The sequence below is a fragment of the Leifsonia sp. GW821-FHT13C05 genome, from assembly GCF_058806515.1.
In genome coordinates, this window is record NZ_JBXAPT010000004.1 from 233,380 (window position 1) to 290,045 (window position 56,666).

General features: G+C 69.9%; 50 protein-coding genes and 1 riboswitch (1 of these 51 running past the window's edge). Of the genes, 27 read left to right on the forward strand and 23 right to left on the reverse strand.

Features of this window, described 5'->3' with window-relative positions:
* Together AC1ROC_RS13375 and AC1ROC_RS13380 are read left to right on the forward strand one after the other, a co-directional pair.
* Positions 1-974, forward strand: a 974-nt coding sequence (locus tag AC1ROC_RS13375) for an amino acid ABC transporter permease (RefSeq protein ID WP_493000718.1), incomplete at its 5' end; no start/stop codon positions are given.
* Complete coding sequence (locus AC1ROC_RS13380; protein WP_281727765.1) at positions 971-1,762, forward strand: amino acid ABC transporter ATP-binding protein; 792 nt, start codon at positions 971-973, stop codon at positions 1,760-1,762. The genes AC1ROC_RS13375 and AC1ROC_RS13380, both read left to right, overlap by 4 nt.
* 166 nt (positions 1,763-1,928) lie before the next feature.
* On the opposite strand, the gene AC1ROC_RS13385 is transcribed toward AC1ROC_RS13380, so the two are convergent.
* Positions 1,929-2,294 carry an SdpI family protein gene (locus AC1ROC_RS13385; RefSeq protein ID WP_493000720.1) on the reverse strand — a complete coding sequence of 122 codons (366 nt, stop codon included), beginning with the start codon at positions 2,292-2,294 and terminating at the stop codon, positions 1,929-1,931.
* A gap of 144 nt (positions 2,295-2,438) precedes the next feature.
* Between AC1ROC_RS13385 and AC1ROC_RS13390 the strand changes: the two genes are divergently transcribed.
* The 4 genes from AC1ROC_RS13390 to AC1ROC_RS13405 all read left to right on the forward strand — a co-directional run bounded on the left by AC1ROC_RS13390 (position 2,439) and on the right by AC1ROC_RS13405 (position 5,953).
* On the forward strand, positions 2,439-3,023 hold the full coding sequence (locus AC1ROC_RS13390; RefSeq protein ID WP_085369781.1) for a sporulation delaying protein family toxin: 585 nt from the start codon (positions 2,439-2,441) through the stop codon (positions 3,021-3,023).
* 88 nt (positions 3,024-3,111) lie between these two features.
* Complete coding sequence (locus AC1ROC_RS13395; RefSeq protein ID WP_179150796.1) at positions 3,112-3,615, forward strand: SdpA family antimicrobial peptide system protein; 504 nt, start codon at positions 3,112-3,114, stop codon at positions 3,613-3,615.
* Entirely contained in the window at positions 3,501-4,547 is a 1,047-nt protein-coding gene (locus AC1ROC_RS13400; RefSeq protein ID WP_085369779.1) for a sporulation-delaying protein SdpB family protein, read from the forward strand. The genes AC1ROC_RS13395 and AC1ROC_RS13400 overlap by 115 nt, the downstream gene beginning before the upstream one ends.
* Positions 4,544-5,953 carry a serine hydrolase gene (locus AC1ROC_RS13405; RefSeq protein ID WP_493000723.1) on the forward strand — a complete coding sequence of 470 codons (1,410 nt, stop codon included), beginning with the start codon at positions 4,544-4,546 and terminating at the stop codon, positions 5,951-5,953. Before AC1ROC_RS13400 ends, AC1ROC_RS13405 begins: the two co-directional genes overlap by 4 nt.
* Positions 5,954-5,989: 36 nt before the next feature.
* Here the strand turns inward: AC1ROC_RS13405 and hrpA are convergent, their stop codons facing one another.
* Positions 5,990-9,838, reverse strand: a complete 3,849-nt coding sequence (hrpA, locus tag AC1ROC_RS13410; protein ID WP_085369777.1) for an ATP-dependent RNA helicase HrpA — start codon at positions 9,836-9,838, stop codon at positions 5,990-5,992.
* A 121-nt stretch (positions 9,839-9,959) separates the two neighbouring features.
* On the opposite strand from hrpA, the gene AC1ROC_RS13415 reads away from it, so the two are divergent.
* The gene (locus tag AC1ROC_RS13415; RefSeq protein WP_085369776.1) at positions 9,960-11,522 is read left to right on the forward strand and encodes a long-chain-fatty-acid--CoA ligase; all 1,563 of its coding nucleotides are present in this window, start codon (positions 9,960-9,962) and stop codon (positions 11,520-11,522) included.
* Here AC1ROC_RS13415 and AC1ROC_RS13420 read toward each other — a convergent pair.
* Genes AC1ROC_RS13420 through AC1ROC_RS13430 form a run of 3 tightly spaced genes read right to left on the reverse strand, consistent with a single transcriptional unit; the run spans position 11,519 to position 13,346 of the window.
* Positions 11,519-12,001, reverse strand: a complete 483-nt coding sequence (locus tag AC1ROC_RS13420) for a hypothetical protein (protein WP_085369775.1) — start codon at positions 11,999-12,001, stop codon at positions 11,519-11,521. The two genes, AC1ROC_RS13415 and AC1ROC_RS13420, sit on opposite strands and share 4 nt — an antisense overlap.
* Before the next feature lie 55 nt (positions 12,002-12,056).
* Positions 12,057-12,467 (reverse strand): hypothetical protein, encoded by a 411-nt coding sequence (locus AC1ROC_RS13425; protein ID WP_085369774.1) that lies wholly within the window; start codon positions 12,465-12,467, stop codon positions 12,057-12,059.
* Between the two features lie 45 nt (positions 12,468-12,512).
* On the reverse strand, positions 12,513-13,346 hold the full coding sequence (locus AC1ROC_RS13430) for an aldo/keto reductase (protein ID WP_085369773.1): 834 nt from the start codon (positions 13,344-13,346) through the stop codon (positions 12,513-12,515).
* Positions 13,347-13,523: 177 nt separating this feature from the next.
* Here AC1ROC_RS13430 and msuE point away from each other — a divergent pair, with 177 nt between their 5' ends.
* The 3 genes from msuE to AC1ROC_RS13445 all read left to right on the forward strand — a co-directional run bounded on the left by msuE (position 13,524) and on the right by AC1ROC_RS13445 (position 17,556).
* Positions 13,524-14,135, forward strand: coding sequence for an FMN reductase (gene msuE, locus AC1ROC_RS13435; RefSeq protein ID WP_493000727.1), 612 nt, complete (start codon positions 13,524-13,526; stop codon positions 14,133-14,135).
* A 46-nt stretch (positions 14,136-14,181) separates the two neighbouring features.
* Positions 14,182-15,606 carry an NtaA/DmoA family FMN-dependent monooxygenase gene (locus AC1ROC_RS13440; RefSeq protein WP_085369771.1) on the forward strand — a complete coding sequence of 475 codons (1,425 nt, stop codon included), beginning with the start codon at positions 14,182-14,184 and terminating at the stop codon, positions 15,604-15,606.
* A gap of 66 nt (positions 15,607-15,672) precedes the next feature.
* Positions 15,673-17,556, forward strand: coding sequence for a thioredoxin domain-containing protein (locus tag AC1ROC_RS13445; protein WP_085369770.1), 1,884 nt, complete (start codon positions 15,673-15,675; stop codon positions 17,554-17,556).
* A 23-nt stretch (positions 17,557-17,579) separates the two neighbouring features.
* Here the strand turns inward: AC1ROC_RS13445 and AC1ROC_RS13450 are convergent, their stop codons facing one another.
* The 3 genes from AC1ROC_RS13450 to AC1ROC_RS13460 all read right to left on the reverse strand — a co-directional run bounded on the left by AC1ROC_RS13450 (position 17,580) and on the right by AC1ROC_RS13460 (position 19,259).
* Complete coding sequence (locus tag AC1ROC_RS13450; RefSeq protein ID WP_373270195.1) at positions 17,580-17,963, reverse strand: hypothetical protein; 384 nt, start codon at positions 17,961-17,963, stop codon at positions 17,580-17,582.
* A gap of 80 nt (positions 17,964-18,043) precedes the next feature.
* On the reverse strand, positions 18,044-18,934 hold the full coding sequence (locus AC1ROC_RS13455; protein WP_085369768.1) for an aminodeoxychorismate lyase: 891 nt from the start codon (positions 18,932-18,934) through the stop codon (positions 18,044-18,046).
* A 49-nt stretch (positions 18,935-18,983) separates the two neighbouring features.
* Complete coding sequence (locus tag AC1ROC_RS13460) at positions 18,984-19,259, reverse strand: acylphosphatase (RefSeq protein ID WP_085369767.1); 276 nt, start codon at positions 19,257-19,259, stop codon at positions 18,984-18,986.
* Positions 19,260-19,307: 48 nt separating this feature from the next.
* Between AC1ROC_RS13460 and AC1ROC_RS13465 the strand changes: the two genes are divergently transcribed.
* Positions 19,308-20,897 (forward strand): DUF7059 domain-containing protein, encoded by a 1,590-nt coding sequence (locus AC1ROC_RS13465; protein WP_143465845.1) that lies wholly within the window; start codon positions 19,308-19,310, stop codon positions 20,895-20,897.
* Here the strand turns inward: AC1ROC_RS13465 and AC1ROC_RS13470 are convergent, their stop codons facing one another.
* On the reverse strand, positions 20,898-21,410 hold the full coding sequence (locus tag AC1ROC_RS13470; RefSeq protein ID WP_085369765.1) for a metallophosphoesterase family protein: 513 nt from the start codon (positions 21,408-21,410) through the stop codon (positions 20,898-20,900).
* Between the two features lie 115 nt (positions 21,411-21,525).
* Here AC1ROC_RS13470 and AC1ROC_RS13475 point away from each other — a divergent pair, with 115 nt between their 5' ends.
* Together AC1ROC_RS13475 and AC1ROC_RS13480 are read left to right on the forward strand one after the other, a co-directional pair.
* A complete protein-coding gene (locus AC1ROC_RS13475; RefSeq protein WP_085369764.1) occupies positions 21,526-22,557 on the forward strand; it encodes an aldo/keto reductase in 1,032 nt (343 codons plus the stop codon).
* Between the two features lie 49 nt (positions 22,558-22,606).
* Positions 22,607-24,031 (forward strand): MFS transporter, encoded by a 1,425-nt coding sequence (locus AC1ROC_RS13480; RefSeq protein ID WP_493000731.1) that lies wholly within the window; start codon positions 22,607-22,609, stop codon positions 24,029-24,031.
* Here AC1ROC_RS13480 and AC1ROC_RS13485 read toward each other — a convergent pair.
* The gene (locus AC1ROC_RS13485; RefSeq protein WP_085369763.1) at positions 24,006-24,599 is read right to left on the reverse strand and encodes an NADPH-dependent FMN reductase; all 594 of its coding nucleotides are present in this window, start codon (positions 24,597-24,599) and stop codon (positions 24,006-24,008) included. The two genes, AC1ROC_RS13480 and AC1ROC_RS13485, sit on opposite strands and share 26 nt — an antisense overlap.
* A 144-nt stretch (positions 24,600-24,743) precedes the next feature.
* Between AC1ROC_RS13485 and AC1ROC_RS13490 the strand changes: the two genes are divergently transcribed.
* Positions 24,744-25,097 carry a hypothetical protein gene (locus AC1ROC_RS13490; protein WP_179150794.1) on the forward strand — a complete coding sequence of 118 codons (354 nt, stop codon included), beginning with the start codon at positions 24,744-24,746 and terminating at the stop codon, positions 25,095-25,097.
* A 98-nt stretch (positions 25,098-25,195) separates the two neighbouring features.
* Positions 25,196-28,147, forward strand: a complete 2,952-nt coding sequence (locus AC1ROC_RS13495) for a helix-turn-helix transcriptional regulator (RefSeq protein WP_085369761.1) — start codon at positions 25,196-25,198, stop codon at positions 28,145-28,147.
* A 28-nt stretch (positions 28,148-28,175) separates the two neighbouring features.
* Here the strand turns inward: AC1ROC_RS13495 and AC1ROC_RS13500 are convergent, their stop codons facing one another.
* On the reverse strand, positions 28,176-28,646 hold the full coding sequence (locus AC1ROC_RS13500) for a TraR/DksA family transcriptional regulator (RefSeq protein ID WP_085369760.1): 471 nt from the start codon (positions 28,644-28,646) through the stop codon (positions 28,176-28,178).
* Positions 28,647-28,739: 93 nt separating this feature from the next.
* Here AC1ROC_RS13500 and AC1ROC_RS13505 point away from each other — a divergent pair, with 93 nt between their 5' ends.
* Entirely contained in the window at positions 28,740-29,033 is a 294-nt protein-coding gene (locus AC1ROC_RS13505) for a hypothetical protein (RefSeq protein ID WP_373270194.1), read from the forward strand.
* A gap of 78 nt (positions 29,034-29,111) precedes the next feature.
* Here AC1ROC_RS13505 and AC1ROC_RS13510 read toward each other — a convergent pair whose 3' ends face one another.
* The 3 genes from AC1ROC_RS13510 to AC1ROC_RS13520 form a co-directional block, all read right to left on the reverse strand.
* Complete coding sequence (locus AC1ROC_RS13510; RefSeq protein ID WP_085369759.1) at positions 29,112-29,600, reverse strand: glutathione peroxidase; 489 nt, start codon at positions 29,598-29,600, stop codon at positions 29,112-29,114.
* A gap of 63 nt (positions 29,601-29,663) precedes the next feature.
* Positions 29,664-30,629 carry a sulfurtransferase gene (locus AC1ROC_RS13515; protein WP_085369758.1) on the reverse strand — a complete coding sequence of 322 codons (966 nt, stop codon included), beginning with the start codon at positions 30,627-30,629 and terminating at the stop codon, positions 29,664-29,666.
* Between the two features lie 91 nt (positions 30,630-30,720).
* A complete protein-coding gene (locus AC1ROC_RS13520) occupies positions 30,721-32,106 on the reverse strand; it encodes an L-serine ammonia-lyase (RefSeq protein WP_493000736.1) in 1,386 nt (461 codons plus the stop codon).
* Between the two features lie 126 nt (positions 32,107-32,232).
* Here AC1ROC_RS13520 and AC1ROC_RS13525 point away from each other — a divergent pair, with 126 nt between their 5' ends.
* The 4 genes from AC1ROC_RS13525 (at position 32,233) to AC1ROC_RS13540 (ending at position 34,962) form a co-directional block, all read left to right on the forward strand.
* Positions 32,233-32,472 (forward strand): helix-turn-helix domain-containing protein, encoded by a 240-nt coding sequence (locus AC1ROC_RS13525; protein WP_085369756.1) that lies wholly within the window; start codon positions 32,233-32,235, stop codon positions 32,470-32,472.
* Positions 32,465-33,028, forward strand: a complete 564-nt coding sequence (locus AC1ROC_RS13530; protein WP_493000739.1) for a Clp protease N-terminal domain-containing protein — start codon at positions 32,465-32,467, stop codon at positions 33,026-33,028. Before AC1ROC_RS13525 ends, AC1ROC_RS13530 begins: the two co-directional genes overlap by 8 nt.
* 117 nt (positions 33,029-33,145) lie before the next feature.
* Positions 33,146-34,147, forward strand: coding sequence for an ATP-binding cassette domain-containing protein (locus AC1ROC_RS13535; protein WP_085369754.1), 1,002 nt, complete (start codon positions 33,146-33,148; stop codon positions 34,145-34,147).
* Positions 34,144-34,962, forward strand: coding sequence for an ABC transporter permease (locus AC1ROC_RS13540; protein WP_085369753.1), 819 nt, complete (start codon positions 34,144-34,146; stop codon positions 34,960-34,962). Before AC1ROC_RS13535 ends, AC1ROC_RS13540 begins: the two co-directional genes overlap by 4 nt.
* Positions 34,963-35,088: 126 nt before the next feature.
* Here the strand turns inward: AC1ROC_RS13540 and AC1ROC_RS13545 are convergent, their stop codons facing one another.
* On the reverse strand, positions 35,089-38,367 hold the full coding sequence (locus tag AC1ROC_RS13545; RefSeq protein ID WP_493000742.1) for an ATP-binding protein: 3,279 nt from the start codon (positions 38,365-38,367) through the stop codon (positions 35,089-35,091).
* A gap of 75 nt (positions 38,368-38,442) precedes the next feature.
* On the opposite strand from AC1ROC_RS13545, the gene AC1ROC_RS13550 reads away from it, so the two are divergent.
* A complete protein-coding gene (locus AC1ROC_RS13550; RefSeq protein WP_085369752.1) occupies positions 38,443-39,027 on the forward strand; it encodes a class I SAM-dependent methyltransferase in 585 nt (194 codons plus the stop codon).
* Between the two features lie 26 nt (positions 39,028-39,053).
* Here AC1ROC_RS13550 and AC1ROC_RS13555 read toward each other — a convergent pair whose 3' ends face one another.
* Entirely contained in the window at positions 39,054-39,656 is a 603-nt protein-coding gene (locus tag AC1ROC_RS13555) for a CoA-binding protein (protein ID WP_085369751.1), read from the reverse strand.
* Positions 39,653-40,951 carry an O-acetylhomoserine aminocarboxypropyltransferase/cysteine synthase family protein gene (locus tag AC1ROC_RS13560; protein ID WP_085369750.1) on the reverse strand — a complete coding sequence of 433 codons (1,299 nt, stop codon included), beginning with the start codon at positions 40,949-40,951 and terminating at the stop codon, positions 39,653-39,655. The genes AC1ROC_RS13555 and AC1ROC_RS13560 overlap by 4 nt, the downstream gene beginning before the upstream one ends.
* A gap of 81 nt (positions 40,952-41,032) precedes the next feature.
* Positions 41,033-41,098, forward strand: a riboswitch (guanidine-III (ykkC-III) riboswitch).
* 11 nt (positions 41,099-41,109) lie between these two features.
* Here AC1ROC_RS13560 and AC1ROC_RS13565 point away from each other — a divergent pair.
* Positions 41,110-41,430: a DMT family transporter gene (locus AC1ROC_RS13565; protein WP_085369749.1), complete on the forward strand. Its 321-nt coding sequence runs from the start codon at positions 41,110-41,112 to the stop codon at positions 41,428-41,430.
* A gap of 32 nt (positions 41,431-41,462) precedes the next feature.
* Here the strand turns inward: AC1ROC_RS13565 and AC1ROC_RS13570 are convergent, their stop codons facing one another.
* The 4 genes from AC1ROC_RS13570 to AC1ROC_RS13585 all read right to left on the reverse strand — a co-directional run bounded on the left by AC1ROC_RS13570 (position 41,463) and on the right by AC1ROC_RS13585 (position 47,616).
* Positions 41,463-42,479, reverse strand: coding sequence for a YeiH family protein (locus AC1ROC_RS13570; protein WP_085369748.1), 1,017 nt, complete (start codon positions 42,477-42,479; stop codon positions 41,463-41,465).
* 25 nt (positions 42,480-42,504) lie between these two features.
* A complete protein-coding gene (locus AC1ROC_RS13575) occupies positions 42,505-44,280 on the reverse strand; it encodes a cell wall-binding repeat-containing protein (protein ID WP_085369747.1) in 1,776 nt (591 codons plus the stop codon).
* A gap of 86 nt (positions 44,281-44,366) precedes the next feature.
* A complete protein-coding gene (locus tag AC1ROC_RS13580; protein ID WP_085369746.1) occupies positions 44,367-45,956 on the reverse strand; it encodes a S53 family peptidase in 1,590 nt (529 codons plus the stop codon).
* Positions 45,957-46,002: 46 nt separating this feature from the next.
* Positions 46,003-47,616, reverse strand: coding sequence for a dolichyl-phosphate-mannose--protein mannosyltransferase (locus tag AC1ROC_RS13585; RefSeq protein WP_493000747.1), 1,614 nt, complete (start codon positions 47,614-47,616; stop codon positions 46,003-46,005).
* A 44-nt stretch (positions 47,617-47,660) separates the two neighbouring features.
* On the opposite strand from AC1ROC_RS13585, the gene rsmI reads away from it, so the two are divergent.
* The 5 genes from rsmI to AC1ROC_RS13610 are packed head-to-tail and all read left to right on the forward strand — an operon-like array spanning position 47,661 to position 52,855.
* Positions 47,661-48,476 (forward strand): 16S rRNA (cytidine(1402)-2'-O)-methyltransferase, encoded by an 816-nt coding sequence (gene rsmI, locus AC1ROC_RS13590; protein WP_493000749.1) that lies wholly within the window; start codon positions 47,661-47,663, stop codon positions 48,474-48,476.
* A 54-nt stretch (positions 48,477-48,530) separates the two neighbouring features.
* Positions 48,531-50,120 carry a methionine--tRNA ligase gene (gene metG, locus AC1ROC_RS13595; RefSeq protein WP_085369743.1) on the forward strand — a complete coding sequence of 530 codons (1,590 nt, stop codon included), beginning with the start codon at positions 48,531-48,533 and terminating at the stop codon, positions 50,118-50,120.
* On the forward strand, positions 50,117-51,046 hold the full coding sequence (locus tag AC1ROC_RS13600) for a TatD family hydrolase (protein WP_493000752.1): 930 nt from the start codon (positions 50,117-50,119) through the stop codon (positions 51,044-51,046). Before metG ends, AC1ROC_RS13600 begins: the two co-directional genes overlap by 4 nt.
* Positions 51,043-51,891, forward strand: a complete 849-nt coding sequence (gene rsmA, locus AC1ROC_RS13605) for a 16S rRNA (adenine(1518)-N(6)/adenine(1519)-N(6))-dimethyltransferase RsmA (RefSeq protein ID WP_168689796.1) — start codon at positions 51,043-51,045, stop codon at positions 51,889-51,891. Before AC1ROC_RS13600 ends, rsmA begins: the two co-directional genes overlap by 4 nt.
* Before the next feature lie 31 nt (positions 51,892-51,922).
* Positions 51,923-52,855 (forward strand): 4-(cytidine 5'-diphospho)-2-C-methyl-D-erythritol kinase, encoded by a 933-nt coding sequence (locus AC1ROC_RS13610; protein WP_168689795.1) that lies wholly within the window; start codon positions 51,923-51,925, stop codon positions 52,853-52,855.
* 8 nt (positions 52,856-52,863) lie between these two features.
* Here AC1ROC_RS13610 and AC1ROC_RS13615 read toward each other — a convergent pair whose 3' ends face one another.
* On the reverse strand, positions 52,864-53,697 hold the full coding sequence (locus tag AC1ROC_RS13615; protein ID WP_168689794.1) for an undecaprenyl-diphosphate phosphatase: 834 nt from the start codon (positions 53,695-53,697) through the stop codon (positions 52,864-52,866).
* Positions 53,698-53,950: 253 nt separating this feature from the next.
* A protein-coding gene (locus AC1ROC_RS13620; RefSeq protein ID WP_493000755.1) for a helix-turn-helix transcriptional regulator crosses the window boundary here: on the reverse strand, positions 53,951-56,666 show its 3' portion. It continues 152 nt past the right edge of the window; 2,716 of the gene's 2,868 nt are visible here — the last part of the coding sequence; its start codon lies off the right edge, out of view — the gene reads right to left on this strand; its stop codon occupies positions 53,951-53,953.

Below are 56,666 nucleotides of genomic sequence, written 5' to 3' on the forward strand. Positions count from 1 at the left end.
TCAGATGTGGAGAAGAGACGGGGGCAACCCCGTCGCCGGCCGGCGCACCGCCCTCCGAACCGATCAAGGCGATCAAGCTCAAGCACCCGTGGCGGATCGTCTTCGCCGTCGTGCTGATCCTGCTGGTCGTCTGGTTCGTGATCGACGCCTCCCAGCGCGAGGCGTACGGCTGGCAGTACGTCGGCAAGTACATCTTCGACAAGCGCATCAGTGCTGCCGCGCTCGTCACCCTGCAGCTGACGATCTACTCGATGATCATCGGCGTGGTCCTCGGCCTCATCCTCGCGGTGATGCGCCTCTCGCCGAACCCGGTGGTGAAGTCCATCGCGTGGCTGTATCTCTGGATCTTCCGCGGCACCCCTGTGTATGTGCAGCTGGTGTTCTGGGGCCTGTTCTCGCTGATCTACCCGAAGCTGTTCCTTGGTGTCCCGTGGACGGACTGGGGTGTGACGTTCGACCTCGGCTTCATGCAGAACGCGTTCATCATCGCTGTCATCGGACTCGCCCTCAACGAGGCCGCGTACATGGCTGAGATCGTGCGCGCGGGACTCCTGTCGGTCGACTCCGGTCAGGAGGAGGCCGCGACGGCGCTCGGGATGGGCTGGGGCCGCACGATGACCCGCATCGTCATCCCGCAGGCCATGCGCGTGATCATCCCGCCGACCGGCAACGAAGTGATCTCGATGCTGAAGACCACATCGCTGGTGGCGGCGATCCCGCTGACCACCGACCTGTACGGTGTCGCCCGCGACATCTCGGCCGTCACGTATACACCGGTCCCGCTGCTGATCGTCGCGTCCTGCTGGTACCTGCTCTTCACCTCCATCCTGATGGTCGGGCAGTACTTCCTGGAGCGACGGTTCTCGCGCGGGGTGAACGCCCGCCGGCCGGACAGAGGAGACGGAGCAGCGCTGACCGGCGCCGTGCCCGTCGCCGGCGTTCCCGACGGCAATGACCTGGGAGGTAAAGGATGAGCGACCAGGCTGTGACATCGAAGCCGGGGACCCCGATGGTCCTCGCCGACGGCGTCTCGAAGAGCTTCGGCTCCAACGAGGTGCTGAAGAGCATCTCGCTCTCGGTGAACCCGGGAGAGGTGCTCTGTATCGTCGGGCCGAGCGGCTCGGGCAAGTCGACCTTCCTGCGCTGCATCAACCACCTCGAACGCGTGGACGCCGGGCGACTGTCGGTCGACGGCCAGCTGGTCGGCTACCGCCAGCACGGCGACAAGCTCTACGAGCTGAAGCCGAAGGAGGCCGCGAGGCAGCGCCGCGAGATCGGGATGGTGTTCCAGCGGTTCAACCTGTTCCCGCACATGACGGCGCTCGAGAACGTGATCGAGGCGCCGATCCGGGTGAAGGGCGTGCCGAAGGCGCAGGCCGTCGCCCGGGCGCAGGAACTGCTGACCAGGGTGGGTCTCGGCTCGAAGGGTGACCACTATCCGGCGCACCTGTCCGGCGGTCAGCAGCAGCGCGTCGCCATCGCGCGGGCGCTCGCGATGGACCCGAAGCTGATGCTGTTCGACGAGCCCACCTCGGCGCTCGACCCCGAGCTGGTCGGCGAGGTCCTCGACGTGATGAAGGGGCTCGCCGCCTCCGGTATGACCATGATCGTGGTCACCCACGAGATGGGCTTCGCCCGCGAGGTGGCCGACGAGCTGGTCTTCATGGACGGCGGCGTGGTCGTCGAGTCCGGCGACCCGCGCGAGGTGCTCGCCAACCCGCAGCACCAGCGCACCCAGGCGTTCCTCTCCAAGGTGCTCTAGCGCGCGCTCTCACGAGATCGAGCCCAGGCCCACCCTTCGTTCCGACCGGCGCGTCGCGGTAAAAGGGCCTGGGCTCGTTCGCGTCCAACGATGGCACGAGCGGGCGCGTCCATGCCTGAGCGCTATAGGCATGTGCTTCCGGCGCCCGCGCGGCTGAACATTCTAATCACCCCGCTGGAGGAAGATCCTCAAAGACGGGGGGCATAACGGACCTTGCTGTCCGAGAGGCAACAACGCCTCCGACGATCACACCGACGAGAAGGATGGCCGTGCTCGTCGTCTCCGCGATGCTGCGCGCCTCTTCGCTCAGAGCGAGGCTCGCGAACGCTCCTATCGTCGCGCCACTCGCTCCGATCCAGACCGGGATTCGTGCGGAAGCGTGACCCCGTCGCCATGCTTCATCGGAGGACATGACCGATGGAACTCGAAGCCCTACCAGGCTGTTGATGCCGAGTCGCCCACGAGCGGCGGCTTCGATAGAGACAACAACCGCGACGGAGCCCAGAATGATGATAATGCTGACAAATATCATGGTGTAATCATAGCAAACTCCGGTCTGGAATTTAAAATGATACGATCAATTGTCTCGCGATCGGCAGTGTGTGCCGGGGGTGTTGATCGCGGGAATCACTGTCGTCAAGAAAACTAGGGAACATTTATGAATAGATTTGTCAAAATGCTGGTCACGATCGCGTCTTCGACGGCTCTTGTTGTCGCTAGCACCGTCCCAGCACACGCCAGCGAACCCGAGCCTTCGAGCGCGGCGGGGGAGACGACTTATTCGGGTCGGGATGTCATCGGGTTACTGGCATTCGGGGCTGGTCCTATCTTGGAAGCTCACCCTGAGCTGGAACCGTACTCGCCGACGAGTGAAAGCGTCTCCGAGTCGGCGATTGACGAGATTCACAAGCTGTATCTCGAGGCGGAGCCGGATTTCGATGCGCTCGTAACAGAGCCGCTCCAGTCGGGTGACCCGAGGCAGGCGGAGGCAGCACTCGAATCGTTCGCCGACGTGTCTGTTGAGGTGGCAGGCGAGTTGGGAATTGAGCTTCCCGACAACGTCGAGATTGCACCGATGGCTGCGATCATCTTTGTCGTCGTTGTCGCCGCAGTTGCGGGCGCAGTGGTGGGCACTGTACTCGGCGCCGTCAACATTCGCTACGCGGTCAACACGGTCGAATGGTGGGGTGCAGGGTTAGGTTCGAGTGCAATTACCGCTCAGAAGCGCGCGGCGGGGTTGGCTAAGGCGCTAGGGAACTAGGTTGAGACTCCCTCGAACAGATGAATCCGAGGGGGTCAAGGGATCGGACAGGGCGCTGTGGTCCTTTGCTAGCGCCCTGTCTCTTCTCGTGGCTTGGGGCGGCCTCAGTGTGTTCTTTTCCCTTCCCGACAATGTCCTAAGTAGTCCGGACCCCGGCCACAGGGCGATCAGGGCCGGATTTGCGACCATCTTCCCGCAGTCCTGGGGCTTCTTCACCAATCCGCCGCAAACCGAAGAACTGGGTATCTATACCTCGACGACCTTTGCGTCGCTCTTGCAAACGCCGCAGAACCGAGTGGAGAACGCGTTCGGGTTGAGCCGCGCTCAGCGAGCTCAAGGGCCAGAAGTCGCACTTCTGGCTGAGGAAGTGAAGTCATGGAAGAAATGCGACCTCAAGCAAACTCGACTGGAGTGTCTCGTCTCTGCTTCGAGGTTGGAGGCGCAGGTTGTCGACCGTGATATCCGTTACCGAACGATATGTGGCCTTGTTGTGGTCGCGAAAGAGCCATACACACCTTTCGAGTATCGGGATTTCGACCTCCCCGACCACACGATCGATTCGTACGCGAGATTGGATGTGCGTTGTCACTGAGTTCTCCCCCTCATCTATCTGCTCGGCTGAGACTCACGCTCGCGACTTTCGACATTCGTCGTGGCACGTTCACCGTGTTTCGGGCGGGAATAGCGCTTGCGCAGATCGTCTTCCTCGTCTTCACGCCATTTGATGCGCTGATGCAGGGCGTGGAAGGTTCTGCCGACTTACCAAATTGCGAAGGCTTGCGGTCCATTTCGGCGCTCTGTGTCGGAGGGCCTTCGGTCCCAGACGGAATACGGACCTTCGCAATGATCGCGCTGCTCGCGCTAGTGGTCGTGGGGTTCTTGCCGGCGGTCACGTCCGTCGTGCACGCGTGGATAGCAGTGTCTCTTTCCACAGGACTTGCCCTTCCTGACGGAGGTGACTCTGTCGCAGCGATCGTCTGCATAATCATGGTTTTCATCGCTGTTTCCGACAATCGTCTCTGGGCTTGGAAACTAAAGGACGAGCCCATTGGTCCCACGGCTCGCGGAATCGGATTCGCGGGAGTAGTCGCTCTCAGGATCCAAGTGGCCATTGTTTACCTGAACAGCGCCTTTGCGAAATTCAGCGTCGAAGACTGGGCAAATGGATCGGCTGAATACTATGTGTCGCGGAGTTACATGTTCGGAAGCGCCGGCTTCGTTGGCGAATCGCTTCGGGTCCTAACTTCGAACCCGCTGCTTCTTGCGACTATCACTTGGGGCGTGCTGCTGTGCGAAATAGCGATCGGGTTGTGCATCCTCCAAGGATTGACCGGGCGGAAGGTCGCATTTGCACTCGCATTGCTGCTTCACTCCGGAATCATTCTCTCTATCGGATTGTGGAGCTTTGGAATGATAATGATCGCCTTTGTAGGCATGGCCGCGATGCCGACCGAGCGACGTGTTCCGTTCGTGAAAGCTCCCCGCTGGGTGTCGGTGCGCGGCCAACGAGAGTTGGCCGCGTGACTGTGCTCTCCCCCTCCGGATGGAGCAGCGGTGCGAACATCCGGCGAGGGTTTCGCGTCCTGGTGCTCGTGGCAATTCTCTCAGTACTCACCGCCTGCGGGACAGCTCCGCCGATGGTCGGTTCCGCGCCAGCCTCGACGCAAGACCCTAAACTCGAAAAGCGACTTCATTGGATTGTCGAGAAACTCAACGCGCGCGAGAAGCTCACGCTGGATGAGCTGGTACCCGGGCTCGATGCCGAACGGTTCTCTTCCGAGGACACGGCGGGACTGCTCCAATACCTCAACTCGGTCATTCGCCCGCAAGGCCCGTTCGCGGTCGTCCACTATAGGCAGGTTGCCGGTGACTCCTCTGGTCTTGTTGCTTCGTTGAGGAGCAGATGGGGAGTCATTACCGACCTGATCTTTACATTGTCCGATCGAGAAAAGCTTGCTTCGTGGATGTTCAAGGCATCCGATTCCGTGCCGGACTCTGCGGAATCGCTGGAGGAGGTCAAGCAGCGGCTCCTGAATATCTCGCCTCACCTGAGTTTGCTAGTTCAGCGATCCCGTTCGGGAAAAGTCGTCACGGACATTGGCGTTGATGCCGCAGACTCGAAGCCGATGGCTTCGCTATTCAAGTTGTACGTGCTTGGCGCAGTTGTGAGGGAGATCTCGGAGGCGAGGCTTTCCTGGGGGCACGCCCTTACCGTGCGTGAGGAAATCAAGAGCCCGGGCACGGGCACCCTTCGAGACGCGCCCGATGGTGCTGAGGTCTCAGTCCTGGATGCTGCGAAACGAATGATCGACGTTAGCGACAACACGGCCGCGGACATGCTTATGCAAATTGTCGGGTCAGAAGCGCTTGCGAGCGCGGTCAGGGATCTCGGACATCACGATCCGAAAGCACTGGATCCCTTCTTGTCTAGCCGCGAGATGTTCGCGCTTGCCGTTGGGGAGGCCAACGATGCTGCAGCAGGCTGGGCGGACTATGACCGTGAGGCCAAACGAGCAATCATCGCATCGATCGATAGTTCGCCGATTGAGCTTGATCAGTTGAGTACGGACCAAGCCTTTTGGCCGCGAGGGCTCGACTGGTTTGCAAACGCCGAGGACATTTCCGCGGCACTGCGCCAACTGGGTTCGATGATCAGTGAACATCCGGAACTCCGTGAGGTTCTCCAATCAACATCGGCGAGCGATCCTGCGATCGATGAGCTGGGCATACATGTGTATAAAGCTGGAACGGCTCCCGGTGTATTTTCGTCAGCATTCATGGCGGAGTTGAGGGATGGAACCGTCGTTACCGCGGTCGCTCAGATAGCCGTTAATGACAACGGGGTCTCGCTTGACCTGCAGCGAGATGTAGCGACGAGCCTGGTCGCGGATGCGCTTCGGATCTCGGGGAACCGAGGCGCACCGGGGTAGCCGTTCGTCGAGTCGCAAACGAGGCAACGAGGAAGGTCAGCCGCCGAGGACCTTGCGGATGCGCTGGAGGGAGACGGACTCGGCGGTGCCGAGCGACTGGGCGAAGAGGGAGACGCGGAACTCTTCGAGCATCCACCGGGCGTGAACGACGTTGGCGGGGGCGTCCGGCGCTGGCGGGATGCGGCCGCCCGCCTCGGTGTAGAGGGCGACGGCGGTTTCCACCTGCGTCTGCCAGGCGCGGTCGCGGCCCGGGTTCACCGGTAGGGCGGCGATGCGCTGGCTGATGCCGTTCAGGTAGCGGGGCAGGTGCTGCAGCTGGTCGAGGCCGGTCGCGGAGACGAACCCCGGGTAGACGAGTCCGGCGAGCTGCGCCTTCGCGTCGTTGAGGGCGGACAGGAACACCAGGCTGGTGGCACCGCCGATCGCCTTCTCCGCTGCGCGGGCGGCGGTCAGGATGCGTGTGACCAGCGCCACCGTCGTGAACATCGAGTCCATGACGATGGCGGAGACGCGGTCGCGGACCGCCTCGAACTCGGCGCGCATGAACACCTGGCCGTCCGGCTTCATCCGGTACAGCACGCTGTCGATCACGGCCAGCAGGCAGTCGTCGAAGAGCGCCTTCGTGTTCGGGTACGGGCTCGCAGCCAGGGTCAGCTTCTCGTTCGAGGTGAGGTGCTGCTGCACGTACGCCACCGGCGACGGGATGCTCGCCAGCAGCAGGCGCCGCACGCCGCCGGGCATCGCTCTGGCCTGGTCGGCGGGGGTGCCCATCAGCCGGATGCTCACGCTGTCGCCGTCGTCGACGAGCGCCGGGTACGCCCTGATCACGTTCTTCGAGCCGCCTGGACCCTCCTGGGTGCTGTCGAGGAAGCGAGGGAGCTCGTCGATGTCCCAGGTGGTGAGGCCGGAGCGCTCGATCGCGTTCGGGGTGCGCGCCTCGGCGACGCGGGCCACCGAGTCCCTGGCTCGGGACCGCAGCCTGTCCTGCAGCACCGCGAGGTCTTTGCCGGAGGCGATCGGGCGGCCGCGTTCGCCGACCACCTGGAACGTGGGAGACAGGTGGGCCGGGATGCGCTCCCGCTCGAAGTCGGAGCCGCTCACCCGGGACCCGGTCATCCTGCTGATCGTGGCTGCGAGAGTGTCGGCGAGGGAGGCGGCGGGCTTCTCGCCGTCGTGGGCGTGCATCCCTGCTGTGCCGCTCAGCTCGCCGAGCAGCCGGGTCGCCCAGTCGGCGGCGGGGACCACCTGACGGCGGATCGCCTTCGGCAGCGCCTTGATCATGGCCGTGACCAGGTCGTGGCGGAGGCCGGGCACCTGCCAGTCGAAGCCGTCCGGCAGGAGGCCGGCGAGCAGGGGCAGCGGCACCTGCACGGTCACGCCGTCGTCTTCCGCTCCCGGTTCGAAGCGGTAGCGCAGGGTCAGCTGCTGGTCGCCCTGGCGCCACACCGGAGGGAACGCGTCGTCGTCGACCGGGGCGGAGTCCGCATCCAGCAGCGCATCCTGCGTCATCGTCAGCAGGTCGGGGGTGTCGTTCCTGGCCTTCCTCCACCAGCCCTCGAACGAGCGGGTCGAGACGACTTCGGCCGGGATGCGCGCGTCGTAGAACTCGAACACGGCCTCGTCGTCGTTGAGGATGTCGCGGCGCCGGGTGCGCTCCTCCAGCTCGCGCAGCTCGGCCCGCAGCTTGGTGTTGGCACGGTCGAACGCCTGCTTCGAGTCCCACTCGCCCTCCACCAGGGCGTGCCGGATGAACAGCTCGCGGGACAGCTCCTGGTCGATGCGCGCATACTGCACCCGGCGGCGCGGGATGATGGGCACGCCGTACAGGGTGACCCGCTCGTAGGCGACGACGGCGCCCTGGTTCTTCTCCCAGTGCGGCTCGCTGTAGCTGCGCTTGCAGAGGTCGCCCGCGATCGGCTCGGCCCAGGCGGGGTCGATGGCGGCATTCATCCTGGCGAACAGGCGGCTCGTCTCCACGAGCTCCGCGCTCATCAGTGCGTTCGGCTGCTTCTTGGCGAGCGTCGAGCCGGGGAAGATCACGAACCGGGTCTGGCGGGCGCCGAGATACTCGGCCGATCGGGCGCCGCGCGCGCCGCCCTTGTTGCCGGACGCCGTGAGGTCTTTGAGCCCGATGTGCGAGAGCAGACCGGCGAGCAGCGACTTGTGGATGCCATCCGGGTTGACGGACGGCTGACCCATCGTGAGGCCGAGCGGTTTGGCCAGCTGACGCAGCTGACGGTAAACGTCCTGCCACTCGCGCACCCGCAGGAAGTTCAGGAACTCGGCCTTGCACATCCGGCGGAACGCGCTCGACGACAGCTCCTTTTGCTTCTCCTCCAGGTAGTTCCAGAGGTTGAGCAGGGTGAGGAAGTCGCTGGTCGGGTCGGCGAAGCGGGCGTGCTGCTCGTCGGCCGTGCCTCGGCGCTCCACCGGGCGTTCGCGCGGGTCCTGGATGGTGAGCCCTGCGACGATGGCCATCACCTCGCGGGAGGTGTTGTGCCGCTTGGACTCCACGACCATCCGGGCGAAGCGGGGGTCGATGGGCAGCTGCGCGAGGTTGCGGCCGACCTTCGTCAGCGCGTTCTCGCCGTCCTTGGTCTTCACCACGGCGCCGAGCTCCGCCAGCAGATCGAGACCGTCCTTGATGCCCCGCGAGTCCGGCGGGGTGAGGAACGGGAAAGCGGCGATGTCACCGAGGCCCAGCGAGATCATCTGCAGGATGACGGCGGCCAGGTTGGTGCGCAGCACCTCCGGCTCGGTGAACTCGGGGCGCTTCTCGAAGTCCTCCTGCGAGTACAGCCGGATGGCGATGCCGTCGCTGGTGCGGCCGGAACGCCCGGAGCGCTGGTTGGCGCTCGCCTGCGAGATGGCCTCGATCGGGAGGCGCTGCACCTTGGCGCGGACGCTGTATCGGCTGATGCGGGCCGTGCCGGCGTCCACCACGTACTTGATGCCCGGCACGGTGAGGCTGGTCTCCGCGACGTTGGTGGCGAGCACGACCCTGCGCCGGATGCCCGGCATGCTGGACGGCTGGAACACCCGGTGCTGCTCGGCGGAGGACAGGCGGCCGTAAAGCGGGAGGACCTCGGTGCCCGGCAGGTTGCGTCCGCGCACGGCGTCCGCCGCATCCCGGATCTCGTTCTCGCCGGAGAGGAACACCAGCACGTCGCCCGGCGCCTCGCGGGCGAGCTCGTCGAGGGCGTCGTTGATTCCCTGCAGGTAGTCGCGGTCGGCGGAGGGGACGGGATCGACGTCCTCGTCGTCGTCGTCCGTGAGTGCGTCAGCGACGAGCGGCCGGTAGCGGACCTCGACGGGGTACGTGCGTCCGGAGACCTCGACGATCGGGGCGGGGGTGCCGTCCGCTGAGGCGAAATGCGCGGCGAAACTCTCCGGGTCGATGGTCGCCGACGTGATGATGACCTTGAGGTCGGGACGCTTCGGCAGCAGCTGCTTCAGATAGCCGAGCAGGAAGTCGATGTTGAGGCTGCGCTCGTGCGCCTCGTCGATGATGATCGTGTCGTACTTGCGGATCATCCTGTCGCGGTGGATCTCGTTGAGCAGGATGCCGTCCGTCATCAGCTTGATGCGGGTGTCGGAGGAGACGCGGTCGGTGAACCGCACCTGGTACCCGACAGTCGCGCCGACGTCCTCGCCGAGCTCCTCGGCGATGCGCTCCGCGATGGTGCGGGCGGCGAGGCGGCGCGGCTGCGTGTGGCCGATATTCGTGCGCCCGAGCTCCAGGCAGATCTTCGGCAGCTGGGTGGTCTTGCCCGACCCGGTCTCGCCGGCCACGATGACCACCTGGTTGTCGCGGATGGCGCGGGCGATCTCATCCCGTTTCTGACTGACCGGCAGCTCGGGAGGGAAGGTGATCGTGGGAGACATGAGCCTTCCATCCTCCCATGTCACGGGCGGAATGTTGCAATATCCATTCCGGCAGCCGCGGGAGTAGGTTTCGTAACAACCCGAACGGGTTCTTTTGTCAATGGAGACAGGGAGCACACGCATGAGCCACGGTTTCGCCACGATGTCGGTCGCGAGCATCCTCGCAGAGACGGCCCACCGGATGCCCGACAACGTCGCGCTGATCTTCGGAGATCAGCAGATCGCATACGGAGACCTCTGGGAGCAGACCCGCCAGTACGCGGGGGCCCTCCGCGCCCGCGGCGTCGGGGAGGGGGACGCGGTCGCCCTGCTGCTTCCCAACGTCCCGGACTTCCCTCGCTCGTACTACGCGGTGCTCGCGCTCGGCGCGATCGTCGTGCCCGTCCACGCGCTGCTCAAGGCGGAGGAGATCGCGTACGTGCTGCGCGACAGCGGGGCGAAGCTGCTAATCTGCGCCGCACCGCTGCTCGGCGAGGGCGCGAAGGGTGCAGCGCTCGCCGGCGTCGAGACGCTGTCCGTGCTCGTGCCGGACGAGTCCGTCGGCGCGCTGCCGTTCGCCAGGCTCGAAGACGAGGCACGGGATGCGCAGCCCATCGACACCTACGTCCCTCGCGACCCGCTCGACACGGCCACCATCCTGTACACGAGCGGCACCACCGGCAAGCCGAAGGGGGCGGAGGGCTGTCACTTCTCGCTGGTCGAGCAGGTGAACGTGCTGCTGGCCGGGACGCTCGACATCGGGCAGGACGACCGCATCCTGGGCTGCCTGCCGTTGTTCCACACGTTCGGGCAGACCTGCGTGATGAACATCGGCTTCCGGGCGGGCGCAGCGATCGTGCTCGTGCCGAAGTTCGACGGCGCGACGGCCCTCTCCCTGCTGAACGCCAACGCCTGCACGATCATGACCGGCGTGCCGACCATGTACATCGCGCTGCTCGAAGCGGCCAAGACCAACGACGAGCGGCCGCCGCTGCGCTACGGGATGAGCGGGGGCGCCGCCATCCCGGTCGCCGTGATCGAGCGCATGAAAGAGGTCTACGGGATCGACGTGCACGAGGGGTACGGGCTCACGGAGACCTCGCCGGTCGCGTCGTTCAACCATCGAGGGAAGCCCACCAGGGTGGGAACGGTCGGCACGCCGATCTGGGGCGTGGATGTGGAGATCGCCGACGCGGAGGTCGACGGCAGGATCGAGTTGCTGCCGCGCGGAGAGCTCGGCGAGATCGTGGTGCGCGGGCACAACCTGATGAAGGGCTACCTCAACCTCCCGGAGGCGAACGCGGAGGCGGTCGTCGACGGCTGGTTCCGCACGGGCGATCTCGGCACGAAGAGCGACGACGACTACATCACCATCGTCGACCGCAAGAAGGACATGATCGTGCGCAACGGCTACAACGTGTACCCGCGCGAGGTCGAGGAGGTGCTGTCGACGCATCCGGCCGTTGCGATGGCCGCCGTATTCGGGGTCAGTCACGAGACGCACGGCCAGGAGGTGATGGCGGTGGTCACGGTGATGCCGGGGATGAGCGCGGACGGCGACGACCTGGTGGCGTTCGCTCAGGAGCACATCGCCGCGTACAAGTTCCCGCGGAGGGTGGTGATCCTGGATGCGCTGCCGCTCGGACCGAGCGGGAAGGTGCTGAAGCGGGAGCTGGTGGCGCGGTTCGAGGAGGAGGGCGCCTAGCCGAGGGTCGACACCGTCGGCACGACGGAGTCGCTGAACACCTCGGGCACGCCGGGCTGGAAGTCGCCGGAGAGGTAGAGCCGGACGCCCTTCGTCGGGCGGTCGGCGTCCGCCACTTCCGCCGCATCCCGCAGCGACTGGGAGAACCAGGCGTCGCCGAGCAGCGCCAGGGAGAACGCGAGCGCCTCCGCGTCGGTCGGCGCCGTGCTCTCGTCGTCGCGTGCGACGGCGCTGAGCTTGGTGGCGATGAGGGTGATCGGCTGCCCTTCGCTCGCGCCGATGCAGGTGCAGGCGAACACGCACAGCACGTCGTCGCGTTCGGGGGAGGCGATGGCGATGGGCTCGGTGGACTGGGGATGCCCGTCGGCGGTCGCGGCGTCGATCAGGGTGAACATCCGGTCGCGCATCGTGGCGAACCGCTCGGCGTTGCCGGCCAGGAGTGCCTCGGCCAGGTGGTCGACCTGCTCGCGCGTCGTCATGCTGACGACGCTAGCGCACGCGGACCCCAGGCACGGGTGCGCATCCGGCCGGTCGTCAGGGCGCCGTGTCGAGGGTGCGCAGCCGGTAGGAGGAGTGCAGGTAGAAGGCGGAGAGCGCCGCGTAGACCACGCACGCGACGGTGGGCACGAACGCGTCAGCGGGCTTGGAGGCGAGCGCGCCCAGCAGGGCGATGCCCGCGGCGACGGCCAGCCCGCCGCCGATCCAGAAACCGGCGGCGGGGCGGGCGGTCGCGCGCCACCACACCCGCGGGTCTTCGCGGTTCTCTTCGATGCCGCGGAACGTGCGAACGCCGATGGTGACGTACGCCACGTTGAGGATCGCGACGATCAGCACGTCGATCGTGGGGTTGACGAGCCGCTGGAAGATGAACACGTTCAGCACCAGCAGGAGCCCGTAGCCGCCGATGATGTAGATGATCTTCCCGGTGATCGTCACAATGCGCACACGGCGAGCCTACGGGCTCCGCAGGGAGGGGTGGTGCTGCTGGTGCTAGTTGACCTCGTTGGGGTGCGCGCTGACGCGGCCCTCGCGCTCCATCGAGGTGATCGCGGCGACCTCGTCGGCGGTCAGCTCGAAGTCGAACACGTCGAAGTTCTCCGCCATGCGCTCGCGGCGGTTCGACTTGGGGAAGACGATGTTGCCGGTCTGCAGGTGCCAGCGGATGACGACCTGAGCGGGCGTCTTGCCGTGGGCGGCAGCCGGGCCGGACACCTCGGGGGCGTCGAAGAGCGGGTACTTGCCCTGGCCGAGCGGGCCCCAGGCCTCGATCTGGATGCCGTGCTCGCGGGCGAACGCGGTCACCTCCGGCTGCTGGTGCGCCGGGTGCAGCTCGATCTGGTTCACGGCGGGGACGATGTCCGTGTTCGCGAGCAGCTTCTCCAGGTGCGGCACGAGGAAGTTGGAGACGCCGATCGCCTTCGCGCGGCCACTGGCGTAGATGGTCTCCAGCGACTTCCACGCCTCGACGAAGGTGTCCTTCTCCGGGGTGGGCCAGTGGATGAGGTACAGGTCCACGTAGTCGAGGCCCAGCTTCTCGAGCGACTCGTCGAAGGCGGCCTGCGCGTCGGTCTGGCGGTCGTTCCACAGCTTGGTGGTGACGAACAGGTCGTCGCGGGCGATGCCGGAGGAGGCGATGGCCTCGCCGACGCCGGTCTCGTTGCCGTAGATCGCGGCGGTGTCGATGTGGCGGTATCCGACCTCGAGCGCGTCGGTGACGATGCGCGTGGTCTCGGCCGGGTCGACGCGGAAGACGCCGAAGCCGAGCTGCGGGATCACGGTGCCGTTGTTGAGTTCCAGGGTGGGGATATTTGCGTTTGCAACCATTCTTCTACGGTAATCCCTGGCGTTCAGCAGTTCCAACCGCCATCGCTTATGAATTCACCTGCGCCGGTTCTGAATCGGAGAAGCCTCGGCGGGAGATGACGCCGTGTTGCGCTCCAGGTTTACGCCGCGTGACGCCCAGCCTGGTATTCCGGGATGCACGGGCTTAGCGTCGCAGGCATGTCTCAGCTCTCGCCCATCCCGTCGAACCCGTCCGCCCGGCCGCTGCGCGTCGTCGCGGTGTCCGGCAGCCTGCACACGCCGTCGAAGACCACGGCGCTCGTCAAGGAGATCCTCGCGTCGTTCGGGCGCGAGCTGCCGATCGACGCGCACCTCATCGCCGTGAACGAGATCGGCCCCGACTTCGCCGGGGCGCTCCGCCGCGACGAGCTGCCCGCGTCGGTCGAGGCCGAACTGCAGCGGATCGAGTCCGCCGACCTGCTCGTCGTCGCGAGTCCCGTGTACCGGGCGTCGTTCACCGGGCTGTTCAAGCACCTGTTCGACTTCGTCGGCCAGTATGCGCTCGTCGACACCCCCGTGCTGATCGCGGCGACGGGAGGTTCCGACCGCCACGCGCTCATCATCGAGCACCAGTTCCGGCCGCTGTTCGGCTTCTTCCAGGCGCTCACGCTGCCCATCGGCATCTACGCGAACGACTCCGACTTCACCAACGGCGCCGTGAGCGGCCTCGACCTGCACGAGCGCATCGATCTGGCCGTCGCCCGGGCGATCCCGCTGATCCGCAGCAACGTGGCGGAGGCCGAGTCGATCGCCAAGTACCTGGGACGCTGATGGCGGCGGACGGGGGAGCGATTCGGCGGGGAACGGAGCGTCGCCCGTGACCAGGCAGCTCATCCTCGGCGCGGTGTTCCGTGCGCTCGGCGCCTTCCCGTCCGGCTGGCGATACCCGGGCGCCCACAACGACCCGCTCCGCGACCCCGCCGTGCTGCGCAGGACGGCGCGTGCGGCGGAGGCGGCGAAGTTCGACTACCTCTTCTTCGGCGAGTGGCTCGCCACCGGCCCGGACCTCGAGTTCCGCGACCCCGACCTGCTGGCCAGGATGGACCCGCTGAGCGCCATCTCCTACCTGGCCGGCGTCACCCGGCGCATCGGCCTGATCGCCACGGCCAACACCGGGTACTACGACCTGTTCACGCTGGCGCGGCAGACCGCATCCATCGACCGGCTGAGCGGAGGGCGGGCCGGGATCAACCTGGTCACCGGGGCGGACCCGCGCGCGGCAGCCAACCACGGCAGGGACCCGCTCGGCGGAGCCGAGCCGCGCTACGACGAGGCCGACGAGTACGTGCGGGCGCTCCGGATGCTCTGGGACAGCTGGGAGGACGACGCGTTCCTGCGCGACAGGGCGTCCGGCCGGCTGATCGACCCCGAGAGGCTGCACAGGACGGATGCCGTCGGAGCGCACGTCAGGGTGGCCGGGCCGCTGACCGCACCGCGGCCGGTGCAGGGCCACCTGCCGATCGTGCACGCGGGCGGCTCCGCCCGGGCGCGGCGCCTGGCCGGCGAGCTCGCCGACGTCTCGATCGTGGCCGTCGCGTCGATCGCCGACGCGCAGAGCGTGCGCGCGGAGACGAGCGCGCGCGCAGCTGCAGCCGGACGCACGGACGGCGGCCCCCGCATCGTGACGCCGATCCTCCCTGTCGTCGCCGGCACGACGGAGGAGGCGCAGGCGGTCTACGACACGCTGCTCGGGCTGGTGCCGCTCGCCGGTGACCGTGCTGCACAGGCGGCGGGCATCCAATCCGTGGACTTCCCGGGGAATCGCACGATCAGGGCGCTCTCCGGCATCGTCGGCGTGCCCCTCGGCACCCCGGAGCTCGACGCCGAGGTGCCGCTGCGGGTCGCGCGGCGCTTCTCCGAGGGCGGCCAGCGGCTGCTGGAAGCGGTGCAGACCCGCACCGGCAGGCGGATCGGCGGCGAGCATCCCGTGACGTACCGGAGGCTGCTCGCCGCGCACGCCGCGCCCGCCGGCGCGGTCGTCGGGTCGGGGAGCGAGGTCGCCGACCAGCTGGAGGCGTGGTTCGGCTCGGGCGCCGTCGACGGCTTCAACATCCTCCCGCCGTTCCTCCCCGCCCAGCTCGACGCGTTCACCGCGCTGGTCGTGCCGGAGCTCCAGCGCCGCGGGATCGCCCGCACCGAGTACGAGGGCACCACCCTCCGCGACCACCTCGGGCTGCCCCGCCCAGCCAACCTGCACGTCGCGGACGCCGGCCGAGCGCGCGCCCAGGGCTTCTCGGCCTGAGACTCCGCCACGGGACGAGGCCCCGCCCCGGGACGAGGACTCCGCCACGGGACTAGGGTGGGCGGCATGGCGAACCGGCTCGCTGACGCGATCAGCCCGTACCTTCGCGCCCACGCGGACAACCCCGTCGACTGGTTCCCCTGGGGTGCTGAGGCGTTCGAGGAGGCGCGGCGGCGGGATGTGCCCGTGCTCATCTCGATCGGCTACGCCACCTGCCACTGGTGCCACGTGATGGCCAGGGAGAGCTTCAGCGACGCCGCGCTCGCCGAGAGCCTGAACGCGCGGTTCGTGGCCGTCAAGGTGGACAGGGAGGAGCATCCGGAGGTCGACGCCGGCTATCTCTCCGCCGCCAGCGCGTTCACCGGCAACCTCGGCTGGCCGCTGACCGTGTTCGCCACACCGGATGGGCGGGCCTTCTTCGCCGGGACGTACTTCCCTCCGGTGGCCGTCGACGGGCGGGCGTCGTTCCGTCAGGTGCTCGACGCGGTGTGGGATGCGTGGAGGGAGCGGAGGAGCGAGGTGGAGAGCAACGCCGCGGCCGTCGTCGCGGCGCTCGAAGCCGCATCCACTGCTGCCACCGCCGTCTCCGAGCTGCCGGATGCCCGCGCACTGGACGCGGCGGTGACGGCGCTCGCCGCGGCGGAGGACGAGCGGTACGGCGGATTCGGGACGGCGCCGAAGTTCCCCGTCGCACCCGTGCTCGGCTTCCTGCTCGCCAGGGACAGCGGGAGGGAGCTCGGCGCGCGCACGCTGCGCCTGATGGCCGAATCCCCGCTGCGCGACCCCGTCGACGGCGGCTTCTTCCGCTACGCGACCCGCCGCGACTGGAGCGAGCCGCACTACGAGCGGATGCTCTACGACAACGCGCTGCTGCTGCGCTGCTACGCGGACGCCTGGCAACAGGCGGGGGAGCCGTGGGCGGAGCGCGCGGCGGACGGGATCGCCGCGTTCCTGCTCGGAGTGCTGCGGAGGCCGGAGGGCGGATTCGCGTCCGCACAGGACTCGGAGAGCACGATCGACGGCGCCCGCGTCGAGGGCGCGTATTACCGGCTGCCCGCTGCGGAACGGGCACGCCTGGAGCCGCCACCTGTCGACGCCAAGGTGCTCACCGGCTGGAACGGGTTCGCGATCGGCGCACTCGCCCGGGCGGCGTTCATCCTGGACCGTCCGGCCTGGCTGGCGGCGGCGCGGCAGGCGGCCGACGACCTGCTCGACCGCCACCGCAGTGCGGACGGCCTGCTCGTGCGCGCCTCCCTCGGCGAGCGCGTGTCCGAGGCGGCCGCCACCCTCGAAGACTACGGAGCGTTCGCCTCCGGACTGCTCGACCTCGCGCTCGCGTCCGGCGACCCGCGCTACGCCGCGGCAGCACGCGACCTGATCGACCTGTGCATCGACGCGGCCGGAGACGCCGAGTGCCCGTTCGAGACGCCGGGCGGAGGCGATCCCGTGCTGCAGAGCAGCGGGATGGGCGTGCGCGTCGACCCGTCGGAGGGCGCGTACCCGTCCGGCCTCACGTCGGCGGCGTCCGCTGCGCACACCCTGTTCCTGCTCTCGGGGGAGCGCCGCTACGAGCGAGCGGCCCGCGAGGGAATGCGCGTGGTCGCCGCCCAGGCGGTCGGAACGCCGAGCGCGTTCGGCGCTGCGCTGGAACTGATGTCGCGGCTCGCGGAGGAACCCGAGCAGCTGGTGCTGGTGACGCCCGGCGCGGAGGGCTTCGACCGCATCCGGCCGGCGCTGATGGATGCGCGGGGACGCGACCTGCTCGCCGCCGTGCGGCGCCGGGGTGCGGCGCTCACCGCGGCGGCGGACGATGCGGGTGCTGCGGCGTTCGCGGCCGAGGGCTTCGAGCTGTATGCGGGGCGCGCATCCATCGGGGGAGAGGCGGCGGCGTACCTGTGCCACGACTTCGTCTGCGACCTGCCGGTGACGACGGCGGACGCGCTGGGCTGATCGCGCGCTGCTGGCCGCGTGCGCTACGCGCGTTCGAGCCGGTCCAGCAGCTCCCACACGGCGGCGCTCAGCTCGGGGTGGGTCAGCGCGATCCTGCGCAGCACGTCGTACTCGAAGCGCGCGAACATCGCCCGGCCCGCGGCGGGATGGTGGGCACGGGACTGCTCGTCGGCCAGGTCGAACGCGTCGACGGCGCTGGCGCGCAGGCCGATGACGACCTGCTGGTCGACGCTCGGCAGATCGGGGATGAACTGCCACGGGTCCTCGCCCGCCCGGCAGCGGTGCTCGATGATCGCCGCGAGCTCGTCGCGGGCTTGCTGCCGCAGCACCTCGATACTCGTCGGCACGTGTTCCGCCACGTCGTCCCTCCCCTCCGCGATCGTCCGTCCGCACGCGCCGTCGCGCACAGTGCGTACAGCCTAAACGCCGACGGCCGCAGCTGACGAAACCGCGCCACCCCGCGCATCCGGATGCCCGCAGGCCCCGGTCAGCTGGTGCGGGAGAGCAGGAACGCGTTGAGGTCGGCGGTGAGGGCCGCGTCGACCGGGAATTCGCGCCCGTCGAGCGCCGTGATCGGCGCGGCCTGGCGCACGCTGGACACGAGCCAGAGCGCGTCGGCGCGCGTCAGCTCGTCGGCGGTGATCTCCTCGTAGACCGTGTCGTAGCCACGGGCGGCGAAGAACTCGAAGACGCTGGCCTGGGTGGTCCCCGCGAGGATGCCCTGGTCGGTCTGCGGCGTCCTGATCGTGGTGCCGGAGCGCAGGATCACGTTGGACGTCGGCCCTTCGAGGGCGAACCCGTCCGAGCTGAGGAAGATCACATCGTCCGCCCCGCGCCGAACCGCCTCGCGCTGGGCGGCGCGGTTCACCGCGTAGGAGAGGGTCTTCGCGCCCTGCAGCAGCCACGGAGAGGTCTCGGCGACGTCGTGCCGGTAGCCGCGGTCGAGGGTGACCACCCGGATGCCCTGGCGCGGCGCGGAGAAGTCCTCCCCCTCGTCCACGAACACCCAGCCGCTGGGGACGCCCGCCCCTTCGACGCCGCGCGTGTAGATGAGCTTCGCGAACAGCTCGGCGTCTCCGCCGTTGCGCTGCAGGTAGTCGGCGACGCCGGCCTGCACGGCCGCGCGCCACACGTCGGCCGCCGGGGCGGGCAGGTCGAGCAGGTCGGCGGAGTGCGCCAGCCGGGCGAGGTGCGGTTCGAGCGCCTGCGGGTGGCCGCCGATCACGGCGACGGTCTCGAAGACGCCGTCTCCGCGGGTGACGCTCAGGTCGGTGACGCGCACCTGCGGGGCGTCGAAGTCGGCGAGAACGAAGCCGGCGTCCCCGGCGTCGGGGGTGCCGGTGGGAGTGGTGATGGTGAGCAGCGTCGCACGGGTCATGGTCCTATTGTGACCCTCCCTCGGCTGTGTCCCTAGGTGCGCTGTTGCCCTACCTGGTCTCCCGGATACGGAACGCGTCGTCCCCGGCCGGTGCTGCGTCGCTGACCGCCACGTCCGCCACCTCCGAGCCCGGCGGGCCCGTACGGAGCCAGTCGAGCATCCTGTCGACCGGCTCCTGGTCGCCCTCGACCTCCACCTCGACGCTGCCGTCCGCCCGGTTGCGGGCGAACCCGGTGACGCCCAGCCGGTGCGCGGTCTCCCTGGCGCTCCACCGGAAGCCGACACCCTGCACGGAACCTGTCACGATCGCTCTCTTGCGGACCATGTGCCCATTCTGCTCCGCAGCCCGCCCGCGTGGGACCGCCGGCACCGGATGCGTTTGAATAGTCCGGTGACCGCATCCCCCATCGCCGCCCTCCGCTCCGACCTCGCCGCCGCCGACTTCACCGTGGCGCGCGTCACGGCGCTGTGGGGTGCAGAAGCCGCCGACGCGCTGCACCGCGGGCAGCGCATCCCGGCTCTGCGGGCACTGGACGCCCGCACTGGCGTATCGGGCCCGACCCCGCTGGCGACGCTCGCCGCGGTGTTCCTGCTCGGCCGTCCGGCCACCGGGGACGACCTGGCGGAGGCGTTCCCCGCGCTGGGCGTGGACGGCGCCGTCGCGCTCGGGCTGATCTCCTCGACGGGAGGCGACCGGTTCTTCGCTGCCGTCGACCTGCGGCCGTACAGCTTCGTGGATGCGCACGGCGCGGCAGACTGGTGGATCGTCTCCGACCTCGGCGAGCTCTCCCTCGGCCACGCGCTCCCCGTCGACCACGTGCTCGGCGTCGGCGGAGCATCCACGACCCTCAGCGGGCTGATGCTGCAGAACCCGGTCGACCGGGTGCTCGACCTCGGCACCGGATGCGGCATCCAGGCCATGCACGCCTCCCGCCACGCCAACCACGTGGTCGCCACCGACATCTCGCAGCGCGCCATCGACCTCGCCGCTCTCAACGTCGAACTGAACGGGATCGAGGGCGTCGAGTTCCGGCTCGGCAGCCTGTTCGAGCCGGTGGAGGGGGAGACCTTCGACCACATCGTGTCGAACCCGCCGTTCGTGATCACGCCGCGCGCCGAGGGTGTGCCGGAGTACGAATACCGCGACGGCGGGATGGTGGGCGACGCGCTGGTGCAGGCGGTGATCAGCATGGCGGGGGAGTATCTGGCGCCGGGCGGGGTGGCGCAGCTGCTGGCGAACTGGGAGTACCGCGGGGGCGGTGACGGCGCGGGCGATGGCGCGGGCGAGGGCGCGGGGGACGGATTCGCCAGGGTCGATGGGTGGCTCGACGCATCCACTGTTCCCGTCGACGCGTGGGTGGTCGAGCGCGACGTGGAGGACGCCGCCCGCTACGCGGAGACCTGGATCCGTGACGGCGGCACGCGGCAGGGCACCGACGCCTTCGACCGGCTGATGTCCGCCTGGCTGGACGACTTCGAGAGCAGGGACGTGCGCTCGGTCGGCTTCGGCTACGTGCTGCTGCGCCGTCCGATCACGGGAGAGCCGACGCTGAGGAGGCTCGAGCGCAGGCACGGGGCGCTCGGCTCCAACGAGGCGGGGCTCGGCGTGCATCTCGGCGACAGCCTGGCGGCCCACGACTGGCAGGCCGCCCTCGACGACGCGGCGTTCGCCTCGCATCGCTACGCGGTCGCCGGCGACGTGACGGAGGAACGGCACTTCTGGCCGGGCGACGACGCCCCCACCGCGATGCTCCTGCGCCAGGGCGGCGGGTTCGGCAGGACCGTGCAGGGGGACACCGGCCTGATCGCCCTCGTCGGAGCGTGCGACGGCGAGCTCAGCGTCGCGGCGATCGTCGCGGCCCTCGCGCAGCTGCTCGAGGTGGACGAGAGTGCTCTGTTCGCGGAGCTGGTGCCCGCGGTGCGTGCGCTCGTGGTGGACGGGTTCCTGGTTCCGGTGGAGTGATCAGCGCTCGACCGGCACCAGGCGCACCTCGCCGAGCACCCCGTCCGCGACCGTCGCGGTCAGATACGTGCCCACCGGCTGCCGCCTGCGGTCGGTCGGGGATCCCGGGTTGAGCAGCCGCAGACCGTTCGGCGCCGTCGTGTCCCACGGGATGTGGCTGTGCCCGAACACCAGCACATCCGTGTCGGGGAAGGCCTGCGCGCAGCGCAGCTCGCGCCCTGTCGCCTGTCCGGTCTCGTGGACCACCGCGAACCGCAGCCCGCCGAGTTCCGCCGTCGCGATCTCGGGAAGACGCTCCCGGAGCACCCCGTGGTCGTTGTTGCCGTGGACGGCGATCAATCGCCGGGAGCGCGCCTCCAGGAGGTCGAGCGTCGCCGCATCCACCCAGTCACCGGCGTGCACGACCACGTCCGCGTCGTCGATCGCCGCGAGCAGCTGGGGCGGGAGTGCCTTGGCACGCGCGGGGACGTGGGTGTCGGAGACCAGCAGGAGGCGGAGCGGCGCGTCGGGCATGGCTCCAGCGTGGCACGGCGGCGGCGATCCCTCCACAGCCCACGCTCCCGGCGACTTTTCCACCATTCGACGGCAAACGGTTCGCAATCGTGCGGCACAGGAATAGCGTCGGAGCATGGAACTTCGCACTCTCGGAAACAGCGGCACGATCGTGTCGGAATACGCACTCGGCACCATGACCTTCGGGGCGGAGGCCGACGAGCAGACCTCGCACCTCATCATCGACACCTATCTGGAGGGCGGCGGCAACTTCATCGACACGGCCGACGTCTACAGTGCAGGCACCTCGGAGACCATCATCGGACGCTGGCTGGCGCAGAACCCCGGCCGGCGCGGCGAGGTGGTCATCGCCACCAAGGGCCGCTTCCCGATGGGAGAGGGCCCGAACGACGTCGGCCTGTCCCGCACCCACCTCCGGGCGGCGCTCGACGCGTCTCTGTCCCGCCTCGGCGTCGACCACATCGACCTCTACCAAATGCACGCCTGGGATGCGCTCACCCCGCTCGAAGAGACCCTCGGCTTCCTCGATCAGGCGGTGCGCGACGGCAAGATCTCCTACTACGGTTTCTCCAACTACCTCGGCTGGCAGCTGACCAAGGCCGCGCAGCTCGCGCGCGCCAACGGCTGGGCGGCGCCGGTCACCCTGCAGCCCCAGTACAACCTGCTGGTGCGCGGCATCGAGCACGAGGTCGTCCCCGCAGCTCTGGATGCGCGCATCGGCCTCCTGCCGTGGTCGCCGCTCGCCGGCGGCTGGCTGAGCGGCAAGTACACGCGCGACCAGACCCCCACCGGAGCCACCCGCCTCGGCGAAGACCCCAAGCGCGGCATGGAGGCGTGGGACAAGCGGAACGCCGACGACCGCACCTGGCAGGTCATCGACGCCGTCGCGGCCGTCGCAGCGGAGACCGGCGCGTCCTCGTCGCAGGTCGCACTGGCCTGGCTCGCCGACCGCCCGGCCGTCACGTCGGTCATCCTCGGAGCGCGCACCGTCGACCAGCTCACCGACAACCTCGCCGCCGCCGAGCTCACCCTCACCGACGAGCAGCGCTCGACCCTCACCGACGCGAGTGCTCCCCGCACCGACGACTACCCATACGGCGCTCCGGCCATCGCCCAGCGCCACCGCAAGCACGAGGGCGGCCGGTGACCCCAGCCCGCCCGCGGCGCGCGGAGGCTCCTGCTCGACGCACCGCACCATGAACGACCGCCGCCAGCTGGCGCTCACCCTGCTCGTCGCCGGAACGTTCTTCATGGAGAACCTCGACGGCACGATCCTGGCGACCGCCGCCCCCACCATCGGCCGTGCGTACGGCATCGACTCGGCGACCGTCGGCGTCGCGATCACCGCATACCTCGTGACGCTCGCCGTGCTCATCCCGATCTCTGGATGGCTGACGCAACGGCTGGGGGCGCGCGCCGTCTTCACCGGGGCCATCGCCGTGTTCACCGTCGCGTCGGTGCTGTGCGCGGCGAGCACCGACCTCGTGCAGCTCACCGCGATGCGGGTGCTGCAGGGCGCCGGCGGCGCGATGATGGTGCCGGTCGGACGCCTCGCGGTCCTGCGGGTGACGGAGAAGAAAGACCTGGTGCGGGCCATCGCGTGGCTGACCTGGCCGGCGCTCGCCGCCCCGATCGTCGCGCCGCTGGTCGGCGGCCTGCTCGTCACGTACGCCAGCTGGCACTGGATCTTCCTGCTCAACGTCCCGCTGGGCGCTGTCGCCTTCGTGGCAGCGCTCCGGCTGACGCCGCGCGAGCTCGACCGGCAGCGGGTGCCGCTCGACTGGCTGGGGTTCGCGCTCACCTTCACCGGCGTCGGCGGGGTGGTGGTGTTCGGCGCGCTGCTCTCCGATCCTGCCGCGCCCGCCGCTGCGACGATCGCCGCGGGCGTTGCCGGGGCGGTGCTGACGGGGTGGGCGATCCTGCATCTGCTGCGGGCGGCGCATCCACTGCTCGACCTGCGGGCGTTCCGGATCGAGACGTTCCGGGTCACGCACGCGGGAGGATCGCTGTTCCGGCTGACCATCTCGGCCGTGCCGTTCCTGTTGCCGCTGTTCTTCCAGGATGCGCTCGGCTGGTCGCCCGTGCAGGCGGGTGCGATCGTGCTGACGCTGTTCGTCGGCAACCTGGTCATCAAACCGGCCACCACGCCGCTGCTCGTCCGCTGGGGGTTCCGGCGCGTGCTCATCGCTTCGACGGCCGGCGCGGTGCTGAGCATGGTCCTCGCGGCGTTCATCGCGCCGCTGACGCCGATCGCGTTCGTCGTCGTGCTGCTCGTGTTCAGCGGAATGACCCGTTCCACCGGGTTCACCGCGTACAACACCATCGCGTTCGCCGACGTGCCTGCGGAGGAGATGACGGCGGCGAACACGCTGGCGTCGACCGTTCAGCAGATCGCCGCCGGGCTCGGGGTCGCCGTCGGCGCTGTGGCGCTGCGCTTCGGGGAGCCGCTGGCCGCGTGGACCGGCCTGCAGGAGCCCGCGGGCGCATACCGGATCGCCTTCGTGCTGATCGCGGTCCTCGCGCTCGGATCGGTCGTCGAGGCCGTGCGGCTGTCGCCTGCGGCGGGAGACAACATCCGTCCGCCGCGGCGGAGGGTCAGCGCGCCTTCGGCACCACGGTGAGCACGCGCTCGATGAACTCGAAGAACGCGTCGAGGTAGCTCTTCAGGAAGGCCTCGGTTCCCGGGTCGGTGACGGAGCCGTCCTCGGTGATCAGCCCGGGACGCATCTGGATGTACGCCTCCGGCGCATTCATCTGCGGCGCCTGCAGGAACCCGAGGACGCTGCGCAACTGCTGCTGGGCGACCGCGGTCCCGATCGCGCCGGGGGAGGCACCGATCACGGCCGTCGCCTTCCGCGCGATCACGTTCTCCCCGTGCGGCCGGCTCGCCCAGTCGATCGCGTTCTTGAGCGCGCCAGGGATGGACCTGTTGTACTCGGGCGTGACGAACAGCAGCGCATCCTGGGCGGCGATGCTCGCCTTGAAATCGAGCGCCACCTGCGGGAAATCGCCGTCGAAATCCCTGTTGTAGAGCGGAAGTTCGCCGATGTGGATCTCGGTCATCACCAGATCCTCCGGAGCGAGGGAGACAAGAGCGTTCGCGAGCATCCTGTTGATCGAATGGGCGGAGAGACTGCCGACGAAATAGCCGACCCGATACGGCGGCGTGAGCTCGTTGATGGTTGCCATGACCCCAGCATCCACCCCGCCAGGAGCCGTGTCGAGAACCATCCCGAACCGAAATAGGGCATCTGCCCGATGTCCGGCCCCTGCCTTAGAGACGAGAGTCGAACCACTCAGAAAAGACAGCGACAGCAACCAGGGGAAGACGAAATGCTGCTAGAAGAATATGTGGCCGACAGGGTGCGGGCGTCGGAGACGGCCGCCACCACCAGGGAACTCGAACTGCTGCGCGTCATCCGCGCAGACGACGCGCAGGAGCCGACCGGCGGCTGGCTGGCGCGGCGGCGCGCAGCGCGGGCGCAGCGGGCGCAGCGACGAGATGCGTCGGCGCAGGCGGCATCGGCCGGTGCCTCGGTTCGGGAGGCGCCGGCGGCTCCGGATGCGCCGTCCGCGGCGCTACCGGACGCTCCGTCCGCAGCGGTTCCGGCGGATCCGGGCGCGCCGAGCGCGGCCGTTCCGGCGGAGCGTGCGACCCAGCGCGAACTGCAGCACGCCGGTCGGTGAGCCCCGCGAGAGACTCACTCACCCCGACCCGGATCGACCGCCCCATCGGCCAGGACTCACCCGCTCCGAGTGTCGGTGGTCGATGGCATGATCAATTCATGCGATCACCGGCGTCGAGCGCTTCCTTGATCGGGCGGGAGCCCGATCTCGAAGCGCTGCGCGACGAGCTCGCCGCGGTCGCCGACGGCCAGCCGCGGGCGGTCGTCATCGGCGGCGAGGCGGGGATCGGCAAGTCCCGGCTGGTCTCCGAGTTCCTGTCGGAGGCCGCATCCGGGGCCACCGTCCTGGCCGGCCGCAGCGTGGATCTCGGCAGCGACGGCGCCCCGTACGCCCCGTTCACCGCCATCCTCCGTCAGCTGGTCGACGCCATCGGGCTGGATGCCGTGCTCTCGGCGGCTGGTCCGGGTTCCGGCGTGCTCTCCGTCCTCCTGCCGGAGCTCGCCTCCGCCGACTCCGTGCCCGCGCGCACCGGGGCGGAGCGGCTGTACGAGCTCGTCACCGTGCTGTTCGAGAACGTCTCGGCCGCGCATCCACTCGTCGTCGCGATCGAAGACATCCACTGGGCAGACACCGCCACGCTGGAACTGGTCCGGTTCGTCATCCGCATGATGGAGCGCGGGCGATTCCTGCTGCTGCTCACCTACCGCAGCGACGAGGTGCTGCGCGGCCACCCGCTGCGCTCCTATCTGCCCGAGCTCGACCGCACTCGGCGGGCGACACGCTGGGAGCTGGCGCGACTGAGCCGCGCGCAGGTGACGGCCCAGGCGGAGCAGATCCTCGGCTGCCCGGCAGACTCCGCCACCATCGACCGCGTCTACCAGCTCAGCGAGGGCGTGCCGTTCTTCGTCGAGGAGCTGATCGGCATCGAGCACCTCGGCACAGGAGAAGACCTCCCTGAGACGCTGCGCGATCTGCTGCTCGCCCGCTACGAACGGCTCAGCGAACCAGCGCAGGGGCTGCTCCGGCTGCTCTCGGCGGCGGGCGTCTGCGTGGAGCACGACCTGCTCGCCGCCGTGTTCGACGGCACGGCCGACCAGTTGGATGCTGCGGCGCGTGAGGCGGTCGTCGCCCACGTCCTCGCCGCGGACACCACCGAGTACTCGTTCCGGCACGCGCTCGTCCGCGAGGCGATCCACGCCGACCTGCTGCCGGGGGAGCGCACGCGCTTCCACACGCGCTACGCGCTCGCCATCGAGGAGGCGGGCGGCTCCGCCAGCCAGATCTCCTACCACTGGATGGCGGCGCACGACCTGCGCAGGGCCTTCATCGCCACGCTGGAGGCGATGGAGGAGTCGCGCCTCTCCTACGCATACCGGGCGGCGGCCGCGGCGGGCGACAGAGCCCTCGAACTGTGGGATCGCGTCGACGACGCCGAGGCGCTCGCCGGGCGCAGCCGCACCGAACTGCTGTCGCGCACGGCGTCCGCGCTCCGCAACGCCGGCGACAGCGAGCGCGCGCTCGCACTGGTGAACGTCGCGCTCTCCGACACCGACGGGCTCAGCCCCGACCGGCACGCCCGGCTGCTGCGTGACAAGGCGCAATACCTCGCCAACCTCAGCAGGCCGGGATCGGTCGAGCTGCTGCAGGAGGCGCTCGCCATCGCCCCGCACGACCCGGGCGACGGTCTGCGCGCCCAGCTGCTCGCCGAGGTCGCCGGGCGGCTGATGCTCGAAGCGCGCTACGACGAGGCCATCCAGACGTCCACGCTGTCGATCGCGGAGGCGGCGGACGACGCCAGCGCCCGGCGTTCGGTGGCGCACACCATCCGGGGCACGGTGCTCGTCAATCACGGTTCGATCGACGACGGGCTCGCCGACCTCGACGCGGCCCGCGTGCTCGCGGACGGGGAGAGCGGCCCGCTCCTCCGCAACGCGGTGAACGCCTCCGACGTGATGAACCTGCTCGGGCGCTTCGACGAGGCCGTCCGCATCGCCCAGGCCGGGGTCGCTCAGGCGAGGCTGCGCGGCGTCGAGCGCACGTCCGGCGTCATGCTCGCCTCCAACACGGTCGAGCCCCTCCTCGCCCTCGGCAAACTCGACCTCGCCGAGAACATGCTCGACCCCGCGCTCGAACTCGATCCCCCTCCCGGTTTCCGGGTGCACTTGCAGCGCATGAAGCTGTGGCTCACCCTCTGGCGCGGCGACACGCAGCGGGCGGAAGACCTCCTGCGCCGCTGGCGAAAAGGGATGCTCGTCCAGGCCGAGATCGAAATGCAGTCCCGCCTCGGCTTCGCCAGGGTCGCCGCCGAGATCGCCATCGCGCGCGGCGACGCGACGACCGCCTGGCGCGACGCGAGCGTCATCATCTCCGACGTGCGCCGCTCGATCCCGGCCTACGACCTGCCGCTGCTCGCGGTCGCCGCCCGCGCGCTCTCCGAACTCGCGGCGGGCGGGGCAACGGTCGTGAGCGCTGCACCGGTCGCTGACGCGGCAGGTGGGGTGGTCGGCACAGATGTCGCCACCTCAGACCTGCCCACCGAGCACGCGGCGCACGCGCTGCTCTCCGTCCTCGCCGACCTTGCGTCCTGGCCCACCCACCCCGTGTGGGCGCCGCTCGTCGAGGCCGAGCTGGCCGCCGTGCGCAGCGTCCCGTCCGTCGAGCACGTCGAGGCCTGGGACCGCGCCGCCGCGGCCGCGCTGGCCGACGGCGCTCCCGCGCACCTTCGTCCGTACGCGCTCCTCCGCCGGGCCCAGGCGCATGCCATCTCCGGGGACCGCGCCGCGACGGAGCAGTCCGCCGCCGAGGCACGTCAGCTCGCCGCCGACCTCGGCTTCGGCCTGCTGGTCGACGCGGCCGACCAGCTCATCGCCTCGGCCGCCCCCGCCCGCCACGTCACGGCGCGCGGTGCCGAACCGGTGCTGACGGACCGCGAAGTCCAGGTGCTCGCTCTCATCGAACAGGGCCTCAGCAACAAGCAGATCGGCGAACGCCTCTACATCAGCGCCAAGACGGCGAGCGTCCACGTCTCCAGCATCCTCAGAAAGGTGGGAGCCTCCTCCCGCACCGAAGCCGTCTACCGCGCGGCGCGCGTGGGCGCGCACGGAGGGTAGGAGCTACGAGGCCAGCGCGCCCCGCAACTCAGCTGTCGACGACCAGCGCGCACCCGATGCACAGCTCGGCGGTGGGCCGGGCGCGCAGACGGTCGACGCCGATCGGCGAGCCGCAGCGCGCGCATGCACCGTACGTTCCCTGCCTGATCCGGTCGAGTGCCGCATCCACTGCCCGGATGTCGTCGCTGGTCTCGCCCCGGAGCGCCTGCAGTCTGCTCCACTCGGACGACAGCGTCGGCCCTTCCGGGTCGTGTTCGTCGTCGGCCGTCGCGTCGGAGCGGGCTGAGAGCACGATGCCGAGCGATTCGGCGAGCCGTTCCGCCTCCGCCTGGTCACCGCGTCGTCGCTCGAGCAGCAGGGCGGTCAGTTCCTCGATCTGCTCCCTGGTGAGATCACCGGCTGCAGGGCGGGAGGCACCGTGGCCGTGGGCGCCGCGCTCCGGCGCATCCAGGTCCTGCCCCCGCAGTCGTCCGTCGTTCAGGCTCGTCGTTCCGTCCATTCGCATCATTGCGCCCCCATCACGCGTGTCCGATCCAGGACAGGGTACGCCTCATCCGCCCGAAATCGGGATGCGGCGCTCGCGTACTCTCGAATGGTGCCGTCGTTCCGTGTCATCGTCTCCGTAGGTCTCCTGCTTCCTGGCGTCCGTCCCGACGCCGTCGTTCCCGCTGCCGCCGCTGCCGTCGCCGAGCTCGCGGTCGTCGAGGCCAGCAGCCTCGACGTGGTCGCCGGCGAAGCCAGGGTGACCGTGCGGTTCACGGCCGACACCGTCGACGACGCGATCCCGGTGGCCGAACACGCGGTGGAGCGTATCCAGAGCCTGGCGCACACCGGGCCGTGGCGGCTCACCGAGCGTGTCGCCGGGCGGTGGTTCCGGCGCGCGTGACCGCGGCGCGACCAGAGCGCGCGCCGCTCACACGCACCGCAGCGCGGCCGAGACGCGCGCCGCACCCGCGGACGACCGTCAGGCGGCCTCCGCCAGCGCGCCCTCGATGAGGCCGACGATCGCGGGGTCGTCCGGCTCGACCGTCGGGCGGAAGCGGTGCACCTCGCCGTTCGGGAGGACGACGAACTTCTCGAAGTTCCACTTGACCTTGCCGGCCTTGCCGGCCGCATCCGGGGTCTTGGTCAGCTCGGCGTAGAGCGGGTGCTGCGACTTGCCGTTGACCTTGACCTTCTCCATCATCGGGAACGTGACGCCCCACGTCGTGGAGCAGTACTCCTTGATCGCGTCCGTCGACGACAGCTCCTGCAGGAACTGGTTGCTCGGGAAGCCGATGACCGTGAAACCGCGGTCGCCGTACGTCTTCTGCAGCGCTTCCAGCTTTTCGTACTGGGGCGCGAGGCCGCAGCGGGATGCAACGTTCACGATCAGGACGACCTGGCCGTCGAACGCGCCGAGGGAGGTGGTGCCTCCGTCGATGGTGGTGAGTGGGATGTCAGCGAGGCTCATGATGTGAGCTTATGCACGCATACCGGTCGCGCGTCGGGCGTTCGGCGAATCCGAAGCGGGGATTCAGGTTGGGCGTCCGGCGTCCACGACCTCCAGCGGCGCATCCGGGTCGGCCGCCCACTCGTTGAGCGAGGCGTCGTAGATGGCGACGTCGTTCCGGCCGAGCACGGCCAGCGCCAGCGCGTCGGAGGCCGCCGCGATTCCCGCAGCACAGTACGCGACGATGCGGCTGTCCGTGGCGAGCACGTCGGCGAACGTCGTGCGCAGTGCGGCAGCGGGGAGGAACGCGTTGGTGTCGCGGGAGACAAGCCGCAGGGCCGGGGCGCTCACGCTGCCGGGGATGTGGCCGAGCCTGCTGCGCGCGCCGGCCTCGCCGCTGAACTCCTTCGGCGGAAGGCCGCAGACCAGCGAGGCGTCCGCACTGCCGTCGAGCACGGCGGCGATGTCTGCCTTCGACACCCAGGCGTCCGGCCGCTCCTCCGCGAGGAAGCCCGCCGCCGCGCGCGGTTCGACATGCCCGCGTTCGACCGGCCGCTCCTCCGCCTTCCACTTCACCGCGCCGCCGTCGAGCACGGCCACCCGCTCGTGCCCGAACGCCCGGAACAGCCACCACAGCCGCGCCGCCCACTGCCCGGTCGACGCGTCGTACACGACGACGGTGGTGTCGGCGTCGACCCCCACCGACTCCGCCGCCGCCTCGAACCCGGATGCGGTTGGGCGGCTGAACGGGTACGGCCCGGCCGGGTCGCTGAACACGTCGAGCAGATCGGCGAACACGGCGCCGGGAACGTGACCGTCGACCAGGTACTGGTCGAGCCCGCTGACGGAGGTGGGTGACCCGTCCTGCCGAGTGGATGCGACGACGGTCGCGTCGAGGATCACCAGGCCGTCCGAACCCAGGTGGTCGGCGAGCCACTGCGTCGACACGAGCGGCCCGGCCAGCGCCGCGCCGAGCGGGTGGGCGGACGTGTCGGCTGCGGGGTCGATGGCGGGGCCGGTGGTGGCAGCAGGGTCGGATGCGTGGGTCACGGCACCACGCTAACCAGCGGCCTCCGATCCGCCCACCGCCTGCGCAATGCGGCGTAACGCGCATCCACACGCCGTCATGTGGCGGCCGGGCTCAGCACTCGATGACGTTCACCGCGAGACCGCCCTCGCTCGTCTCCTTGTACTTGGTCGACATGTCGAGCCCGGTCTGGCGCATCGTCTCGATCACCGTGTCCAGCGAGACCAGGTGCGAGCCGTCGCCGTGCAGGGCGAGCCGCGCAGCCGACACCGCCGTCGACGACGCGATGGCGTTGCGTTCGATGCACGGGATCTGCACCAGGCCGCCCACCGGGTCGCAGGTGAGGCCGAGGTGATGTTCCATCGCGATCTCCGCCGCGTTCTCCACCTGGCGCGGGGTGCCGCCGAGCACCGCGCAGAGCGCGCCCGCCGCCATCGCACAGGCCGAGCCGACCTCCGCCTGGCAGCCGCCCTCCGCGCCGGAGATGGAGGCGTTGGCCTTGAACAGCGAGCCGATCGCCGTCGCCGTGAGCAGGTACTTCCGGATGCCTTCGGCCGACGCCCCGGGGACGAATCGCAGGTAGTAGTGGGCGACCGCCGGCACGATCCCGGCCGCGCCGTTCGTCGGCGCCGTGACCACGCGGCCGCCGGACGCGTTCTCCTCGTTGACCGCGAGCGCGAACGCGTGCAGCCACTCGATGGACGTGTCGCGGCCCGGTTCCTCGCCGACGCACTCGAGGTGCTCGCGCATCGCGGCCGCGCGGCGCCGGACGCCGAGGCCGCCGGGCAGCGTGCCGTCCCCGGCGAGGCCGTTGGCCACGCACTCCGCCATCGCCGACCAGATCAGGTCGAGGCGTTCGCGCGTCGCCTCTTCGCCGTGGATCGCCGCCTCATTGCGGCGTGCCACCTCGCAGATCGGGATGTCCAGGGTCGCGCACAGCCGCAGCAGTTCCTCCGCCGAGTCGTACGGCAGTGGATGCGCGGCGCGCGCGGCCAGGTCCGCCTCCTCGCCGTCGCGCCGGATGAAGCCGCCGCCGATCGAGTAGTAGGTCTCTTCGAGCAGAGGGAGCACATCCACGGCACCGTCGTCGCTGGAACCCCAGGCCGTCATGGTGAGGGCGTTCGGGTGGCCGGGGAGGCGGGTGCGCGGTTCGAAGGCGATGTCGTCGCCGCTGATCGGGATGGCGCGGCGGCCGGCGAGCAGCAGGGTCGACCCCGGACCGAGCCCCGCCCAGACGCCGCGGACGTCTTCCGGACGGCAGGTCTCCGGTTCGAGCCCCGCCAGGCCGGCGAGCACGGCATCCGGGGTCCCGTGGCCGATGCCGGTGGAGCCGAGGGAGCCGTACAAGGTGCAGGTGACCTGGCTGACGCGGTGGAGGAGACCGTCGGTGACGAGGCGCTCGGAGAAGGCGCGCGCTGCTCGGAGGGGGCCGACGGTGTGCGAACTCGAGGGGCCGATGCCGACGGAGAAAAGGTCGAAGGCCGAGACGTACGCTGTCACTTCATCAGTCTACGTCGGCAGACGTGCACGATTGCTGCGTCGTGGCGCTCTTCCGCGCACGGAAACGTCGTCGCGATTTTAGCAACCAAGGTTGACAATTCGGTCTAAGCAACCTAAGTTGCTCACATGGGACCAACACAGACACCAGCACCCATCGGCGGAGCGGCGGACGGACTCGCCTCCGTCGTCGCCCTCCGCGAACTCGCCGACCGACTCGAAGACGCCGAGGTCGAGCGGGCACTCCGCGACGGCTGGACCTGGAGCCAGATCGCCGACGCCCTCGGCGTCACCAGGCAGGCCGTGCACAAGAAGCACCTGCGCCGGGTCGCGGCAGCAGGCATCGAACTGAGGAGGCGCAATGCCTGAGAACAGCACACCAGAACACGACGACCCGATCGAGCCTCAGGACCCGATCGAGCGCGACGAGACCCGCGACGACCGCCGCCTGTCCCGCTCCCTGCGCGCCACGGTCATCCGGGCCGTCGAGGAGGCCCGCCGTCGCGGCGCATCCCTCGTCGAGGCGGAGCACCTGCTGCTCGCCCTCGCCGCCGCCAAGGGAACCGGCGCCCAGCGCGCCCTCGCCGCCTCCGGCCTCGACCACGCGGGCATCGAGGCGGCCCTTCGCGCCGAACGAGACGCGAGCCTGCGCGCTGCGGGCGTCGAGCCGGTGCCGGAGGAACGGCTGACCGCTGCGCCGCGTATCGCCCGGCCGCGCTGGGGTGCTTCGGCCCGGGATGCGCTGGTCAGGGCGCACAACATCGCGGGTCGTGGGCATGGCCGCGACCGCGACGGGCGCACGGCGGAGGCCGACCTGCTCGCCGGCATCCTCACGATCGAGCTCGGCACGGTTCCGCGGGCGATCGCCATCGCGGGCATCGACAGGGCGACCCTGCTCGCCGCCGTGCTGCGCCCCGCGGCGTGAGAAAGCCCCACTTACACCGCCTCCTCTCCGCTGTAAGCGCCACGTAAGCGCCGTGTAAGCGCGCCCAGGAAACATCGTCAGCATCAACTCGAATCCCATCCATCAGGAAGGATCACCATGACCACCAGCTCAGAATGGGCGGTCGAAGCCCACGGGCTCGTCAAGGTCTTCGGCGACAACCGCGCGGTCGACGGCGTCGACCTCAGCGTCCGCGCCGGAACCGTCTACGGTGTGCTCGGCCCGAACGGCGCAGGCAAGACCACCACCATCTCCATGCTCGCCACCCTGCTCAAGCCGGACGCCGGCGAGGCCACCATCTTCGGCCACGACATCCGCAGGGAGCAGCAGGTCGTCCGCCAGCTCATCGGCGTGACGGCGCAGTTCGCGTCGGTGGATGAGCGGCTCTCCGCCACGGAGAACCTCGTCATCTTCTCCCGCCTGCTCGGTCTGAGCCGGTCGGAGGCGAAGCGGAAGTCCGCGGAACTCCTCGAAGAGTTCGGCTTGACCGACGCCGCCAAGCGTCCCATCTCCAAGTTCTCCGGCGGGATGCGCCGTCGCCTCGACCTCGCTGCCAGCCTGATCGCGCAACCGCCGCTGATCTTCCTCGACGAGCCGACCACCGGCCTCGACCCGCGCACCCGCGCTCAGATGTGGGACACCATCCGGCGCCTGGTCGCCACCGGCTCGACGGTGCTGCTCACCACCCAGTACCTGGATGAGGCCGACCAGCTGGCCGACCGCATCGCCGTGATCGACACCGGACGTGTCGTCGCGGAGGGCACGGCCGACGAGCTCAAGGCCTCGGTCGGCGAGTCGTCGCTGCAGCTGCGCCTGGCGGACACCGCCGACATGGAGGACGCGCGTCGCGCCATCGCCACCGTGCTCGGCGTGGATGCGGTCATCTCGCCGGAAGGCACGCGGATCACCGCGCCGATGCGCAACGCGGATGCCGTCACCGACCTGTTCGTGACGTTCCGCGAGGCGGGCATCCACCTCACCGAGATGTCGGTGCAGAAGCCGACCCTCGACGAGGTCTTCCTCACCCTCACCGGCCACGGCGTCGAAGACGAGAAGTCCGACTCCGCCGAGGCCCCCGAATCGGAAAGGGTCGACGCATGAGCGCCCTCACTGTCATCACCCCGCCGTCCGAGCGGCGGCTGAAGAACCACGTCAGCCTCTCCCAGAGCGTCGCGAACTCGCTGACGATGGCGTACCGCGGTCTCCTGAAGATCAAGCGGACCCCGGAACAGCTGTTCGACGTGACGCTGCAGCCGATCATCTTCACGCTGATGTTCGCGAACCTGTTCGGCGGCGCCATCGCCGGGAACGTGGCGGGATACCTCCCGCTCCTCATCCCGGGCATCCTGGTGCAGACCGTCATCACGACGTCGGTCGTGACGGGCGTGCAGCTGCGCGAGGACATGGACAAGGGCGTGTTCGACCGCTTCAAATCCCTGCCGATCGCGCGCATCGCGCCGCTCGCCGGTGCGCTCCTCGCCGACACGCTCCGCTACGCCATCGCGACGACCATCACGTTCGTCGTCGGCTTCGCGATGGGCTACCGACCGGAAGGCGGCCTGGGCTTCGTGATCCTCGCCGGTCTGCTGGTGATCGTGTGCAGCTGGGCGATCAGCTGGATCTTCGCGTTCTTCGGCGTGATCGCCCGCACGGCCAGCAGCGTGCAGGGCATCTCGTTCATGGTGCTGTTCCCGCTGACGTTCCTCTCGAACGCATACGTGCCGGTGGACAAGCTGCCCGAATGGCTGCAGTGGTTCGTCAACATCAACCCGGTCTCGCACCTGGTGACGGCGGTGCGCAACCTCGCGAACGACGGCACGTTCGGGTCCGACGGTCTGATCGCCCTCCTCGGCGCGGCGGTCATCGTCGCGGTGTTCGCGCCGCTCACTGTCCGCGCGTACATGCGCAAGGCGTAACCCGCCGCCTCCGCTCAGGCGGAACATCGGCACGACGCGCCGTCCGCGTCTCCGTTCCTACGGAGATCCGGGCGGCGCGTCGTGCTTTCTCCGCGCGAGCGGAGCGCGCAGGGGCGCTGTCCGCCCTCAGTAGCGCAGCGACTGCAGCAGCGCGTATCCGGCCGTCGTCGCCTCGTCGCGCGGAATCTCGGCGGCAGCGGCGACCGCCGCGTCCACCCGCTCGGCGCCGTGGGCGGCGACGAGCTCGTCGCGCAGCAGGACCCGGTTGAGGCTGGGGAGGTCTTGGCGGGCGTTCATCCGGGTGGCCAGCCCGTACATCCGGAAGCCGGCGTCCAGCCAGGCCGGGTCGGCGGCTCGCTCGTTCGACGGTTCGAGCATCCATCCGGCCAGGCCGAGCAGGCCGCTGCCGACCACGGGCTTGTCCACGTACGACGACTGGAAGCGGTGGCTGACCAGCATCCGTGTGCGCAGCTCCCTGGCCAGCTCGGCGACCCGCTCGGGCCCGACCACGTCGGGGGACCGGTGGCCGACCCGCTGCAGGGCGAGCAGTGCCGCCCCGGCGAGGATCACCAGCCACGGGTTGGTGATCGCGTCCGACCGGCCGAACACGCCGACCGATTCGAGGAAGAGCCGGACGCCTTCCGCGTCGTCGTCCTCCAGGAGCGCGATCTCGGCGAGGCCGGCGTATGCGACGCCGAGGTAGTCGACGTAGTCGAAGCCCGTGTCGTCCTGGTCGCGCAGGTAGCGTTCGAGAAGGTAGCGGCCGCGGTCGAGTTCGCCGAGCGTCACCGAGTTGATCGCCACGATCCAGTCGATCTGACGCACGTCGCCCATCGCCTGCAGCTGCCCGAAACCGAACTGGGCGCGGTCGGCCCACAGGATGGCCTCGGCCGGATGCGCCAGCTCGCTGTGCACCTGCGCGAGCGCCTGGGCGGCGGATGCGGTGGTCCAGGTGTCCTCCGCGGCCAGCGCCTTCTCCCAGGCGCGCTGGGCGCTCTCGCTGGCGCCGTCGAGGTCGCCCGCGTTCTCGGCGAACTGGGCGAGCAGCAGCTCGCCCATCGCGGCGAGGCCGGGGTCCTGGGACGCCCTGAGCCGTTCGAGGAGCGCCATCGTCTGAGCGATCCTGCCGCCGAGGGAGACCGCGTCGGCCAGCGCGTCGAGGCGGTCGTCGCGGAGGGCGGCGGTGCCGCGTGCCCGCTTCAGCCGGCTGATCGCACGGAGCGCGGTGCGGTGCTCGGTGAACAGGAACGTCCCGCCGAGGATCGTGTACGCGGCGACGGCGTCGATGCGTTCGTCCTCGCCCTCCGGCTCCCAGCCGGCCAGCGCCTCCATCACCACGGGACTGAACCCGACCACCTCGGTGTGCGCGCTGCGCAGCGACCAGTAGTACGCGAGCGTCGCGAACACGGCGACAATGGTCGGAGCATCCCGGTGTTCGAGCGCGACGCGCAGGATCGCGACGAGGTTGTCCTGTTCCACCGTCACCCGCCGGAACTGCGGAACCTGGTCGCGCCCGCTCATGCTGCCGAGCGCATCCCGGGCGAACGTGCGCGCCCACGCGGCCATCCGCTGCTGCACGAGCTCGGTCTCCCCGGCCTCCGCGAGGGCGAGGTCTCCGAACTCGCGCACCGTCTCTAGCTGGTGGTAGCGCACGACGCCGGTCTCGTCCTCGGTGACGGTGACGAGCGACTGGCTGACCAGCGCATCCAGGTCGTCGAGCACGCGGGAGGCGTCCTCGCCGGACACCGCCTCTGCGGCGGTCGAGCTGAACCCGTCCGGGAACCGCGACAGCCGCCGCAGCAGAGCGCGCTCCGACGAGCCGAGCAGGTTCCAGCTCCAGTCGATGACGGCCAGCAGGGTGCGGTGCCGCTCCGGGGCGGTGCGCTCGCCGCCGGTGAGCAGCGCGAAGCGGTTGCCGAGGCGGCGGGCGATCTCGTCCACCGACATCGACCGCGTGCGTGCTGCCGCGAGCTCGATCGCGAGCGGGAGGCCGTCGAGCCGCTCGCATAGCTCGGCGACGGTGTCGAGCGGCAGGACGACGCCGGGCCTGGCCGCGCGCGCCCGCTCCACGAACAGGTCGACGGCCGGACCGCGCACGGAGTCGGCCCCTCCGGCATCCCGGGCCGTGCTCGGCAGCGAGTCCAGCGGGTAGACGTGCTCGGCGCCGATCGCGAGCGGCGCCCTGCTGGTGGCGAGCACCCGCACGGTCGTCACGGATTCCAGGATGTCCGCGATCCACGCCGCCGCCGCATCCACCACGTGCTCGCAGTTGTCGACGATCAGCAGCGTCTCCCGCTCGCCGAGCACGCCCAGGATGCGCGAGCGCAGGTCGACGCGCGCGCCCGGATCGCCCGGGCGGGTGGCGTTGGCCTCCCGGATGCCGAGGGTGGAGGCGATGGCGAGCGTCACGTCGTCCCCGGTGCGCACGCTCGCAAGCTCCACGAACACCACCGACGGGATGCGCAGAGCCCGGTGACCGACCTCCTGGGCGAGCCGCGTCTTGCCGAGCCCGCCCGCGCCGAGGATCGTGGTGAGCCGGGAGGTCGCGATCAGGTCTTCGAGCGCATCCAGGTCGTACTCGCGGCCGATCAGCGCGTTGGGTGCCGCGCGCAGGCCGATCCGCAGGCGCGACGGCGCCGGCGGGGCGGGCGGCGCATCGTCCTCGACCAGCAGGGCGGCGTTGTACGCGACCAGCTCGGGGCCGGGGCGGGTGCCCAGCCGGTCGAGCAGCGTCTCCCTCACCTCGGCGAACACGTGGAGGGCGTCGGAGCGTCGGCCGGCGGCGTCGAGGGCGCGCATCCGTTCGAGGTGGAGCTGTTCGTTCAGCGGGGCGGCCTCGGCGAGGCGGCGCAGGTCGTCCAGGGCCGCTTCCGGGTCGCCGAGCAGTCTGGCCGCCCTCGCCCGCAGGAGCAGCAGTTCGTCGTGGAGTTCCGCGGCCGTCCTGCCCAGCGCGTCGGCCAGGGGAGTGCCGCCGAGTTCTCCGCCGGGCTCTCCGCGCCAGAGTGCGAGAGCGGCGGCCGTCTCGGCGGCGATGGTCGCCGCATCCCCGTCCCTGTCCGCCTGGCGCGCCCGCTCCAGGTGACGGCGGGCGAGCCCGAGGTCGGTGGCGGCGTCGTCCACCCCGAGGGCGTACCCGCTCGGCGTGGACTCCAGCAGCCCGTCGGCGGTGACCGTGCGCACCCGGGAGACGAGCGTCTGCAGTGCTGCCCGCTCCTGCCGCGGAGGGGTGTCGTCCCACAGGTCGGAGACGAGCGACGGCACGGACAGCGAACCGCGCGCGAGCACGAGCGCGACGATCAGGCTCTTCCCGAGCACGCCGGAGGGTTCGGCGAGTGCACCGGACCTGTCCTCGACCAGCACGGGGCCGAGGATCGCGATCCGGGGGGACGACGGCCGAGACTCCACCTGCCGATAGTAGCGAGCGCAGCCGACGGCGAGCCCCACCCGCGCGTAGGCTCAGGGCGAAGGCGAAGGAGGATCATGGCGTTCGACTGGTCTGAGTTCTACACCGCCCAGGGCGGACGGGGTGTGCGGGGCACGTTCCTCAGCGGCCTCGACGCCTGGCAGGGGGATGCGCCCGGCGACGCCGTCGACCTCGGCTGCGGCGACGGCATCGAGACCGCCTATCTCGCCGAGCGCGGCTGGCGCGTGCTGGCGGTGGATGCGGACCCCGGCGTCGAGGAGCGCGTCACCGCGGCGGTCGGGCCGGAGTCCGCCGACCTCGTCGAGGTGCGCAGCACCGGCTTCGAGACGCTCGGGGCGCTCCCGGCGAGCGACTTCGTCTACGCCGGGTTCGCGCTGCCGTTCTGCGATGCGACGCACTTCCCGTATCTGTGGGCGGACATCCGGGATGCGCTGCGCCCGGGCGCGATCTTCGCGGGCGAGTTCTTCGGCCCGCACGACGAATGGTTCGGCCGCCCCCGGATGAACTTCCACGACCGCGCGGGTGTGGAGGGCATGCTCACCGGCCTCGAAACGCTGCACCTGGCCGAGGAGGACCGCCGCGGCATGTCGTTCGAGGGCCCCAAGCACTGGCACGTCTTCCACGTCGTCGCCCGCGCCTGACGGGGCGACGCGGGGACGCGAGGGCGTCAGCGGAGGGTTTTGCGGGCGGTGATCTGGCCGGTGTCGAAACCGAGGAGGTGCAGGCCGCCGTGGAAGCGGGCGTGCTCGATCTTGATGCAGCGGTCCATCACGACCGTGAGCCCCTTGGACTCTCCATACTCCGCGGCCTCCTGGTTCCAGATGCCGAGCTGCACCCAGATGGTGGGGGAGCCGACCGCCAGCACCTCGTCGATCACGGCGGGCAGGTCGCTCGGCTTGCGGAACACATCCACGATGTCTGGCACCTCGGGCAGCGACGCCAGGTCGGGGTATGCCTTCTCGCCCAGGATGGTGTCGGCGTTCGGGTTGACGAAGTAGACCCGGAAGTCGGTCGACTGCTGCAGGTATGTGCCGACGAAGTAGCTGGAGCGCGCGGGGTTGGGCGATGCGCCGACGATCGCGACCGACTTCGCCGAGCGCAGGATGCGCAGCCGTTCCTTGGCGTCCGGACCGACCCAGGTGCGCTGCGACTTGAGCAGCTTCGCCAGCGGGGAGGAGGCGGGGACGGCGCAGCTCAGCCCGTTGGCCAGCTGCACCTGCTCGGTGCCGCCGGATGCGCCGGATCCGGCAGCGGTGTCTGCGATCGTCATGCGTTCGTCTCCTTCACGGCGATGGTGAGGGCCTGATCCAGATCGTAGATGATGTCGTCCACGTCTTCGATCCCGACGCTGATGCGCACGACGCCGGGCAGCACCCCCGCATCCAGCAGCTGCTGCTCGGTGAGCTGCGCGTGGGTGGTGGAGGCCGGGTGGATGACGAGGGTCTTGGCGTCGCCGATGTTGGCGAGGTGGCTGGCCAGGTTGACCGATTCGATGAACGTCTGGCCGACGGCGCGACCGCCCTTGACGACGAAGCTGAACACGCTGCCGGCGCCCTTCGGTAGGTACTTCTGCGCCCGGTCGTGGTGAGGATGCGCGGGGAGGCCCGCCCAGAACACCGACTCGATGCGCGGGTCGGCGTCCAGCCATTCGGCCACGGCGCGGGCGTTGTCCACGTGCGCCTGGATGCGGTACGGCAGGGTCTCGACGCCCTGCGCGAGCAGGAAGGCGGAGTGCGGGGCGAGCGAGGGCCCGATGTCGCGCAGCTGCTCGGCACGGAGGCGGGTGAGGAAGGCGTATTCGGCGAAGTTGCCCGACCATTCGAGCCCGCCGTACGAGGGGACGGGCTGGCCGAACAGCGGGAACTTCTCGCTGTGCCAGTCGAAGCGTCCGCTCTCCACGACCACGCCGCCGAGGGTGGTCCCGTGGCCGCCGAGGAACTTGGTGGCCGAGTGGATGACGATGTCGGCACCCCACTCGATCGGCCGGTTGAGGTACGGCGTCGCGATGGTCGAGTCGATGATGAGCGGGATCCCCGCCGCGTGCGCCACCTCGGCGAGGCCTTCGATGTCGGCGATCTCGCCGGACGGGTTCGCGATGGTCTCCGCGAAGAGCAGCTTGGTCTTGTCGGTGATCGCCGCGGCGTAGTCCGCCGGGTCGGCGCTCTGGACGAACGTGGTCTCGACGCCGAAGCGGCGCAGGGTGACGTCGAGCTGGGTGATCGAGCCGCCGTAGAGGTTGGCGGACGCCACGATGTGGTCTCCCGCGCCGGCGAGTGAGGCGAAGGTGATGTACTGCGCGCTCAGGCCGCTGGCGGTGGCGACGGCGCCGAGGCCGCCCTCCAGGCTGGCGACGCGCTCCTCGAACGATGCGACGGTCGGGTTGGCCAGGCGCGAGTAGATGTTGCCGTACTTCTGCAGGGCGAAGCGGGCGGCGGCGTCCGCGGTGTCGTCGAAGACGAACGCGCTGGTCTGGTAGATCGGGAGGGCGCGGGCGCCGGTCACCGGATCGGGGATGTTGCCCGCGTGAATCGCACGCGTGCGGAAGCCGTATTCGCGATCTGCCATGCGGCCACGCTACCGGAGCGCGGGAGGCGCATCCCTCCGCCGTCGTAACAGACCGCAACCGGGCCTTGTGGTACAGTTGTGCTAGATCGCGTGATTCGCGATCCCGGACGACGGATCAGTACCCGGTGCGCGACAAGACTGGCCAACGGGAGTGAATCATGTCGTGGATCGTGCTCGTCGTCTCCGGTGTCCTCGAGGCCGTGTGGGCCACAGCGCTCGGGCGCTCGGAGGGCTTCACCAAGCTCTGGCCGTCGGTGATCTTCGGGGTCGCGCTCGTCGCATCCATGGGTGGGCTGGCCTACGCCATGCGCGACATCTCGACCGGCACCGCGTACGCGGTCTGGGTGGGCATCGGCGCAGCGCTCACCGTCGTCTACGCCATGCTCTTCGGCGGAGAGGGCTTCTCCCTCGTCCGCGCGTTGCTCATCGTCGGCCTCGTCGGCTGTATCGTCGGCCTCAAGCTCACCTCCGCCCACTGATTCCAGGGCGGTCGGCGGTCGGCAGCCGGTGGTCAGGAGAGGTGGACGGCGGCGAGGGCAAGGGCGGCGATGATCGCCCAGGAGAGCAGCCCGACCGCCAGCGCGCGCCAGCCCGTGCCGAGGAGGGTGCGCAGGCGCACGGCGGTGCCGAGGCCGAACAGGGCCATCGCGAGCAGCGCGGTCTGCAGCGTGTCCGCCCCGGACCGCACCACTTCGGGCAGCGGGATGAACGACGCCACCAGCACCGCCAGGATGAACCCGGCCACGAACAGCGGCACGATCGGCGGGCGCTTGGCCGCCGGGTCGCCCTCGACGTGACGGCGGCGCTCGACGACGGACGCGACCGCGACCATCGGCGCCAGCATCAGCACGCGCGTCAGCTTCACGACGACGGCGACGGCGAGCGCGGCCGGACCGGCGAGCTGCGCGGTGGCGACCACCTGGCCGACGTCGTGCACGCCGGCGCCCACCCAGTGCCCGAACTGCAGCGAGCTGAGGCCCAGTGGATGCCACAGCACCGGCAGCACGAAGATCGCGAGCGTCCCGCACAGCGTCACCAGCGCGACCGGCGTCGCCGTCTCCTCGTCCTTCGACTTGACGACGCCGCTCATCGCGCCGATCGCCGACGCGCCGCAGATCGAGAAGCCGGTCGCGATCAGCAGCGGCTGATGCCCGGGCAGCCGGAACAGCCGCCCCAGCCACATCGTGCCGACGAACGTCACGAGCACGATGGCGACCGTGCTCAGGATGGTCACCCAGCCCAGGTCCGCGATGTCACCGAGGCTGAGCTTCAGCCCGAGTAATACGACGCCGATCCGCATCAGCCGCTTGGCCGCGACAGACAGTCCGGGGGAGAGCGCGCCGGTCACGGCCGGGCGTGCGAACGGCAGCTGCCCGACCACGATCCCGAGCACCACGGCCGCGGTCAGCAGCGGAACGGCGGGGACCAGCCAGTGGATGCCCCACGCGACGAGGGCGGCAAGAGCGGCGGCCGCCACCCCTGGGACCCACCGGGGTGGGGTGCGGGTGGCGGCCGACGGACTCTGCATTCCTCCTATTGTGGCCGAACGGGGCCTAGTGCTTGTCCCGCCCTGCCGTGATGGCGGCGTTCAGCTTCTTCGGGTCGAGCGTGATCGGCGTGACGGGCTTCGACGTCTCCGCCGAGGCGGAGCCGAGACCGGCGCTCGATCCGTACAGCCCGGGTTGGCAGTATGTGATCTGGTGCTCGATGTCGAAGCTCAGAACGCTCGTGCCTCCCACAGCCCAGTACGTCGCGACGCCCTGGAGGGTCGCGTCTCGGAATTCGCCGTACGGGATGCACTCCGGAACGGCGAGGAGCAGCGGCGCCCCGATGGCACCGGCGATCGCGGAGATCGACAGGGCGTCAGGGAATCCGAGCCCGCTCGCGACGAACGCGGTGTCGGCGAGCGGGAAGATCTCGTTGTTGACGGCCTGCGCCGTGCCGAACCTGTCGTTGCCCGCGAGGCGGAGAACGGTGGGGACACCGAGGTTCTGCAGGTCGCGCTGGATGCCGCTGGACACCGAGTTCACGCCGCCCGCGATGTAGATGCGCAGCGGAGACAACGAGGTGATGAGCGATTTCGTCGCCGCGTCGAGCGAGCTCGACCAGCCGTTGACCAGGAGGAGCGGTCCGCCCTGGTAGCCAGCCGCCGAACCGGCGACGAGGGCGTCGGGGAAGCTGTTGCCTGTCGCGATGAAGACGCTGTTGACGTGCTGGCCGGTGAATGCGCCGGCAACCGCTCGTGAGGTGGCGAAGCGGTCGTCACCGGAGACCCGCGTGACGGTCGGGGCGAGCTTCTGCAGTTGCGCGAACGCGGACGCTCCGACGGCCGCGAGGCCGCCGACGACCACGATCTTGGGCGGTGCGAGGGTCTTGATCGCGTTGACGACGCTGGCCGGCACGAAGTCCTGGCGCGTCATCAACAGAGGCCCGCCGGCGCGCGCCGCCGCGGCGCTCGCGCCGAGCGCGTCGGGGAAGTTCACGCCGTTCGCGACGTAGACGACGCTCGCCTGACCGGCGGAGTACGCGCCGAGCGCGATCTGCACCGAGGTGTCGAACCGGTCGGCGCCCGCGATGCGGCCGCCGTACCAGGACCAGGCGCCGACCGAGCCGTTGATTCCCGTCACCTGCTGACCGGCGGTGACGGTGATCGGGGTCGAACTTCCGAGAGAGTCGGCGTTGTCGTAGTAGCTCGTCGAGAAGTTGGGCTGGTCGGCGTTGGCGTCGGCGAACCGCACCCTGTATTCGCCGGGGGCCAGTCCGCCGATGGAGTACACACCGCCGAGGCCGAGAGTGGTCGGTGCCTCGTTGAAGCCCTCCAGCAGCATCGTCGTCGGGTTGACCCGGTATGCGCGGATTCCGCCCGCGACCGTCGCCCCGGTGACCGTTCCGCTGATGGAACCGGCGACCGGCTGGGTGGCGGTGAGTCCGGAGACGTTCGCGGTGGTGACCGTGACCACCGTCGCGGAGTCCTCGAAGGTGCTGCCGATCCACGTTCCGGCGTTCGCGCCGTCATCGCTCGGGCGGAACTGGACGCGGTAGCGGCCCGGCGCGACGCCGGGAACGCTCCAGGTGCCGTTCACGGCATTCCCGGACAGCGGCTGCCGGGGAGTGCTACCCGTGAGTGGCTGAAGGAGCACGTACGAGGTCTTGTTCGTCGTCGTGCCACCGCCAGCGACGTCGTAGCTCACGGTTCCGCTGACGGTGTATGTGGAGGCGGCCGTCGCAGCGGTCGGGGCGAGGGTAAGCCCGGCGACGGCGACCGTCGCGGCTACTGCTCCGATGAGCAGGTTTCTGAGGGAGCGCGCGGGGCGCCGAGTGTGGGTCACGGGCTGAGCGTACCGGTCAGCCGGTCCACATCACTATGCCCTTATCGGGGTATATGCCTTCCCGCTCCCGAACGCTCCCGAACGCCTCACAGCGCCGCGAGCAGCGCCGTCCCGTCCGGCACGCCCAGGCCGGTGCAGGCGTCCCAGCCCGCCGTCGCCGTGAACGCTCCGTTGTCGCCGGTCGTGATGTCGCGGAAGCCCGGGGCCACCTGCCCTTTCTTCACCGAGTCGTAGAGGGCGGGCTGGGCGAGCCCGAGGGGTTTCCCCGTCGACTGCACCAGCCGGGCCACCAGAGCGGCCCAGAGCGGGGCGACCGCGCTCGTGCCACCGATCACCAGTTCTTTCCCGTCCACCAGCACCCGGTATCCGGTCTGCGGGTCGGCCACCGCCGACACGTCCGGCACGCCGCGGCCGCTCGGTCCGTTCGCGCTGCCTCCCGCATCCACGCCTCCGGCTCCGACCGGGACGCCCACGTTCTTCTGCCACGAAGGCTGGGCGAAGGCGGCGCTGACGCCCCCTCCCGTCGCTCCGCCGCCCGAGCCGTTGTTCCACACCGTCTCCGACTGCACGACCCCGGTGGAGGCGTCGGCGCTCAGCCGGGTGCCTCCGCAGGCGAGTGCGTGCGGCGACGACGCGGGGAAGTCGACGTGCGCCTTCCCGTCTCCGGCCCTGTCGCTGCTGCCGTCGTCTCCCGCGGCCGCCGTCACGGTGACGCCGAGGGCGGCGGCGTCGACGAGCGCCTGATCGAACGCCGTGCGCGCCTGCGCCGTCCAGGCGTCCTCCGACTGGCCCCAGCTGATGCTGATCGCCGCGGGGGTCGGGTCGGCGTGTGCCGCGGTCGTCACCGCATCCACGAATCCGGCGTCGGTGTTGGGTGCGAAGTACACGACAATGTCGGAGCCAGGGGCGAGGGCGCCGGCCACCTCGATGTCGAGCATGACCTCACCGTCCGCACCGTTCGGGTCGGAGCCCGGCTGGTTGGAGCCGCCGTCGACGCCGACGGCGGTCACGGTCGGCCCGGTGACGCCGAGGCCGGAGAAGTAGCTGTCGAGGTCCTTCTGCTCGTAGCCTCCGCCGAGTTCGATGATCGCGATGGTCTGCCCGCTGCCGTCTGTGCCAGCTGGGAAGCGGTAGATCGCGCCCAGTTCGAGCGGCGTGTAGCTCGTGCTCACCGCCCGGGGGCGGGCGACCCGGAACAGGGCCCGCGCCTGCGGGCGGTCGTCGAGGCCGAGCACGGCGGTGACCACGCCGTCGAGGGCGGCCGGGATGCTCAGCCCGCCCGTGCGGCTGCGGTGCGTGAACTCACGGTCCGCCGCATCCCGGGCCGTCGCCTGGTCGAGGTCGGTGCCGAAGACGCGGCCGAGCTGGGCGGCCGTCCCGGACACGCGCACCCGGCGCTCGGCGGCGCTCGCGTCGAGGACGGTGAGGCCGAGCTGGGTCATGGTCGACGTGACGAGGTCCAGGTCGGCCGTGGATGCGCCGTACGTCTCGGCGAAGTCCGCCCTGCTGACCGGTGTGGTCAGGGCGTCGTCCGGCAGGTCGGCCTGCCGCCGGAGCACGAGGGTCGCCTCGACCGTGCTGGCCGGGTCGATGGCGGCGTGGGAGGTGACGCCGGGCGTCTCCGGCCGTTCGCTGCCGGGGAGGGGGACGAGGTCGATCGGCTGGTTCGCATCCATACCCCACGGTCTACCACCCGCCACCGACGGGCGACAGGCCTGCCGGTCAGACCCAGCTGGGCAGCCACATGTGGATCTGCCAGTACCAGAACGGCACCTGCTGGGCCGTCCAGAGCGGCCAGAAGAAGATGCTCACCGCCGTCGCGACCAGAAGGAACAGCCCGACCCAGATGATCCCGCGCGTGCGACGCGGGGAGGGGTCGCTGCGTTTGCCGAGCACGATCCCGATCACCGCCGTCAGCCCGAGGATCAGGTACGGCTCGAACGCGATGGCGTAGAACTCGAAGATCGTGCGGTTGATGTAGAGCAGCCACGGCAGATAGCCGGCGGCGAGCCCGGTGAGGATCAGCCCGACCTGCCACTCCCTGTACCGGATGACGCGGTAGACCAGGTAGAACACCGCCGCGGCCGCCGCCCACCAGATGAGCGGGTTGCCGAGCGAGGTGATCGCCGACGAGCAGGCGTTGGCCGTGCATCCGTTCTCGCCGAGGTTGGAGCCGACGTAGTACATGCTGGTCGGCCGGATCATGAACAGCCAGGTCAGCGGGTTGGCCTGGTACGGGTGCGAGACGTGCAGGTTGATGCTGTAGTTGTACATCTCGGTCTGGTAGTGCCAGAGGTTCTGCAGCCAGAGCGGCACCCAGGAGAGCCCGCCGCTCCACTGCATGTGCGTCGACTCCGCCCAGTGCCGGTAGTAGCCGCCTTTCGTGACGATCCAGCCGGTCCAGGTGACGAGGTAGCTGACGAACGCGATCGGCACCATCAGCACGAACGTCGCCGGAGCCTGCTTCAGGATCGCCCCGCTGATGTAGAAGGGGAGCCCGACCCTGCGGCGCGCGACGATGTCGACGACCACCGTGTACACGGCGAAGAACGCCAGGAAGTAGAACCCGCTCCACTTCACGCCGGCGCAGAGCCCGCAGAGCAGACCGGCGGCGAGCAGCCAGGGCCGCCACCACAGCACGGGACCCCAGGCCGGGTCGCGGCCGGCCGCCCACGCTGCGTGCACCCGCTCGGCGAGCCGGGTGGCGTGCCATTGCCTGTCCAGCAGGATGCACCAGAAGGCCAGGAGCGCCAGGAACATCACAGAGTTGTCGAGCAGCGCCACCCTGCTCATCACGATCGCGTGACCGTCGATGGCCAGCAGGAACCCGGCGATCGTCGCCAGCAGCGTCGACGCGAACAGCTTCCGCGCGATCAGGAACACGACGAGAACGGCCAGGATGCCGACCACGGCCGTCGAGATGCGCCAGCCGAACGCGTCGCCGGCGCCGAACGCAGCAAGCCCGGCCGCGATCATCCACTTGCCGAGCGGTGGATGCGCCACGAACGACGGATCGGACGTGAAGATGTTCGTGTTGCCGCCCGCGAACTGGGCGTCCGCCTTGTCCGGCCAGCTGCCCTCGTAGCCGAGGTGCATCAGCGAGTACGCGTCCTTCACGTAGAAGGTCTCGTCGAACACCAGCGCGTGCGGGTACCCCAGGTTCCAGAGCCGCAGGATCGCGGCGAGCAGCGTGACGGCGACAGGGGCGCCCCAGTACCAGAGCTTCATCCGCAGCGGGGTGCGGAGCATCCTGGCCCACCAGTCGTCGAGCCTGCTGCCCGTCGGCTCCGCCGGAGGAGGCGCGATCGGGAGGCCGATGGCGGGTGTCGAGGTCACCAGATCATGCTAGAGGGTGCGTCTCCGGGTGACAGACTCGATGCATGATCATCCTCGCGGCCACTCCCATCGGCAATCTCAAGGACGCCTCGCTCCGGCTGATCGAGGTGCTCGGCTCCGCCACCGTCGTCGCCGCGGAGGACACCAGGGTGACGCAGCGGCTGCTCGCCGGCCTGGGCATCGAGAACCGTCCCCGCCTGATCGCCCTGCACGACCACAACGAGCGGGACAAGGCGGCCGAGCTGGTCGAGCTGGCGAAGGACCAGGATGTGGTCGTTCTGTCCGACGCCGGGATGCCGACAGTGTCCGACCCTGGCTTCCACCTCGTCGAGGCCGCGGCGGCCGCCGGTGTCGGCGTCACCGCCATCCCCGGCCCGAGCGCCGTGGTGACGGCGCTCGCCGTGTCCGGCCTGCCCACTGACCGGTTCACCTTCGAGGGCTTCCTGCCGCGCAAGCAAGGCGAGCGGCTGAGCACCTTCCGCGCGCTGGCCTCCGAGCCGCGCACGATGGTGTTCTTCGAGTCGCCGAACCGGCTCGCCGCATCCATCGCCGACCTGGCGACGGTGCTCGGCGACGACCGGCGCGTGGTGGTCTGCCGCGAACTCACCAAGCTGTTCGAGGAGGTCAAGCGGGGAACGGCGGCCGAGCTCGCGGCCTGGGCGGCGGAGGGCGTGCGCGGCGAGATCGCGATCGTGGTCGCCGGAGCGGAGGCGCGCACGGTCGACCTGGAGACCGGCGTAACACAGGTGCTCGCGCTGGTCGCGGGCGGCGTGCGGCTCAAAGACGCGGCGGGCGAGGTCGCGGAGGCGACGGGCCTCGGCAAGCGCGACCTCTACCAGGCCGCACTCGACCGGAAGTGACCCCCGACGGTAATACGCCAGGATGCGCCCCGGCGCGCCCGTAGGATAGTCACCATGTCCGACGGCTCTTCGTTCTACATCACCACGCCGATCTTCTACGTGAATGATGTCCCGCACATCGGGCACGCATACACGGAGGTCGCCGCCGACGTTCTCGCGCGCTGGCACAGGCAGGCCGGTGACGACACCTGGCTGCTGACCGGCACGGACGAGCACGGGCAGAAGATCCTGCGCACAGCCACCGCGAACGGCACCACCCCGCAGGAGTGGGCGGACCGTCTCGTCACCAACGAGTGGCTTCCTCTGCTGAAGACCATCGACATCGCCAACGACGACTTCATCCGCACCACGGACGAGCGCCACGAGAAGAACGTGCAGAAGTTCCTGCAGAAGCTCTACGACGACGGCTTCATCTACGCGGGCGAGTACGAGGCGCTTTACTGCGTCGGCTGCGAGGAGTTCAAGCCGCAGAGCGAGATCGTGGACGGCACCGGCGAGTACGAGGGCCAGAAGGTGTGTGCCATCCACTCGAAGCCGCTCGAACTGCTGCAGGAGAAGAACTACTTCTTCCGGATGAGCCAGTTCGCCGACCAGCTCCTCGCGCTCTACGAGGAGCGCCCGGAGTTCGTGCAGCCGGAGTCCGCCCGCAACGAGGTCGTCTCGTTCGTGCGCCAGGGCCTCAGCGACCTGTCCATCTCCCGGTCGAGCTTCGACTGGGGCATCAAGGTGCCGTGGGACGAGTCGCACGTCGTCTACGTGTGGTTCGACGCGCTGCTCAACTACGCCACCGCCGTCGGCTACGGCCAGGACGAGCAGAACTTCGCCAGGCGCTGGCCGGCCACCCACATCGTCGGCAAAGACATCCTGCGCTTCCACGCCGTGATCTGGCCCGCCATGCTGATGGCGGCAGGGGTGGATGTGCCCCACCAGGTCTACGGTCACGGCTGGCTCCTCGTCGGCGGCGAGAAGATGTCCAAGTCCAAGCTGACCGGCATCGCGCCCACGCAGATCACCGACACGTTCGGGTCTGACGCGTTCCGCTACTACTTCATGCGCGCCATCAGCTTCGGCCAGGACGGCTCGTTCAGCTGGGAAGACCTGTCCGCCCGCTACCAGGCGGAGCTCGCCAACGGGTTCGGCAACCTCGCATCCAGGGTCGTCGCGATGGTCACCAGATACTTCGAGGGCGTCGTGCCGCAGGCCGGGCGCTACGAGGATGCCGACTTCGCCGTGCGCCAGACCGTCGCCGACGCGGCGACGGCGGCCGACGCCGCCATCGAGAAGCTGGCCATCCACGACGCCATCACCGCCATCTGGACCATCGTCGACGAGCTGAACGGCTACATCACGGCCCAGGAGCCGTGGTCGCTCGCGAAGGACGAGGCACAGCGCGAACGTCTCGCCACCGTGCTCTACACCGCGGCGGAGGGACTGCGCGCGCTCGCCGTGCTGCTGTCTCCCGTCATCCCGAAGGCCACCCTCAAGCTGTGGGTGGCGCTCGGAGCGGAGGACGAGCTCGGCGACCTCGACGACCAGCCGCTGCGCACCGCGGGGGAGTGGGGCCAGCTTCCCGCCGGCACCACCGTCAACGGACTCGAGGCGCTGTTCCCCCGGATCGACGCGGACGCGGTGCCCGGCGCATGACGGACCCGGCGTTCATCCGGCAGCGTCACGTCACAGACGGGCGTGACCTGGAGTACCCGCCGCTTCCGGAGGCGCTGGTCGTCCCCGTCTACGACAACCACACGCACCTGGAGATCTCCGACGGCGACGAGCCGATGGACTACCGGGAGCAGCTGGACCGCGCATCCAGTGTCGGCGTGCGCGGTGTCGTGCAGGTCGGAAACGACGTGGAGACCTCGCGCTGGTCGGCCGACATGGCCGCCATCGAGCCCCGGATGCTCGCCGCGGTCGCCCTGCACCCCAACGACGCCCCCGACTACGCGGAGCGCGGCGAACTCGACGACGCGCTCTCCGTGATCGCCGAGCTGGCCACGCGACCGCGCGTCCGTGCCATCGGAGAGACGGGGCTCGACTTCTTCCGCACCGAGGCCGGCCCGCGGCGGGAGGCGCAGTTCCGCTCGTTCGAGGCGCACATCGAGATCGCCAAGCAGAACGACCTCGCCATGCAGATCCACGACCGGGATGCGCACGCCGACGTGATCGCGACCCTCAAGCGCGTCGGCGCTCCGGAGCGCACCGTCTTCCACTGCTTCTCCGGCGACGCCGAGCTCGCGCAGATCTGCGCGGACAACGGCTGGTACATGTCGTTCGCCGGCAACGTCACGTTCAAGAACGCGGAGAACCTGCGCGAGGCGCTGCGCGCGGCCCCTCGCTCGCTGATCATGGTCGAGACGGATGCGCCGTTCCTCACGCCGACGCCGTTCCGCGGCCGGCCGAACGCGCCGTACCTCATCCCGCACACGCTGCGCGCGATGGCCGAGACCATCGGCACGGACGCCTCCACCCTGGCCGCGCAGATCTGCTCCAACACCGAGCTGGTCTACGGACGCTGGGACGCCGAGCCCGTCGCGTCGCCGCCGACCACCCCGATCGGGATCATCGCGTGACCGCGCTGCGACTCCTCGGCCCCGCCGAGATCCGCGACCTGGCCGACCTGCTCGACGTCACCCCCACCAAGAAGCTCGGCCAGAACTTCGTCATCGACGGCAACACCGTGCGCAGGATCGTGCGCGTCGCCAAGGTGCAGCCGGGCGACGTGGTGGTCGAGGTCGGCCCCGGGCTCGGCTCGCTGACCCTCGGGCTGCTCGAAGCGGACGCGACCGTGGTCGCCGTCGAGATCGACGGACGGCTCGCCGAGCAGCTGCCGGTCACGGTGCGCACGATGGCGGAGGAGGCGGCGGACAGGCTCACCGTCGTGCACAAGGACGCGCTGCACGTCACCGAGCTGCCGCTCTCGCCGACGCGGCTGGTCGCCAACCTGCCGTACAACGTCTCCGTTCCGGTGCTGCTGCACTTCCTCGAGCACTTCCCGGGCATTCGGAGCGGAGTGGTGATGGTGCAGGCGGAGGTCGGTTTCCGGGTCGCCGCCGAGCCGGGCTCGAAGGTCTACGGCGCCCCGAGCGTGAAGGCGGCCTGGTACGGCAGCTGGCGCACGGCGGGCACGGTCAGCCGCCAGGTGTTCTGGCCGGTGCCGAACGTCGACTCGGTGCTCGTCGCGTTCGAACGCCACGACGACGAGCCGGGCGACGAGACGCTGCGGCTGCGCACCTTCGAACTGGTGGATGCGGCGTTCCAGCAGCGCAGGAAGATGCTGCGGCAGGCGCTCGCGCCCGTCTACGGCGACGCGGCCACCGCATCCACGGCCCTGGAGGCGGCCGGGATCGCGCCGACACTGCGGGGCGAGCAGCTCGGCATCGCCGACTTCGTCCGGCTCGCAACGGCTCGGGTCTAGCGCCCGGCTCATCCGCCTGTAGGTTGGGACTATGACCACTCCGGCCATTGACGCAGTTCACGTGCGAGCCCCCGGCAAGATCAACGTGTTCATGCGCGTCGGGGCGGTGATGGACGACGGATACCACGACGTCGCGACGGCCTACCAGGCGGTCTCCCTCTACGAGGATGTCCGCGCGTATCCGGCGGACGATTTCTCGGTGACGTTCGGCGGCTCGATCGACACCAGCGACCTGCCGACCGACGGAACCAATCTCGCCGTCAAGGCGGCCAGGATGCTCGCCAGGAAGACCGGATACACCGGCGGCGTCCGCCTCGAGATCGACAAGCACGTTCCGATCGCGGGCGGGATGGGCGGAGGCTCCGCGGACGCGGCGGCCACCCTCGTCGCCTGCGACGCGCTCTGGGGCACGGAGGCGAGCAAGGAGGACCTGCACGCCATCGCCGCCCGGCTCGGCGCCGACGTGCCGTTCGCCCTGGTCGGCGGAACGGCCATCGGAACCGGCAGGGGGGACAGGCTGAGCCCGGCGCTCGCGACCGGCCAGTTCCACTGGGTGCTCGCGCTGCCGGACAGCCAGCTGAGCACGCCGGCGGTCTACAGCGAGCTCGACCGGCACCGCGAACGCCACTCTCGCGACATCGCGCCGGCGCAGTTCACCCCGACGGTCGACACGGCCGTACTGCAGGCGCTGCGGGCGGGAGACCCGGCCATGCTCGCCGAGTCGCTGACGAACGACCTGCAGGCCCCCGCCATCCACTTGGCGCCGGAGATCGGCGCCGTCATCGAGCTGGGGGAGATGAACGGCGCGCTCGCCGGCATCGTCTCCGGCTCCGGCCCGACGGTCGCCTTCCTGACAGCCGACCTCGACAGCGCGCTCGACCTGCAGATCGCGCTGAGCGCCGCCCGGCTGACCGCGGTGCGGGCGACGGGCCCCGTGCACGGGGCACGCATTCTGAACGACTAGCGCGGCGGTCAGGTGGCGGTGATGACTCCGGTGAGGAGGAGGATGGCGACGACCACCGCGAGGCCGATGCGGTACCAGATGAAGACCGTGATCGGGTGCTTGGTGACCAGCCGGAGCAGCCAGGCGATGCTCACGTAGGCCACGACGAGGCTCACGATCGTGGCGACGATGGTGGGCAGCCAGCCGACGCTGGAGCTGATCGCGCTCGCCTGCGTGATGCCCTCGTATCCGCCCGCCGCGACGAGCGCCGGGATGGCGAGGAAGAACGACAACCGGGTCGCCGCCACGCGGTCGAGGCCGCGGAACAGGCCGGCGCTGATCGTCGCGCCCGAGCGGGAGACGCCGGGGATGAGGGCGATCACCTGGAAGACGCCGATGGCGACCGCGTCGAGCACGGTGGTCGACTCCTCGTGCCGGTCCTGTTTCCCGACGCGCTCCGCCGCCCACATGACGATGCTCCACAGGATGAGGGCGGCGACCACCACCCACAGGTTGCGCAGGCCGCCCGAGATGAGATCTTTGGCCACCAGGCCGACGATCGCGATCGGGATGGAGCCGATGATCACGTACCAGCCCATCCGGTAGTCGTGGCCGCGCGCATCCCGGTTGAACAGGCCGCGCGCCCAGGCGACGACGATGCGGACGATGTCTTTCCAGAAGTAGATGATCGCCGCGAGGATGGCGCCGACCTGGATGATCGCGGTGAACGCTGTCACACCCTGGTCGTCGATCTGCAGTCCGAGGAGTTTCTCGACGATGGTCAGGTGGCCGGTGCTCGACACGGGAAGGAATTCCGTGATGCCTTCGACGATGCCGAGGATCAGGGCTTGCAGCAGGTTCATCCGACCGCCTCTCGATTCAGTGTGCGCTCCCCAGCATGTCGGGACGGCGGCAAGAAGTCTCTGAGAATCGCGAAGGGAGAGGTTTTTCTACCCTGGTTTTCTACCCAGGGATGCCCAGCGCGCAGACGCAAGTCGGGTGTTGAGACGATTCGTTGAGCATCGTATCCAAGCGTCCCAGCGGGCGGGCATCCCGGGGTGTGATCCCAAAATACCGAGGCCGTCAGGTGGGCTCATAACCGTGGGAGGAAAACCGTCAAGTATTGACGGGGCGGTGCCTGGCACGGGTCGCGCGCACGCTGCGGGAGGCGATGCTGAGCTTCCGCAGATCACGCCGCGACGACAGTTCCAGCTTCGCCAGGATGTTCCGCACATGGAAGTTGACGGTGGTCACCGACACGTACAGCCGCTCCGCGATCTCCTTGTTGGTCATGCCGGCCGCGAGCGCGTACGCGACCTGCCGTTCCCTCGTGGTGAGCGGCGCGAACGGGTCCGTCTGCGCGTCGTCCGCCCCTCTGCCGCTCGCGCTCAGTTCCTCCAGCAGCCGGGCGCAGCGGGACAGATACCCGGATGCGCCGACCCGGCGGAACGTGTCGGCCGCCTGTTCGAGCAGCGCCGTCGCGCGCGGCCGGTCCGTGCCGAGCTCGGCCAGCAGCCGCCCGGCGTCGGCCGCCGCGACAGCCTGCGGGAACGGGAACCGCGCAGCAGACGCATCGTCGAGCGACGCGAGGTACGCGTCCAGCGCTTCATGCCGCGCCCCCTCGGCTTCGAGCACGCGGCCTTCCAGCCAGCCGAGCGAGCCGTAGTACGGTCGCCACATCCCGGGCGCCTGGCAGAGGGCGAACGCGGCGCGCGCGTCCGCCGCCCGGCCGAGTGCCGCCAGCGCATCCACCCGGTAGGTCAGCCAGCCGAGAGTGGATGCGCGGGTCGCCACCGCCTCCGCCTCCTCCGTCGCGGCGAGCTGGGTCGCGCGGTCGCCGAGGGCGCGGGCGAGTTCGGCGCGCGCGATGAACGGGAGGTCGCTGTCGTACGACCCGGCGATGCTGAGCTTCGCCTGGGCGGCGGAGCGGAGGCGCTCCTCCACGGCCGCCGCCTCTCCGCGCCCCGCGCGGACCAGCGTCGACGCCCAGAGGGCGATCGGCCAGCCGGACAGGTCCGTCTCGTCGAGGGCGAGCGCGACGGAGGCGTCCGCGAGGGTGACCGACTCGTCCCACTCGCCGAGGAGGAACAGGACGTGGGCGTAGATCGTGCGTCCGAACCCGGCCGTCCAGCTCGACGGGAACCGGCGCAGCAGCTCGTTGGCCTGCGCCAGGTCGTCGCGGGCGCGGTCGATGTCGCCGCTGAGGACGAACACGCGGGCGCGGGAGATGAACGCGTCGACGACGGACGGGGAGACGGTGGACGGCGTCGACGCGGCAGCGAGGAGGTCGTCGAGTTCCGCGACGAGCTCACCGACCACGGCGGGCCGCACGTGTCCGGCGGCGGTGAGCGCCCAGCCGAGCAGCCGCAGCAGGTAGTCGCGGGGCTGGGCGAGCCAGCGCAGGGCGGGGTCAGCGATCTCGTCCGGGTCGGACGGCGCTTCGGCGATCAGGCGACGGCCGGTGTCGAGGTGGTCGAAGACGCCGGGGAAGTCGCGCGTCGCCATCAGGACTTTCGGCAGCGCCTCTGCGACGTGCGCGCGGATCGCCCGCTCGTCCGCCGTGGTCGCCTGGCTCGCTTCGAGCGTGAGCGCGATGCCGAGCGCACCCGGGATGTCGCCGGTGAGCGTGCGCAGTTCGAGCACGACGAGGTCGCGCGCCTGCGAAGCGGGCAGCGCCTCGATGGCGGGCGCCAGGTCGAAGATGCGCTCGTGCATCCTGGTGCGCAGCGCGAGCAGCCCGATCTCCAGCAGGGCGCGGTCGTGCTCCGCCCCCGGAGCCGCGAGGTGCACGGCCGAGCGGGCGTAGCTCATCGCCTGATCCGCCTGGTTGCGGTCGGCCGCCACCCTGCTCGCTTCGAGCAGTTCGGCCACGAGGGTCGGGTCTGCGACGTCGGCCGCCTCCACCCGGTGGCGGAGGGCGCGGTGCCCGGTCAGGACCTCGGCGGCGACCCGGTGGATGGCCACCCTGCGCTCCAGGGTCAGGTCGCCACTGAGGGCGTCGGCGAGGATGGCGTGCGCGGGCTCCACCCAGACGACGCCGTCGCGCTCGGAGGAGAGCACGAGGCCGCGGGAGACGGCGCCCGCCGCATCCACCCGGCTGCCGAGCCGGGCGGCGATGGTGCCGAAGACGGGCAGCGGCAGCGGGTCGCGGAGCACGGCGATGATCTCGGCCGCCTCGCGCACCGACGGGTCCGCCCCTTCGAGCGCGGAGCCGACCGCCGTGGAGAGCGGGGTGATCGCGGCGGCGGGAAGGTCCCAGCCGGCCGGGTGCAGGGCCGCGGCGAAGGTGTCCCGGAGCTGCCCGAGCAGCACGCTGAGCAGCAGAGGAGACCCCTGGGTCGCCTCGGTGAGTCTGGTGGCCGTGCGCCGGGAGACCGCGTGACCCAGGATGTGCTGGGCCAGGTCCTGGGTGTCGGCGACGGAGAACGGGGCGAGCTCCACCCTGGCGTGGTTGACCGTCGACGCGGCGACGTCCTCGAACAGCGAGACCACGCTGCCGGAGAGAGGCCTGGTCGCCGCGGTGAACAGGAAGCCCTGATCGGACAGCCGCCGCACCACGAACCGCAGAGCCCTGGCAGACGCCTCGTCGACCCACTGCGCGTCGTCGACGATCAGGCAGACCGGCTTGCCGACCCCGTCGACGGCGTCGAGCAGCAGGCGCCCCACCGTGAGTGGGTCGTCAGACGGCTCCGGCGGCCGGATGCGCGTCCCGCTGACCGCGTTGAGCCCGCGCACCAGGGTCTCCACCGTCGCGTAGCTGAGGTCGGATTCGAACGAGTCGGCGTGCACCCGCAGCACGGTCCAGCCGTCGAGGCGTTCCGCCACGTCGGCG

Coding starts and splice junctions, on each gene's coding strand:
- AC1ROC_RS13380 (WP_281727765.1), top strand. CDS start 971: ATGAGCGACCAGGCTGTGACATCGAAGCCGGGGACCCCGATGGTCCTC.
- AC1ROC_RS13385 (WP_493000720.1), bottom strand. CDS start 2,294: ATGATATTTGTCAGCATTATCATCATTCTGGGCTCCGTCGCGGTTGTT.
- AC1ROC_RS13390 (WP_085369781.1), top strand. CDS start 2,439: ATGCTGGTCACGATCGCGTCTTCGACGGCTCTTGTTGTCGCTAGCACC.
- AC1ROC_RS13400 (WP_085369779.1), top strand. CDS start 3,501: ATGTGGCCTTGTTGTGGTCGCGAAAGAGCCATACACACCTTTCGAGTA.
- hrpA (WP_085369777.1), bottom strand. CDS start 9,838: ATGTCTCCCACGATCACCTTCCCTCCCGAGCTGCCGGTCAGTCAGAAA.
- AC1ROC_RS13415 (WP_085369776.1), top strand. CDS start 9,960: ATGAGCCACGGTTTCGCCACGATGTCGGTCGCGAGCATCCTCGCAGAG.
- AC1ROC_RS13420 (WP_085369775.1), bottom strand. CDS start 12,001: ATGACGACGCGCGAGCAGGTCGACCACCTGGCCGAGGCACTCCTGGCC.
- AC1ROC_RS13430 (WP_085369773.1), bottom strand. CDS start 13,346: ATGGTTGCAAACGCAAATATCCCCACCCTGGAACTCAACAACGGCACC.
- msuE (WP_493000727.1), top strand. CDS start 13,524: ATGTCTCAGCTCTCGCCCATCCCGTCGAACCCGTCCGCCCGGCCGCTG.
- AC1ROC_RS13445 (WP_085369770.1), top strand. CDS start 15,673: ATGGCGAACCGGCTCGCTGACGCGATCAGCCCGTACCTTCGCGCCCAC.
- AC1ROC_RS13455 (WP_085369768.1), bottom strand. CDS start 18,934: ATGACCCGTGCGACGCTGCTCACCATCACCACTCCCACCGGCACCCCC.
- AC1ROC_RS13460 (WP_085369767.1), bottom strand. CDS start 19,259: ATGGTCCGCAAGAGAGCGATCGTGACAGGTTCCGTGCAGGGTGTCGGC.
- AC1ROC_RS13465 (WP_143465845.1), top strand. CDS start 19,308: ATGCGTTTGAATAGTCCGGTGACCGCATCCCCCATCGCCGCCCTCCGC.
- AC1ROC_RS13470 (WP_085369765.1), bottom strand. CDS start 21,410: ATGCCCGACGCGCCGCTCCGCCTCCTGCTGGTCTCCGACACCCACGTC.
- AC1ROC_RS13475 (WP_085369764.1), top strand. CDS start 21,526: ATGGAACTTCGCACTCTCGGAAACAGCGGCACGATCGTGTCGGAATAC.
- AC1ROC_RS13480 (WP_493000731.1), top strand. CDS start 22,607: ATGAACGACCGCCGCCAGCTGGCGCTCACCCTGCTCGTCGCCGGAACG.
- AC1ROC_RS13485 (WP_085369763.1), bottom strand. CDS start 24,599: ATGGCAACCATCAACGAGCTCACGCCGCCGTATCGGGTCGGCTATTTC.
- AC1ROC_RS13490 (WP_179150794.1), top strand. CDS start 24,744: ATGCTGCTAGAAGAATATGTGGCCGACAGGGTGCGGGCGTCGGAGACG.
- AC1ROC_RS13495 (WP_085369761.1), top strand. CDS start 25,196: ATGCGATCACCGGCGTCGAGCGCTTCCTTGATCGGGCGGGAGCCCGAT.
- AC1ROC_RS13500 (WP_085369760.1), bottom strand. CDS start 28,646: ATGGACGGAACGACGAGCCTGAACGACGGACGACTGCGGGGGCAGGAC.
- AC1ROC_RS13505 (WP_373270194.1), top strand. CDS start 28,740: ATGGTGCCGTCGTTCCGTGTCATCGTCTCCGTAGGTCTCCTGCTTCCT.
- AC1ROC_RS13510 (WP_085369759.1), bottom strand. CDS start 29,600: ATGAGCCTCGCTGACATCCCACTCACCACCATCGACGGAGGCACCACC.
- AC1ROC_RS13525 (WP_085369756.1), top strand. CDS start 32,233: ATGGGACCAACACAGACACCAGCACCCATCGGCGGAGCGGCGGACGGA.
- AC1ROC_RS13530 (WP_493000739.1), top strand. CDS start 32,465: ATGCCTGAGAACAGCACACCAGAACACGACGACCCGATCGAGCCTCAG.
- AC1ROC_RS13535 (WP_085369754.1), top strand. CDS start 33,146: ATGACCACCAGCTCAGAATGGGCGGTCGAAGCCCACGGGCTCGTCAAG.
- AC1ROC_RS13540 (WP_085369753.1), top strand. CDS start 34,144: ATGAGCGCCCTCACTGTCATCACCCCGCCGTCCGAGCGGCGGCTGAAG.
- AC1ROC_RS13550 (WP_085369752.1), top strand. CDS start 38,443: ATGGCGTTCGACTGGTCTGAGTTCTACACCGCCCAGGGCGGACGGGGT.
- AC1ROC_RS13555 (WP_085369751.1), bottom strand. CDS start 39,656: ATGACGATCGCAGACACCGCTGCCGGATCCGGCGCATCCGGCGGCACC.
- AC1ROC_RS13560 (WP_085369750.1), bottom strand. CDS start 40,951: ATGGCAGATCGCGAATACGGCTTCCGCACGCGTGCGATTCACGCGGGC.
- AC1ROC_RS13565 (WP_085369749.1), top strand. CDS start 41,110: ATGTCGTGGATCGTGCTCGTCGTCTCCGGTGTCCTCGAGGCCGTGTGG.
- AC1ROC_RS13570 (WP_085369748.1), bottom strand. CDS start 42,479: ATGCAGAGTCCGTCGGCCGCCACCCGCACCCCACCCCGGTGGGTCCCA.
- AC1ROC_RS13580 (WP_085369746.1), bottom strand. CDS start 45,956: ATGGATGCGAACCAGCCGATCGACCTCGTCCCCCTCCCCGGCAGCGAA.
- rsmI (WP_493000749.1), top strand. CDS start 47,661: ATGATCATCCTCGCGGCCACTCCCATCGGCAATCTCAAGGACGCCTCG.
- metG (WP_085369743.1), top strand. CDS start 48,531: ATGTCCGACGGCTCTTCGTTCTACATCACCACGCCGATCTTCTACGTG.
- AC1ROC_RS13600 (WP_493000752.1), top strand. CDS start 50,117: ATGACGGACCCGGCGTTCATCCGGCAGCGTCACGTCACAGACGGGCGT.
- AC1ROC_RS13610 (WP_168689795.1), top strand. CDS start 51,923: ATGACCACTCCGGCCATTGACGCAGTTCACGTGCGAGCCCCCGGCAAG.
- AC1ROC_RS13615 (WP_168689794.1), bottom strand. CDS start 53,697: ATGAACCTGCTGCAAGCCCTGATCCTCGGCATCGTCGAAGGCATCACG.